Below are 49,988 nucleotides of genomic sequence, written 5' to 3' on the forward strand. Positions count from 1 at the left end.
TGTTCAGGTCTCGACATGAACGGCGAGCTTCGCCTTGATAAAAACCATTTTAGGATCTGCAGAGATCTATCCGAATTAATCAGAGGTGCCCTAGCCTTTCAGGCCCGAACCGTCGAGCAGGAAGAGGTAAAACGATTCCATGTCAGCGAGCTACCGGACAACCTCATTCCCAACCTGAAGTGGCTGATCCCTCTGGCGCTGGATCAACAAACCGACTTCTCCCAACCGATCTCCATCCAGGAGATTGCAGCCGAGCGGCTGGAAGCCTAGTTCGGTATTCTGCAACTATCGACAGTTAAGTACCTGCCATAATTGATCAGATTGTTGCCCGCTGATCGCCAGTATTGCCCGTTACCCTTTAGCTTTTTAAGGGGGCATCTATGCAACGTCATTTAATCATCAAGATAACGATCATAGCCATACTGGCTCTGTTGATTCTAATCCCGGTCAGTATGGTGAAGTACAAAGTTTATGAAAGGCAGGGCTACCTCAATCAAGCCAGGGCCTCGGTAGCAAAAAGCTGGACGGGGGAACAGCTGATCGTCACTCCGGTACTGGTAATCCCTTACCAGATATCAACCATGGCTTCGAAGGTGTTCTATACCGATAAAGGCCAGTCCGTTGTTAATAACAAAATTTCCAAAAGAGAGAAAATCGTCTTACCCGACCAGCTAACCAATCGCATAACTGTCGACAACAAAACGGTTTCCAAGGGCATTTATAAGGTCCCGGTTTATGACAGCCAAGTAGAATTGACGGGGGCATTCAGTGCAAAAAAATTGCAACAAGCACTGGCCAACATCAACAATACTCCGGGCATTGAGAATCTGGGCACGCCCTATCTGGCCGTGCACATTTCCGATATGCGCGGTGTCGATAAGGCACCCGAGCTAACCATCAATACCGCCACCATAGCGCTTGTTCCTGGCAGCCAGCTAACATCTTTACCCGAAGGTTTTCACGGTTTTTTAAGTGACAGTACCGCGCTGGAAGCCAAGCAGACATTCAAGATAAAACTCTCGCTGCGCGGCATGGGAAGCTTCTCCTTCCTACCGCTGGCCGATGATGCCAGCAACCAGATGGCATCCAACTGGCCTCATCCCGAGTTTATCGGCGCATCTCTGCCCAAGGATCGTACGATCAGTGCCCAGGGCTTTACCGCCAGCTGGTCATCCTCCCGCTATTCCAGCAACGCAGAGAGCCTGTTGAGCAAATGCCTGGCGAATGATACCACCTGTTATGAGCTGACCAACGCCTCATCGGGCGTCAGCTTTATTGAGCCCGTCGATATCTATCTACAGTCTGAGCGTTCCATCAAATATGCCATGCTGTTTATAGGCTTAAGCTTTATCACTTTTTTTATTGTGGAGCACATTACCAACCTGAGAATTCATCCGATTCAGTACGCCTTTGTCGGCCTGGCCATCTCGGTGTTCTATCTATTACTGATCTCGCTGGTCGAGCACATCAGCTTTGGCTGGGCTTACCTGATTGGCGTTATCTGTTGCTGTTCTCTGTTGATTTTTTACGTGCGCTATATGCTGCATAGCCTGCGCTCATCATTGCTCTTTGGGCTGATGATCGCAGGGCTCTATGGCTTGCTCTATGTGATCGTACAGGCGGAGGACTTTGCCCTGTTGATGGGATCCATTCTGGTATTTGCGGTATTAGCCGCCCTGATGGTAGCCACCCGACATATCGATTGGTATAAGCTGGCGCCATCAGACAAACCGATAGAACAATAAGGTGATACGCAAAGTGAATAACAACGACAGGGCCATCTGCGCACAATTCAACGGATGGCCCTTAGCCGGTTGTAGCTATCGACGATGTAAATCCATTAGACCACCGATCGCTTATAGAGCTGGGCAAAGTAGTATGCGAACAAGATCAAAAAGAGGCCATCACCCATCACAACAACGAATATTACCGGGCCAGCTATGCCTGCAACATACAGGTTTAACAGAGTAATAATAAAACCAAGTTTGCCAATACTCCCTATCACTACGATGCCGTAGTGCTTTACCGGATTAGTCGAAACCATCAGATAGCCGACAAAATAGGTGAGTGTCGTTCCCCACGCCCCTTTGTAGACAGCAAACATAAGCGGGTCCGAAAGCCCTCGATCAAAGAACAGTTCGAATGTAAAAGCTGTATTGAAAAAGCCGAAAATGGCTCCTGTCAGATTCCAAAGTGCTGCGACTAGAAACAGGGTGGTAAATGCAGAACGTTCCATGTGCTTGTGCCTATCGTGTCAATGCGGATAAGCAACAATGGCATAGGATAAAGATCCCGCGCATTTACATATGTAAATAGATCCTGAAAACGACGCTATTTTTTACGGATTCGACTGAGCTGTGTAGCACTGATACCCAAATAAGAGGCTATATGATACTGAGGGATAGTCTCTTCAAGCCCTGGATGCTCATCTTTGAAAATCAGGTATCGCTCTTTTGCATCCAGCAAAGCCATCTCGAGCTGCTTCTTTTCATTCCAAACGAAAAACTGCTCGGCAATGTTCCGGCGTAGTCGCTCTAACTCAATACTGTTGCCGGATAATCGCTCAATTACATCAAAGCTGATACGCCATATCGCACAATCGCTTAATGCCTGTTGTGGCAGCCTGTTCTTCTCTTTGCTAATCAATGATGCATAGGACCCTATAATGGCCGGGGCAGTAAAAAATGTCTTGTTGTATTCTTTGCCCTGCTTGTTGGTATAAAAAGCCCTTACAGCCCCCTGCTCAAGAAAAGCAATTTCGTTGGCGTACTCACCCTCTCGCACAAAGTAGTCGTCTTTTTTCAATTCATCGTACACACAAGCAGATTGTATGATTTCAAGCGTCGACTCTGACAAAGGGCCGTATTGATTCAAATAGGAAAACAGGTTTTTCATTATTATTTTCCATGAGTAACACGAGGTAAACGCTCTATCGTTGACGATCGCATCATCTTCGATAATTCAGGTGCTCTCAGGTTCATTTGATACCTCACATCGATTTGATTTGGATTCTCTGTCCGGTGTTATGGTTTATCGGTTGCGCACACAACCGTTTCTTCAATCACCGCCTCGGGCATCAGCACCTTCAGATGTTTAATCATCTCTTGCCCCGCCTCATGCAAATAGTCCAGTGGCATTTCCGGCAGGCTCTCCAGAATAAACCACATATTTCGTGTCTGGGAGTCGATGCGTGTTCGAACACCCTGGCGCCAATTCCAGCGCCGGCAGGTTACGCCAATGTCATCACGCCAAATCACCTCTCCGGCATCAGGATGCTCTGTTGCGGGTTCGCCATTTTTGACCGTATCAAAGACCTCCGTGCCATCGGCCACCGTCAGCGTTGGCCTGCCCCGGTAGGCATCAGCATTTTCACCACCAACAGGAATGGCATAGCGAATACTGATGGCATTGTAGATATCGACAATGGGATCAATACTGGGTATTGCACCGTCTTTCAAGACCCGCTTGCGTAATGCAGCAGCGGAACAGGGGGTTCGGTTTGGCTTGGCACCAAACTGCCTGAACGCATCACCCCAGGCCTCAATGTGCGCTTGTGCCCAGGGATAGTCCGTTTCCTGTGCCGATACGCAGGCCTCTTTTAGCATCCTTGCGGCATAATCAGCATTCTCCACCTGAGTACCTTTAACGGTGATACTCAAGGCTCTGAAATCGGGTGCTATTCGGGAAATACTCGCGTCAATCGAGGGTGATAACATTGTCATTGGTTTACGCTCTGATTGCTTTGTCTGCAACAGATTACCGTGAAATTCGCAAAAATGTAATTTTTCACGAACAGCCCAAAGCAGACGGTAATTCGATACTCTCAAGCTGCAGGTAAGGACAAGAACACCCGATAGGATTAGGTGATGGCGTCACAGCTTGCTGTCTGCAAAGACCTTTCAAAACTGCATAAACAACTAACTGCATTGGTTATATTCCTATTTATAGGACAACCTGTCGTACTGGGACTGTCGAGTTCGGAGATGGTATTGCTATCGGCCACACTGCTTATTTCGAGTGTCAGCTTTTCCAGTGGCCAGTCAAACATTCTGGTGGGAACCACACACCTGCTGCTGTTCTTTGCCTATGTTATTCTGATGTTTGGATAGAAAAAACAGGCCCAGTTTAGCTGGGCCTGTTCTTAAAAAGAAATCATGAACCTATATAAGGGCTCTGCCTCCTTATCCCAGTATTAGTTATTTTTGAGCACTGCGAATATCCATAATTGGCATGGCACCTTGGCCCATCATAGTTGAGGGCAACTTGCCATCCCAGGCTTGAGCTTCCGTGAGTTTGACGATAAGCGGATTATTTTTTAATGCTTTGGCCTTGGCTTCAATGGCCTGCGCTTCGGCTTTACCCTTGAGGAGTATTGACTGAGCCTCGGCCTCGGCAACTTTAAGTATTCCTTTCGCCTTAGCATCCGCAGTATTCACGGCACGAAGTGCCTCAAGGCGCTGCCTTTCCAGTTTATGCTCTTCTGCGGCAGCAAGGTTTTTCTCTGTCTGCTTGATCTCGATTGAATTTATATATTTTTTAGGCAGTACAATATTTTCTATTTGAATATTATCTACCACCACCGGAAAACCTTCCATCTCTTGAGCGAGACGATGCTCAATGCCCTGAATGGCAGAGGCTCTGTCCTGAATAAGCTGCTCAGCTTCAAACTGGGGAATAGTATCTTTAGTGGCAGACCTGAATCGAGGGTCTAGAATACGCTGTTCAAATTGCGTTAATCCACCATATCTTTTGAACAACTCAAGAGCCGCTTCCTTATTAACAGTCCAGTTGACGGAAACCTCTATGGTGACAGGCATCTGCTCTTTGGTACTGGATGCCATTTTTTCTGCATTTTTCCTGGTTCTTACCTCTATCATTTCAACGGTTTCGATAAAGGGAATTTTAAAATGAAGACCTGGATTCTCTTGATCCATTGCCTCACCAAAACGTTTCACAACACCGACATGACCCTCGACCACAATATAGTAAGAGTTTAAAAGTCCTACCACTAACACTATTAATGGAATCCCTTTGGATATGTTTGCCAGATTCAAATAATTCTTGATACTAATATTCATTACTTCCCTTACAACAGTAACTGGAATTTTCGATTTTCACCGAAATGATGACACGAACTCGTACCAACAAGATCGGAACTCATGCTTAAAACGGAGCGAAGTATAACCCAAGCCGATTTTATCTTTCAGATAAACAGTCGAGGTTGGCGATAAAGATTGATAATGATATCGACGACATAAGTATATAAGGGCTTTGACCCCGCAGACTTTATATCTTTATTTGGGCAATCAACTTAGCTGAGCCAGTATTTGCCCATAATTTTTCTTATACTGCTCGTAGTTTTCAATATGCTTAGGATTGAAGTTAACGCCTGTTTTACCTTTTGGAGACGATTCAACGACCTCTTGAGGGAAAACATACACCTCTCGCTCACCTATTGGATCAACCAGCCCACCTTCCATATTACTAGGAGCTTAGCTAACCATAAGCCCAGTATTCGCTGCTATTTCACCCATCGCCAAATATTCAGCACCATTGGCAAGTGCTGCAGTTATTCGATTTTTAATTTTACTCATAAATTCACTTCACTTCTTCGTATCAGCATGGGTGAAAAAGATCTCTATCCGATCAAACGATTAAAAGGAAATCGCTTCAACCCACCTACTAACAACACCCAACTACGTCCTCGGACTGCGATCACTATTAATAAACTTGGCCACAAATACCGCCGTGCCGTGCTCCTCGAAAGAGCGCTTCATCAAGCGGGTCAATGCCGACATTAACAGATCGTACTCACCGAACAGCTGGGTACTCATGCGGTTGGGCACCACACGAATATTGCCTTCCCGGGAGAGCTGATCGATCAGCTCAAGGATGGGGCCTTTGTAGCCGTCCTGTAAGGGATAGAAACTCAGTTCAATCGACAGATCCATAGTGCCTCCTCGGGTTTACGAAGCATCCTTTGGATACTCCGATAGCTATTGAAATTACCCCAGCCGCGATTAACCCTCTTGCAGGGTTTTCAAGAACGCTTCGGATTCGGCAATGGAACGTTCCATCTCTTTCACCAGACGACCGACATCGCTCTGGATGGTTTTCAGTTCGCCTTTCAGGGCATCGATCGCTCGCGCGTTCAGGTTATGCTTGAGGAACAATACCTGGTCTTGCAGCGCCGCCAATACCGGTTGCATCTTGGCCTCTGAGCGGCGCATGGCTTTGATCAGGCTTGTGTACTTGCTTTGGGTATTTTTCAGCTTACGCTCGCTCTGCTGGCGCAGACTGGCATTGCTGTATAGTTGCAGCTCTTCGCGCCACTCATCGAACAACGCTTCGGAGACATCCTCCACCGCTTCGATACGGTCGGTTACGGCTTGCGCGGCATCACGGCTGGATTCGTATTCATCGTTAAGCAGGTCATACTTGTCGGCCAGCGCCTGGTCTTCGATGGTGACTACGCTGCGGTATTGTTCCAGCGCCGACTTGAACTGCTCCTTGGCATCATTCTGGGCATCGCGGGCGTCTTCCACACGGTCAACCATGATGTCGCGCTTGTGCACGCCGACCTGTTCCATGGCTCCGTAGTAAGCACTCTGACAACCTGCAAGGGCGATGCTCAACACCGCCAACATCCCCGCTCGAATCCCTGTCTTCAACATATAATTACCCTTAGCTTTTTAGTCTCATTTTCTGTCGGCCGAAGCTGTCATGGTGACAGCTTCGCTTGCCTGCGCGGCCAGAAACAACCGGTCAGCGTTGCATCAAAGTGCAGCCAGTATGGTTTCTGCGCTGCTGACGTCGATGCCTTTTTCGTCGATGTTCAACAGCTCCACGACACCATCGTTAACGATCATTGCATAGCGTTTGCTGCGGGTTCCCATTTTGAAGCCGGAGGCATCCAGGGTCAGGCCCAGGGCTGTGGCCAGCTCGGCATTACCGTCGGCCAGCATGATAATCGCTTCGGCGTTTTGCTCCTTGCCCCAGGCGCCCATCACAAAGGCATCGTTGACGGAGGTGCAGATAATGCTATCGACACCACGGGCCTTGATGGTGTCTGCATTGACCACAAAGCCAGGTAGATGGGTCATGGAACAACCGGGGGTAAAGGCACCGGGTACGGCAAACAGCACGACTTTCTTACCCGCAAAGAGTTCGTCGGTGGTCACATCTACAGGGCCTTTGGCCCCCATAACTTGTAATGATAAGGAAGGGATTCGATCGCCGATCTGGATACTCATAGGGATTACCTCGGGTCAGGTTGAGGGGGAAACAAAAATGGCGGAACGCCAGTGTTATCAAAGTCTATGCCGATCGCACCACATGTCAATCGGCATAGCTTTCGCGCCGTCTACTGACGGCTTAGCGATCCAGTAACGAGAGTATATTGCCGGTGCACGGATTCACCTGCCCCTTCAGCGTTTGCTGATACACCTGCTCGGTGGCCGCAACACCCAATGACTCATCAACCTCCATCCACTGGTCAACGAACTTGATGAATCGGAACCAGGCGGTGGCAACCCGGGTTTGGAACTCGACGCCGCCCCACTCCTGCAATCGTTTCTGGGCCTGGGTCGGGGCAAAGAACATCTGCGGCGTCGGGCCAGGCAACTTGCCCGACGCATTGGCCGTGGCATCCCAATGGGACGCGCCCACCCGGCAACTGTATTGCAGCTGGTCTTGAAAGTGCTCGTGCAGTTCACCGATGAGGTCGGCCATACCGGCAAAGTCGACCAGTGCCGTGGGCACGCCGGCATCCAGTTCGCTCACACGATCGTAGGTCAGTACGCGATCGTAACAACCCAGGCCCTGGACAAAGTCGAGGTTCTTCTGCGAGGTCAGGCCGACAATCTCATACTGCTGCTCGCGAGCGTCGCGATGCTGCTGCAGCAAAAAGGCCATGCCCAAAGCGGTTTTGCTGGAGGCACTGGTCAGTACCAGTGACCGGGCGCCAAAAAAATCACTGTCGGCAAAGAAGTCGTCCAGCAGGAAGGAGGTGGTAAACAGCGGCCGTAACAGCATCTGCAGGGCTTCGGTATCGGCGCTGTAGATCGGATCGGCGGCCACCCGAATGTACTGGTTATAGATCACCGGTAACGACCGCCGATGTTCGGTGCCATCGACAAAGCTGCTGTCGTTAATTTTGGCTGGCTGCATCACCACATGACTGGCCATGGGGAAATAACCGTACACACGCTCACCGACGGAAACCGCATCGCAGTTTGAGCCAATCACATCGGCAAAACCCCAGACCGGGATCACACCACGACCAGAGGCTTGCGGAAAAAACTCCCAATACCGCAGCATATTGCCCATGGCCGCATAGGTGATGTTGTTGGCTGTGAAAGAGAAACGGTCCACTTGAAACAGCACCTGCCCCTCGGCCAGAGAGTCAGTCTTCTGCAATGCTTGCTCGAGCACCTGAAGATCGGCAAAGTCGGTTTTGTCGACGGTGCAGGTAACATTGATCGGCGTATTGCTAGGGCTCATTCGACAGCTCCTGTATGGGTGGTGTTATGGATAAAGGTAACCACTACCTCGGCCAGGGTTTCGCCCTGATCTTCCTGCAGGAAATGACCGCCGTTGGCGATGGTGGTGTGGTCTTGCCCGGCGCAGCCAGGAATCAGTTTCTGCATCAGCTTGTCACCCCCGGCGGTAATCGGGTCGGAGTCGCTGAACGCGGTCAAAAAGGGTTTATGCCATTGACTTAATACTTTCCAGGCCGCCCGGTTTTTCTCCGAGGCCGGGTTATCGGGAGTAATAGGCACCAGCAGGGGAAATTGCCGCGCGCCCTCTTTGTAACGCTCATCGGGATAGGGAGCGTCATAGGCATCGACCACCGCCTGAGGCAATGTCGTTGTGGTCGCCTTATCGATGATACTGCCGGTGGGAAATTCAGGCACCTGCTGGGAGAAGGCCTGCCACTGTTTAAAGGCATCGCCGGGATCATGGTCGCCGGTCGGCAGCATGGTATTGGCGGCCACGACGCGGGCGAAACGCTGGGGGTTTTCCGCCACCAGGCGCAAACCGATCAAGCCACCCCAGTCCTGGCACACCAGGGTAATTTGCTCCAGCTCAAGCTGATCCAGCACGGCCTGCATCCAGTCGACATGACGCTGATAGGTGTAATCGCTGCGTTGGCTGGGTTTGTCGGTACGACCAAAACCCACCAGATCCGGGGCGATCACCCTGTGCCCGGCAGCGACCAGTACGGGAATCATTTTACGATACAGATAACTCCAGGAGGGCTCACCGTGCAGCAGCAAAACCGGCGCCGCCTGCGCCGGCCCCTCATCCAGATAGTGCACCCGCAAACTGCCGCCCTCGGTATCATCGACGGTCAGGTAGTTGGGTGAAAAGTCATAGCCGGGCAGGTTATCAAAGCGGCTATCGTCGGTTCTCAAGCATTCCATGGATCGCTCTCCTGTTATTTTAAAATGATCGCTCTAATATTGGGCACATCTTTTTCCATTGTGATTACTGCGCTATTTCATTCTTAGTCCTTCGCCAGGATTTGTCCGAGGGAGGCTAGTGCAAAAGCGCCCTGACCGAGGCCATGGCCGGAGTCAACCAGCGGCGATTGGTCGCCACCTGAGAACTCACCAGCATGCCATTCATCAGCAGGCCGAGGTGCGCGGCCCGGGCCTGGGCATCGATGGTTGCCGGTAGTGCGCCCACCTGCTGCGCACGCTGCAACGCACTAATAAGCCCCTTTTCGGCCTGCTTCATACCCATGGCTACTTTTTGACGTACCGCTTCATCGTGGGGGCCGAGTTCGGTGGAGGTATTGATCAGCAGGCATCCCAGTCCGTCGTAAGCCGCTCGGGGTTTGAAGCAGTCGAGAAAGAACTGCTCAATACCCTTGACGGGATCTCCCTGCAACAAGAAGCGCTCGACTCGATGACGAACAACGCAGTCGATGTAATGATCCAACACCTTCAGAAACAAGCCATCCTTGGAACCAAAACTGTTGTAGAGGCTGCCGGGGGTCAGCCGAGTCGCAGCCTCCAGATCCTTCATACTGGTGGCCGCATGCCCCTTGCGCCAAAAGCACAGCATGGCACTGGTCAAAACGGCTTCTTCGTTATAGGTCTTGGGACGCGGCATCGAATGAACTGGCTCCTATACTAGAGTGGTCACTCTAAAATAGACATCTGCTCTGCGCAAGCAGCACCGACAAGCATGGCCTACTGAAATAGGCGACTATCGCTTTTATGAATAATACGGTGATGGATGGTATGCGATGGATAACACTACGATGACTAGTCGCGATATACGAACGCTCGAGAACTGCTCGCTCGACACCAAATGGCGCGATACCAGACCCACGCATTGAATAGAAAAAGAGGCTATCTTGAAATGTCCCGGCAAGCAGGGGCCAGGATTTTCCCGCGTGGAAATTCACACGCGGGATAAATGAAAAGAGGTCAGTGCAACCTTTACTGGCAGCGCGCTATATCAGTTTCATCAATCTCAAGGTTTTCAAAGGCTTCCTTGGCCTTGGGACCGAAACACTCAAGAAACGCCTGACCACCATCGACACTCTGGGGATAGCTGTTCAGACAATAACGATAACCTTCCTCGAACTCTTGCAAATAGCTGTTCTTTTGCTCTTCTGTGACCCCTAAACAGGCCATCCGCTGACTGAGTTCCGGCGAGTTACGCATCTCACTCATCACCGTCTCGATGATGCGGTTGGTATTGGCGTCGGCCATTGCATGGGGAGCCAACAAGGCCCAAAACAGGGTTATGGATAGCAGCACCCGTTGTTTTACTTTCATCAATAAATTCCTTTTACTCTTTCCTTGTATGCCCATGACCAAACATCACGGGACGATATTCAACACCATGGGACCAGGTGCAACACAGTTGTAAACAAAGTCACCAGAGAAGTCACCCTGTTTTTTTATCCGTCATAGCACAATATGCTTAAACCCTCAGCCCATCTGGGTTTGCGCCCCAGAATGAGTTTCAGTAGGACCAGAGTAACAACAGCATTAGCAGCCCGAGAATCGCCGTGATCGGCACGAAATTCTTACCCAGTAATCGACTCAGCCTTGGACTTTCTTCTTCCTCCCAACGCTGCCAGGACTCAGGCAGCAACGAGCCTTCTTGTGGAAAATTGAAAAAATTCTTGTCGTAACAATGCAAATTCTTGCTGATGCGAACCAGCACACCGGAGTATCGGTCGCCGTGCATACGCTCCCTGAGCTGCATCGCAATGGACACTCCAATCCAGATGATGATCGCGCCACTCAGATACACTTTTGCCGGAAAGCCTGGTCGGCTCAACAAAGCACCATTATCTGCCCCGGTAATCAGCCCTGCCATACCGGCCAATAGAATCGCACTGGACCAGATGAATATCTTGTATTCCTTTTCCCGGTGATAACCAAACTGGTGCCAATAGATCTGATTAAGATGTTCGAGTAATTGCTGTTTATTTACGTCTTCCATAACAAGTCCAGCCTTGCCCAGAGGAGATGCTTTCTACCAGCACGCTGGTGAAGTTGGTTTTGATAACTACCAAATACCCATGTGCTGGCCTGCCAGATACCCCAGACAGGTCAGCAGGAGTATTCGGATCGAGATACTGTACGGCGAATGGCCGAGGGCAATTTGCGTTTCACTGTATTCTACACCCAGGTGCCGAAATGGGTTGGCCCAGGGGTTGAAACCGAATTGAAAGCTGCCACTACCCGTCACCAGCTGTAGTACATTCACCGGAATAAATAGCTGTTTGGCTCTGTATAGGTGGGCCGCTTGAATCTCCGAATAGGCAATCGTCCAGTTCCCGCATTCGATTCTGTCGTCGAACACCTTGAACCGGGCCCGCTTTGCCGACACCCAGTTATGGGAATAGCGAGGCTCTTTGCTCTCTCGATTGGTAGCCTTGCAATAACACTGGTATCTCATTCGATCCCTCATACCGCGGCGGCACATCCTGTGCGCATAGCATTAATACTCATCATTTTGACTTTGCAATATTTCAATCAAGACCAACAACATGACCGCACTAATGATTGGGTATCATATACCCTCGTCAGTTATCACTCTCATCGCCATTGGCGGTAAAGAAATAGCCGATCCAGCCAGGTAAAAATTCCCGACCATAGTACATAAACCCGACACCAACGCCGATTAACAGGAAGGCGTCAGACTGACTGATTCTATTATCCTTCGGCAATTCAGCGTAGAAAACCAGGCATATGATGCCGATGACCGTACAGGCAATACCGATCCATCCAGAAAAGAACCTCATTGCTCTTCCTTATCGACTATAGGGTTATCGTTCTTTAATCCTGAGCTAACGCACCACACCTCGCTCAATCAGGATAGCTCGCAGGTTTTCCACGCGTTCCCGATTAACACCAAAATCGGAATAGCCCGTTCGTGACGCCGAATAGACCGCAATGATTCCGTCTTCCGGGCGCAGATGCAGCTGTAGATCATCGATAAAACCCAGCAACGAACTTTCGCTCTCGGCGTGCAAGTAATGTTCGTTGAGTTCAATTAGTTTGGTTCGAGGCAGAATCGACACCGCCTCTTTGGTGGCAATCCAGGCGGTTGCAGGATCGACCGCCAAGGTGAAAGCAGCCACTTGCTGCTCTTCATTCTGGGCATCGCTGGAGACACAGTTGGGGGACTCCGGACAAGGTAAAAAACGGTTTTCCTCGACACCCAGTTTTATGGCTTGTGTACCGCCGCAAGCGGCAAGTAACAAGGTGACGGTTATTACTGCAGAGGTTCGTAACATGGGTAAATAATCCTCTCATAAGAGTTCCATTGATTTGCAATACCAAATACTAGTCCCAATAGGGCTGAGCCCCAAAACGTTCGATAAAATATTCGATGAAGACTCTGACTTTTGGTGCCAGCAAACGCGAACTGGGATAAATTGCCCACAAGGCGGTACCAGAGACCAGTGGATAGTCTGACAATATTTGCACCAGTTCGCCACGTTGCAGATGCTGATAAACGCACCATGTGGAACTGATCGCAACACCCAGGCCATTAACACAAGCGTCCCTGACTGCTTCGCCATTATCGGCTCGCAGATTCCCCTGGGGCTTTACGGTTAAAAGTCCCTTCGGGGTTTCAAATGACCAGTGCTCTAGCCCCATCAAATGTATGCATTCGTACTGGTCAAGCTCGTGAGGCGTATCAGGCTGACCGAAGCGGGCAATATATTCGGGTGAGGCACAGACAATACGCTTATCGGGTGCCAGCTTACGCGCAATCAGAGTAGAGTCTTTCAGCTCGGCATTTCGGATGGCGACATCGAAGCCACCTTCTACAAGGTCCACAATATTATCGGAAAAGCGTAAATCCAGTTTAAGTGTCGGGTAACGCGCGAGAAACCCTCGTAGAGCCGGCATCACATGCAGGCGCCCAAACGAAGCCGGTGCCGTGATCCTCAGGGTACCACTGGGTAGCGCACTACCGGCACCGACTGCTGCGCGAGCTGCCTCAACACTGGATATCACTTCCTCAGCATGAGGCAGAAAGGCCATACCGTCTTCGGTTAATGACACCTTGCGCGTGGTGCGATGAACCAGGCGTACTCCCAACCCCTGCTCCAGCTTATTGATATGAGCACTGGCCACTGCCGGGGAGAGATCCAATTCCTGCCCGGCCACACTGATGTTGTGAGTGATACTCAGGCGCACAAACAATCTGAGGTGCTCTATATTCATCTCAAATTATCAACAAAATCTATAAACTGATTAAACATAGTCGCTTATTATCATTATTAAAACCATAAACTAGAGTATTAACACGCCCTGCAGCAGAACGCTAACCACTGCAACTCACAGAAGGACCTGTATATGAAAGCCATGATCATTCGAGCCTACGGAGGCCCCGATGTCTTCGAACTCACCGACCTGCCCAAGCCTGAAGTCCAACCAGGTCATGTGCTGGTGCGACTCAACGCGACCAGCGTCAATACCGTCGACACCATGATTCGTCAAATGGGTAACGATCTACCGCTCTCTCCCGAACTACCCGCTCTGTTGGGGATGGATTTTGCCGGCACCATCGACGCCGTTGGTGAAGGTATCAGCGACTTTAAGATCGGCGACGAAGTGTACGGATGCGCCGGAGGTTTAGCCGATCTGCCAGGTACCCTGGCCGAATATATGGTTGCGGATGTTCGCTTGATCGCCCATAAACCGGACAATTTATCGATGCGTGAAGCCGCTGCGTTACCCCTGGTAGGTATTACAGCTTATGAGGGCTTAACCCGGGCCGGCACCAGCGCAGGGCAAAAGGTATTGGTCCATGGCGGATCGGGTGGCGTCGGCCATATTGCTGTGCAACTGGCGCGTCATTTGGGCGCCGATGTTTTTGCCACCGGCGGGGGTGACAAACAACTGGCCCTGATCGAACGCCTGGGAGCAACCGGTATCGACTATAAAACCGAGTCAGTTGCCGACTATGTTACCCAGCATACCCAGGGAGCTGGCTTTGACGTTGTGCTCGACTCAGTGGGTGGCGCCAATATGGCCAACTCATTTGAAGCCGCCGCCTTGAATGGTCAGATAGCATCAACCGTTGCCATGGTTGAAATGGACCTTTCCGTTGCTCACTTCAAGGGGCTGTCGCTGCATGTAGTCTTTATGCTGATTCCAATGCTGCACAATGTTGGCCGGGAAAACCATGGTGACATTCTGAAAAAACTGGCCAGCATTGTCGAAGCCGGCGGCGTCAAACCTGTACTGGATGAACAGCGATTCTCTTTGACCGATATTGGCCAAGCTCACGCTCGCCTGAGCAGCGGAGAAGGTATGGGAAAAGTGGTTGTAGATATCTAGGTCCGCCCTACGGGGCTTTCAGGCGAATCCAGACTCTTTGTTACACCTTTTTGAAAGGTCTAGACCTTACTGCAAACGCGCGCCGCGATTCTGAAGTCGCCTGGAAGCCGAAGCTCATCTGAATTAATCAGAGTTGCCTTAATAAATACTCACCTCTACCGTAACTTCTGCACCAGAAAAAGAGTCATCATCAATGGGGTCAGAGAGAATTCGACCGCCAATAACGATCTCTTCTTTGCTCTTATTCTGACTAAACAGATTCGGTAACACATTGCTTCGGGCGGAGGTATAGACCACCGACGAAGCGTTGTTGGCCTCAAGCGGAACGCTAAGGTCCAGGGGTTTTTTATTGATCTTCTTCTTTGGGGAATTATCTTTTTTAACAACGGGTGCCACTTCTGTTTCTTTTATTATTTCTCCGTCAAAATCAACAAAAAAATAGACGGACAGAAGCCCGACCAACAAGACAATTGCAAATACAATCACGCTGCGTTTGAACATATAAACTCTAGCTATGAAACTGCGTATTAACAAAACGACAAGAAAGGGACCTAGCCACTTTCGACCGGGCTATATCATGCCATAGCGCTGGCAATAGTAATGCAAACGGGCTCAAACTTTCACCCATGCCCCCCCCCAAGGCCCCTGATCCACATACCCGCCGCACAACCTAGCAACAGCAAAAGAAAGAAATATAGTTAGTACTTACTATCAGTCAAATTCAATATCATGGGTTGGTATTTAAGCCCCGCCGATTCCGCCACCCCTCCTGCACATTGAAAACCAAAACAGGCATAAGCCGACACCGAACTTAATGACGCACTCACCGTCAATTCTTGCGTTCTCGTCATTGGACGAATGGCTTCCATTAATGCCCGACCAACCCCTTGCCTTTGCGCATCCGGCTTAACAAACAACATGGCAATATGACGCCCTTCTTTAAGCTCAATGACACCCTGGATAGTCTGACCCTGTTGAAAAATCAGTATTTCATTATCTTCGTTCATGCGTTTTTCGAAACTATCAATGGACGCAATGTCCCGAAAAGTATGAATACCCTCATCGGATACGGTGGTCGCCACCGACCCCATAAACGCATCGAGGCATAGCTCACTAACTTCTGGCAAATCTTCCAGGAAAATTTTCCTTATCAGCATCCCTGCGCCCTCATAATGCTTACTTCATGGACCTTTTTTTTCAACACCATGTTCACTGAGCAGCGCGATCAGCTTCCAGCCGTCACCAACCTCATCGGACAGACTTTCGTGCCAGACATAACATCGCCCCTCGGGATTAAGCGCAAACAAAAGATTGACCTGCTGAGCAAATTTTTCTTGGTACTTCTCGAAAGTGAATGCCTTTGACAGGGTCGTGTTTTTTATTTGTGCTCCGTTCGCTATGGCCGAGCGCAACTGCGTGTACGTTAACCTATCGCCAAGCAAAGGACAGTTATGATTAGCCCGGCGTGACAGACGCTTATCCGACTCTTCGCCCTTGGCAGCGGACAGGGCAAAGACCTTATCCTTGGCAAACCAGTTTTGAAAATGCATCGCGACCAATGGATTCTGTTGCTGGTAAGGCGACAGAATGAGCACTCTTCCCAGACCATCAAGATTAAGATGGTTGGCCGCATGCTCAGACACCGGGTTTCCGTAATAGGTCGGCAGATTTTCCATTCGGGCCAATCTCAGATTCTCCCAACTGGTATCTGCCAACCTGACTTGTACACCATTTTTTTGTAACGCCGTGGCAATTTCACGGGCCGCATTATTGGCCCCAAAAATAAGAAACCCTTCGGAGGCTTTCTCCTTGAGACCCAACCACCCCGTTAACAAACCGGCGGTTAAGGATTGCAGCACCACCGTCGCGATGATAACCATAAAGACCATGGGCACCAGCACTTCGGCTTCTTGCCAACCTTCCTGTTCCAGCTTCAAGGCAAACAGTCCTGAAATCGCCGCCGCAACAATCCCCCTTGGGGAGATCCAGGCCAACAACAGTTTCTCCCGCCACTTCAAGTCGGTACCGATGGCCGATAACCAGACGGTAGCCGGGCGCGCAACAAATAAAATAACGCACAATAAAACCAGCACCGACCAACCCAACCCCATCACCTGCTCCACATCAAGACGGGCGGCTAACAGAATAAAGAGCGCAGAGATTAGCAAGACACTCAGGGTCTCTTTAAATTCGTGGATCGATTCCATATCGAGGTGATGACGGTTGGCCAGGATCATTCCCATCACCGTCACCGTCAGGAGTCCAGACTCGTGCTGCAACTGATTGGATAAGGCGTAGATTCCCAGCATAAAACAGAGCATGGCCGGATTGCGCAAATAATGCGGCATCCAGTTTCCCAGCATCGCTTTCTCGGTCAGGCGCGCAGCACCCCAACCCAGCACGAAGCCGATCACCAGAGTCATAATAAATGCCTGGGCCGCATGCTGGATGGCCACCTCCTGGCTGGCCACAATAAACTCATACACCAGTACCGCCAGCAAGGCGCCCACCGGGTCGATTAGAATGCCCTCCCAACGCAGGATATTGGCCAGTTTGGCACTGGGACGAGCCGCTCTTAACAGGGGTACGATAACCGTTGGCCCGGTAACCACCACCAGCGCCGCAAACAGGCAAGCCAAAGGCCAGGACAACGCCATGATCCAGTGCGCCGCAATGGCGATAATGGCCCAGGTAACGACCATACCGACGCTGATCAGATTGCGCACCATGGAGCCATGCCCACGAATTTCTCGCAGGTCCAGAGTCAATGCGCCCTCAAACAAAATGATGGCCACGGCCATGGACACCATGGGAAACAACAACTCACCAAAGACCAGGTCCGGATCCAGAATGGCTAAGCCCGGGCCAATCAACAGCCCACAGACCAACAAAGGCAGAATCGCCGGCACGCGTATCCGCCAGGCCAACCACTGGCATGCCAGGCTCAAGACACCAATCATCGCCAGCAGCGAAAGGGAGTTCATTTCCATGGAGTTACGGGATCCTTGTTATCATTCTTGGTGGAGCAAAGGGAACCATCTTATCAAACATCTTCATCATGTTTCGGCATCAGGTACCATGAGCTAACTATGGATCAGCTAAGGCGATTGCCCTTGGCAAACGTCCAAGCTTGAACAATGGCATTGATAGCAATAACGATAAAGAAGAGGGATAGCACCTTCGACATCGCCTCGGCAAATCGGGGCTCACTTCCCGACACCCAACAGATAGCGATAGCCAGTGACGCGAGCAGGCTTAACAGTGCAAAACCGTATCTCTTTCGGGTCAGGTAACTTGCCGACAACAGGGCGATGCTAATACCAAGCACTCCCCATTTAAGCCAGGTAGCGGTGTGCAGATCCACCAATAACGGCACCACCGGACGAGATTCCTCCAGGGCTGCAGTAATGCTCAGCAGGGTTAAATTCTCGTTAATATCGAAGGGGATAATCAAGATCGAGCAGACCACTCCCACCCACACAAAACGATAGCCCTGTCCCGTAAACTGAAGCAGCAACAACGCCAACAAACCACCATAAGCAAAAGGAAAGGCCATATCCCAAAAATGCCCTTCATCCATCAACCTTCGGTTTCGCTGACTGGCCTCTGAATCACCGGCAAGGAAAGCCAGATCCACCTCTGTTCTGGCAAACTCAAAAGCTATGATCGGCGTTTGAAAACCGTCCGAAAGCTCTGCTTCCTTTGGAAATACCAGCAAAAGAACCGCTCCGAGAAGGAGGGTTGATATGGCAAAAACCGCCGACGAATACACTAAAACATTTTGATGCTTAGTCATCATTATTCTCAAATTATTGTTAATGCTATGCTTCAATAATCTTCGTCATAGCCGCTAGAAAATCATTATCAAAGGGGGCAAGATTAACGCCACAATAAACGCCGATAATGCCATCGCCAGCCCGGAGAAAGCCCCCATTTGCTGGCTGATTTGGAAGGCACGTGCGGTACCAATACCGTGAGCGGCAACCCCCATAGCCACTCCTTTGACACTGTCGTCGTTAATTCTCAGCAGGATCATTAACCGAGTCCCCGTTACGGCTCCTATGATGCCAGTCATCACCACCATTACGGCGGTTAGAGAAGGCAACCCACCAATATGCTCTGAAATTCCCATGGCAACCGGGGCTGTCACCGATTTTGGTGCGAGAGATAATTGAGTCTGCAGACTGGCACCAAACACCCGCGCTAATATCACCGCACTCAACGCGCCGGCCGTGCTGCCGGCCAGTAAGCCCAGCATCAAAGGAGCCCAGATTCGTCGCAATCGAGCCCACTGCTGATACAAAGGCACCGCCAATGCAACCGTCGCCGGGCCCAACAGAAAATGAATAAACTGCCCCCCTTCAAAGTAAGTCTCATAATTGGTCTGAGTCAGCAACAACACCGAAACTATCAGGGCAACACTGGTTACTACGGGATTCAAAAGTGGATGTCCATTGCCTTTCAGGTAGAGGCGATGGGCCAAACTGTAGGCTAGCAGGGTCAGCGTTAGGCCAAACAGAGGGCTGGCACTCAGGTAAACCCACATGCTGGAGAGATCTGTTCTATCCATTGGATTCCTGCTCTTTTTTGCCGGACCATTTCATGGCCCATTGCATAACCATTCCCGTTACCGCCATAGCAATTAATGTACTGAGCACCAAGGCAACCAAAATTGGTAACCATTCAGTTCCCAGGCGATCAACGTGAACCATTAGCCCACCCCCTGCCGGTACAAACAATAATGACAGGTGTGACAACAAGCCTGTCGCCGCAGTCTCCAACGGGGCGTCGACGCGCCCTCGTAGCAACAGAGCCACCAGCAACAAACACATTCCCAGCACCGGGCCCGGAACTGGGAAATCCAACAACCTGACACTCACTTCACCAACCAATTGGCAGAGTAGAAAGAGGGTGATGCCATTTAAAAATACGATGGATAATCTCCTTTACCAAACAATCTCTTGATGAAGCGCCTTATCCGGCCAAGGAACTCGGTACGCCACTAGTAACAGTAGTCCCGGATGTTCAGCTTATTCTATTTTTCGTCATCGCAGCCGAGGGCATGACAATCCCCTTCCAATTCAAACCTTTATCACGGCAATACCCCAAAGACCGATCATAACCAAAACCGACATGGCCGCCGTGTAGAATAGATTCCAACGCATAATACGAAAAGAGTCGATGCCATACCGTCCCTGTATCGCCAGGTTCATGCCAGACAACGGCCCCACCACCGAGCCCAACGACCAGGCCGATAAAAATACCAGCGCCAGCAGCGTGTGATCTGGATTCAATGGCGCCAACAAGGCACCCACCAACGAGATACTAATAATGGGGTGCACACCCGCCACCGCCAACAACACGATGCCAGCGTAGGCGACACAGGCCTCCAGCGCGCCAAATTGCTGCAGGGGAAACTGATCCACTAGGGTCGAGGCCAATCGCTCCAACCCATAACCCAATACGCCTGCCGCCTGGAACAGGGTTAATTCGTTGCCCATCTGCGGCAAACGTTGACTGCTATGGGTCATCAATTGATTAAGCACCCTCTCCCGCCGAACGGCCAAAACCAATATCGCCAGCAGAGGAGAAAGCAATGTGATAAGCGCCAGCACCGACATCGACGGATAAAAAGCACGCGATGCAAACACCAGGGCTGCTAGCAACAGTGGTAACCAAAGGCCACCGTAATGCATAGGGTAACCGGTAAACTCGGAAGCAGGCTCTTCGCCATCACGACTCATCTGCCAATAGGTAATGATCAAAGCGGCTACCGCCAAGGGCATACCCGCCAACCACAATTTGGGCAAACTGGCATTGGGTGCATAACTGAGCGCTACCGCCATCGCAGCAAAAAAAGGTGACCAAAATGCAGCCGCAGAAAAACCCCGTACCAACACCAATACCTGAATACGGCTCAGTTTTAAACGACGTGAAATACGATCGCCAATGATAAAAATGGAGGACAGGTTGATCACCGCACCAAACAGATGCACCGCCAGCAGGGAGGAACCAATCGCACGTTTACCCTGAGGCAATTGCTCTTTCGCCTCCTCTTCCGGGCGACTGATCAGGGCCAAAAAGCTAACGGCCACCAGCATCGAGATCAATCCACTGTTGCCCGCAAGCAACGTCTCCAGACTAAGATTCGCCCCTCGGTAAGCGCCAAAGCCCATGGCCAGAAATCCGGCCAATAGCAATACCAGAGATTGAATTCGATTACGCCGGGCCAGCCGCGGCCACAGCAACAATACCGCGCCCCAGAAGGCAATGCCGCTGAGCGCCAAAGATAATCCGGCACCGGCACTGCTGGCCATCACCCATAGCAGAGCCAAGGATACCAAAGCACCGGTTAGCGGTTGGATCTTGGTTGATGACTGCCACCATGAATTCAATCTGTGCTCCTCGAATAGGTTGTTATCCCCGGTGGCTGTCAATCACTGATCAGCAAGAGGAGGCCTTGTTATATCACAATTATTCGCCGGGCCCTCGCTACCCATCCGGGCCTGATGGTTAGCGTTGTGCCAGAAGCAACATTTCGGTAGGGTGCGAGACCCGACCCAATCCCCCTTGCGCCACATAGGCACCGGGCAAAAATAGCTGAATATCGTTTATGAAAACAACAGAACAAAAGCCCTCCCTGCCGGCGAACGCCTTTTGGGAGCAGCATCCTGGCTCCGGCATCCCGGCCCACTTCTACCATGCTAACGGCTTTGCCCCCGGGCTTTACCAGCCGCTACTGTCACAATTGAGTCAACAGCTGAATATCAGCGCCCTCGCTATGCGCCCAACCTGGCCGGACATTGGCCTGCCTCCCAAACGACGAGACTGGCAACTCTATGCGGACGATTTGATTGCCTTTATCGAGCAGCACTGCCATGAACCCGTGGTTGGCCTGGGGCATTCCATGGGCGCAACCTGTACCATTTTGGCGGCATACAAACGTCCCGAGCTATTCCGCGCACTGGTGCTGATCGAACCGGCCATGGTATCTCGCACCCTGGCACGACTGACTCGAGTGATGCCCAAGGCGCTAATGAATCAAACCCAACCCGCCAAAGGCACCCTGAGAAAAACAGACACTTGGCCAGACCGAGAGGCTTTTCTGAAACATTGCAAAAGCATTCGCGGCTACAAGCGTTTCGATGACCAGGCTTTCGAGCATATGGCGCAACACGGAGTAGTAGAAAACACTGAGGGTGAGTTTGAGCTCAGCTTTCCCAAATCCTGGGAAGCTCACAACTACACCCAGCCACCCAATGTCATGAATCAGCTGGCGACACTGTCCATGCCCTGTCTTGCTATTCGTGGCAAACCCTCGGTATTTTTTACCGAAGCCTTGTGGAAAGAATGGCGCCGGCGCTGTCCGAACACACATTTCAAGCAAGCATTGACCCAGGGACACCTGTTACCACTGGAAAACCCGACGCTGTGTCACCAGCTCATCAACGAAGGCCTCGCTGAGCTGAATTTAACGGTTGACTAAGGCGAGTCAGATCAAGGTAGCGTATCAGACCAGACCGCAAATTCGTTACCATTGGGATCGGCAAAATGAAAACGGCGGCCGCCAGGGAATTCAAAAATCGGCTTTACCAGGGTACCTCCGGCGGCAAGCACCTTATCCATCGTTTGCGATAAACCCTCACTATAAAACACGACCAACATACTGCCATTTCCGCTTCCGCTGCTGGCCGCGAGATCCGCACGATAAAAACCCCCATCGATACCAGCCCCTGAAAAGGCGCAATAGTCCTCACCATAATCAATAAAGGTCCAGCCGAAGGCTTCTGCGAAGAAACGCTTCTCCTCAGCAATATCCCGAACAGGAAACTCCAGATAATTTATTTTTTCATGTTCATTCATAGCCAGACTACCTCCTTGATGTGTAACCCACCTGGCTTGCAGCATAGCGGACAGGCCTCTTTTGAACCAAGTATCGATTCAAATGCCACAAACAACAAGCGGGCACCTGGCCCGCTTGTTGTCACTGCCTGATAAGCTTTAGTCCGCTAACGATAGGTATCCATGGATGGGCAACTGCAATGCAGGTTGCGGTCACCATAGACATTGTCGATACGATTGACGCTGGGCCAGAATTTGCCATCGGCTACCCAGCTCAATGGGTAGGCCGCCTGTTGCTTGCTGTAGGGGCGATCCCAGTTATCGTCCAGAATATCGGCCAGCGTATGAGGTGCCTGCTTGAGCATATTATTATCGGCATCAAGAGTACCGGCCTCGACCTGGGCAATCTCGCCACGGATAGCGATCATGGCATCGACAAAACGATCCAGCTCGGCCTTTGACTCACTCTCGGTGGGCTCGATCATCAGGGTGCCAGCCACCGGGAAGCTCATGGTTGGAGCGTGGAAACCAAAGTCCATCAGCCGCTTGGCGACATCCTCCTCACTGATACCCGACGCTGCTTTCAACGGACGCAGATCAATAATGCACTCGTGCGCCACCCGGCCATTGCGACCGGTATAGAGCACCGGGTAATGTTCACTCAAACGCTTGGCCATGTAGTTGGCATTGAGGATGGCGTTTTCGGTTGATGCACGCAGACCCTCGGCACCCAGCATACGAATGTAGGCCCAGCTGATGGTCAGAATGGAGGCACTGCCCCAGGGCGCAGCGGATACCGCACCGCTGTCGGCATTCGGGCCTTCCAGCTGGACCACACTATGGTTGGCAACAAAAGGTGCCAGATGGGCTTTGACACCGATGGGTCCCATGCCCGGACCGCCGCCACCGTGTGGGATGGCAAAGGTTTTGTGCAGGTTCATATGGGACACATCGGCACCGATCAATCCTGGCTTGGAGATACCGACCTGTGCGTTAAGGTTGGCCCCATCCATATACACCTGACCACCATGCTGGTGCACGATGTTACAGATTTCGATGATCTCCTCTTCATACACCCCGTGGGTGGATGGGTAGGTGATCATCAGGCAAGACAGACTGTCCGCCAGCTCCGCGGCCTTGGTGCGCAGATCGTCGACATCCACGTTGCCGTTGGCATCGCACTCCACGACCACGACTCGCATTGAGGCCATCATGGCGCTGGCAGGGTTGGTACCGTGAGCCGAGCTGGGGATCAGGCACACATTACGATGTCCCTGACCCTGGCTTTCGTGGTATTTGCGAATCGCCAGCAAGCCAGCGTACTCACCCTGGGCACCGGAGTTGGGCTGCATGCAGATGGCATCAAAGCCGGTGATTTCACGCAGCATGGCGTCGAGCTCGCCAATCATCTGGCGATAGCCCTGTGTCTGCTCCTGCGGCGCAAAGGGATGCATATTACCGAACTCGGGCCAGGTCACCGGAATCATCTCGGAGGTGGCATTGAGCTTCATGGTGCAGGACCCCAGTGCAATCATGGAATGGGTCAAGGACAGGTCCTTGTTCTCCAGACGCTTGAGGTAGCGCAGCATTTCGGTTTCGGAATGGTAGCGATTGAACACTTCATGACTCAATATGCTGTCGTCACGCTGCAGCGCAACCGGAATAGCTGTACTGGTGCTATCCAGGGCTTCGACACTCAGGCCATGATCATCACCCAGCAATACAGTCCATAAGGCTTCCACATCAGAACGTGAGCAGCACTCATTCATGGCGATGGACACGAGGCCCTGATCACCCGAATAGAGATTATAACCGGCATCGCAGGCCGCCTTGACCAGCTCCGCCTGGCGCTCACCCAGATCCAGACTCAGGGTATCGAAGTAGCTGTTATTGATGACCTTGACACCGGCCTGCTTAAGCCCGCGCGCCAGAATATCGGTTAAACGATGCACGCGGTTCGCAATGCGCTTGAGCCCTTCCGGGCCATGATAGACCGCATAAAAGGCCGCCATATTGGCCAGCAATACCTGAGCCGTACAGATGTTACTGTTCGCCTTCTCACGGCGGATGTGCTGTTCCCGGGTTTGCATCGCCATCCGCATGGCCGGGTTGCCACGGCTATCTACCGAGACGCCGATGATACGGCCGGGAATGGAGCGCTTGTATTGATCGCGGGTGCCAAAAAATGCGGCATGGGGGCCGCCAAAACCCATGGGAACGCCAAAACGCTGAGCGCTGCCCAGCACCACATCGGCTCCCAGTTCACCCGGGGATTTCAACAACATCAGGGACAGGATGTCGGCGGCGACACAGACGATCGCCTTGCGCTCGTGCAGGCTGGCGATCAATTCGCGGTCATCACGCAATGAGCCGTCACGGCAGGGATACTGCAACAAGATACCAAACAGGTCCTGCTCCAGCGCCTGTTCGGTACTGCCAACCATGACATCAAAACCAAAGGCTTCGGCGCGGGTTTTCACCACGTCGATGGTTTGTGGCAGGCACTGCTCGTCAACAAAAAACAGATTGCACTTCTTGTTCTTGGACACGCGCTTGGCCAACGCCATGGCTTCGGCAGCGGCGGTGGCTTCGTCCAGCAAGGAGGCACTGGCCAGGTCCATTCCGGTCAAGTCCATGGTCAGCTGCTGGAAGGTAATCAAAGCCTCCAGACGACCCTGGGCCACTTCCGGCTGATAAGGCGTATAAGCGGTGTACCAGCCGGGGTTTTCCATCACATTTCGCAGGATCACGTTGGGCACGAGGGTTTCGTGATAGCCCATCCCGATCAATGAGCGCTTGAGCTGGTTTTTACCCGCAACCTGCTTCAGATACCCCAGAGTCTCTGCTTCGGTACGAGCACCTTCCATCGCCAGCGGTTGGGACAAACGAATGCTTTTGGGCACCGTGTCATCAATCAGCTGATCGAGGGAAGGCAAACCAAGACTGTCGAGCATCTGCTGACGTTCGGTGGCATCCGGGCCGACATGACGCTCGATAAACTCGCCAGTGTTTTCCAGTTGTTCGAGAGAGAGGGGGCTAACTTGACTCATTGCACAATCCTGCATGGAAAATAGTCGGCAATCCGACCGGATTGCCAGATAGGACAAAGCCCCGAACGATGGGTTCAGGGCTTTATCTGTGGGCTACTAACAAGGCGGACGCCTAGTCTTCGGCTTCGCAAACCTCGGCGTAGGCCTCGGCGTCCAGCAACTCGTCCAGCTCGGACTCGTCGCTTAATTTGATACGGAAAAACCAACCGTCGCCATAAGGGTCTCCGTTGACGGTTTCGGGAGCGTCCTCGAGCGCTTCATTGATCTCAACAACTTCCCCGGAAATCGGTGCATAAATATCTGAGGCGGCTTTGACCGACTCGACCACCCCGGCGTCTTCGTCACGGGAAATAGCAGCACCCACTTCGGGCAATTCAACGAACACGACATCACCCAGCAACTCCTGGGCATGATCAGTAATACCGACCACGGCGGTGCCATCGGCCTCGACCCGGATCCACTCGTGGGATGACACGTAACGCAACTCACTCGGTATGTTGCTCATTCTCTGGTTTCCTCTCGGTTTCGACGTCAAAAAACGGAAATGCAATTAACAGTTATAGCTCACCCAGTGACCACAACAAGCAAAAGCACGGCCGTCGAGGTTAGGGAATTACCACCAATGCGGCGATTTGTCCCGAACGCGTCCACAAGGACGCATGAAAGGGGGCAATTTTAGCGGTTAAGCCGGTGACGGAGCAAGCCGCGAAAGCCTCTAAACGCTACAGACTTTCCCACCCAGCCGACGGCTAGTGGCGTGCCGAACGTCGCATCAGCAGCACCACGGGTATCAACCCCACCAGCACCAGGGTAAAGGCGGGTAACGCCGCTCGCTCCCACTCCCCTTCGGAGGTCATTTCAAAGATGCGTACTGCCAGAGTGTCCCAGCCGAAGGGCCGCATTAGCAGCGTTGCTGGCATCTCTTTCAAGACATCGACAAACACCAGCAGCGTCGCGGTAATCAACGAGGGGCTCAGCATGGGCAAATAGATGCGCCGCACAATACCCATCGGAGGCTCGCCAAGGCTTTGCGCCGATTCCAGAATCGAGGGGCGAATACGCTGCAAACCCGACTCCACCGGCCCGAAAGCGACAGCAAGAAAACGGATGCCGTAGGCCACCACCAGGGCCAGCAAGCTCCCCATCAAGAGCTGACGTCCTTCAAAACCCAACCATTGCTGCACCGGAATCGTAATATGGGCATCCAGCCAGGTGAAGGCCACCATGATGCCAACCGCCAACACCGAGCCCGGCAAGGCATAGCCAAGGTTGGCAATACTCACCGAGCCATTGACCCAACGATCCCGCCGCAGTCGCTGCGCGTAGGCCAGCAAAACCGCTGTAGTCACCGTTAACACCGCGGCAATGGCACCCAGCGTCAGGGTTTTGGTCACCAAGCCCAGGTAACGACTGTCGAGGTCTTCCAAAGCATCACTCAGGATCCACACCAGCAATTGCACAATCGGCACGATAAAGGCGATCAAGACAATGCTGCCCGCATAAGCACTTGCCAGCCAGGCCACTGGCCCCTGCAAACGGTAGATCTGGCGAATATGGCGTCGCTCGCCTTCGGCAAACCGTGCCTTTCCCCGCGCCCGTCGCTCTATAAACAGCGCAACGGCAACAAACAATAACAGCAACGACGCCAGCTGAGCGGCCGCCTGCAGATTAAAGAAGCCGTACCAGGATTTATAGATCGCCGTGGTAAAGGTGTCGTAATTAAAGGTCGCCACCGCACCGAAATCGGCCAGAGTTTCCATTAAAGCCAACGCCAAACCCGCCGCAATCGCCGGTCGCGCCATCGGCAGGGCCACTTTCCAGAACGACGCCCAGGGCCCCAACCCCAATATACGCGCCGAATCCATCAAACCACGCCCCTGGGCCACAAAGGCGCTGCGCGCCAACATATACACGTAGGGATAAAACACCAACACCAGCACCAGCACCACGCCACCGGTAGAGCGCACCTCCGGGAACCAGACGCCGCGCCCAAACCATTCACGCAGCTGGGTCTGCACCGGGCCGCTAAAATCGAGCAGGCCAATAAACACAAAGGCCAGCACATAGGCTGGCACCGCAAAAGGTAACATTAACGCCCAGTCGAACCACTTGCGACCGGGGAAATCACACATGGAGGTGAGCCAGGCGAGACTGACGCCCAACAGGGTTACTCCGAGACCAACCCCAACCAACAACACCAGGGTATTGCCCAATAACCGACCCAGCTGAGTTTCGATCAGGTGCAACCAGACTTCCGTCTGCACCGTTCCCCAACTAACAAAGAGCACCACCAGCGGCATCAGGACGATGGCGGCGATGGCCACCGCAATGAGGCGCCACTGCTTTTGATCGGACAACAACTGCTGAATCAAATCTGCTCCTTAAACAACAAAAGACGCCCTGCTTTCACAGGGCGCCTGCTTGCACAGCCAGCGGGTTGTGCCTAGCGGTATCCCGCACGATCCATCAATTTGATGGCATCGGCCTGACGGCTACCGGCAGATTCAACGTTCAACTGATCCTGCTTGAACTCGCCCCAGGCAGCCACCAACGCGGCAGGCTTCACCGCCGGGTTGGCCGGATATTCCATATTACCATCGGCGACGATGCTCTGCGCTTCAGGGCTGCTCATCCACTCCAGAAACTTAACCGCACCGGCGGCATTTTTGGCGTGTTTGGTCACACCGGCACCGGATACGTTGACGTGCACGCCACTGCTTTGCTGGTTGGCAAAGAACAGCTTCAGGTTGATGTTGGGATCTTTCTTCTGCAGACGACCGAAGTAGTATGTATTGACGATGGTAGCATCACATTGGCCTGCGGCCACAGCTTGCATCGCCTTGGTGTCGTTGGAGAAGACCGGAGTAGCCAGATTATTCACCCAACCCTTCACGACCTGCTCCGCCTGCTCTTCTCCCAGACGCTCGATCATGGTCGCAACCAGTGACTGATTATAAACTTTCTTGGAGGTACGCAGGCACAAACGGCCTTTCCACTGGGACTCGGCCAGCGCCTCGTAACTGGACAGCTCTTCGGGCTTCACACGATCCGTCGCATAAACAATGGTACGGGCACGGACAGAAAGACCGACCCACTCGTTGTTGGTCGCACGCAAATGAGCGGGAATATTTTTCTCCAGCACAGACGACTCAACCGCTTGCAAAACACCTTTATTGGCAGCCTGCCACAGGTTACCGGCATCGACCGTAATCAACAGGTCGGCTGGCGTGTTAGCGCCTTCAGCTTCCAGACGTGCCAGCAGTGGGCCCGCCTTATCGGTAACGTACTTGACCTCTACGCCTGTTTTCGCGGTATAGGCATCGAACAACGGCTTGATCAGGTGTTCCTTGCGAGCCGAGTAGACGACCAGTTCATCGTCAGCCGCCAGGGCAAGACTGCTATTAACCGTTACCACCGCCGTGGCAGCAAAAGTGAGCAGCAGTTTGCGTGCATTCGTTAGCATGTTGAATTCCCCTTGAATGTAATAACGTTACCATTGGGCGACAATGATAATGATTAGCATTTATTATGCAAGTCAAGTGAGAATGATTATCCATAGCTTTTTCATTCCCCGCCTTGTTTCAGATCAACAAAAGAGGGTAACGAGAAAGCTGAAAGACACTAAATGCCGCCGGGCGGAACGTCAGAAACAATCAAGGGAAACATTAAGGAAGAAACTTGTGGAGAAGCTTATTAAGAAACCGGTGCGAAAGCTCTGCATAACCCTGTCACACATCCCGACACAGGAGCGATGCGACAGGGTTGTTAAAACATTAACAGCTGACGTTTGAAGACTTCAGTGCACCACGGGTAATCAACAGCTGAGCCAGGTAATAGGTGATCATAATAAACAAACTGGCCAGGCCAAAGGGTGACAGGAAGCGGTCAATTGCGATCATCGAATCGGACAGCAAAAACGACAATGCACCAGCCATTACCAGTGGGTGGTTGTCCTTACCCAGTATCGTACAAAGCGCCATAACCACAATCACACTGATATAGGCGACAACCGGGATCGTCATCTCACCCAGAGCCGGCAACAACATCACCAGCAAGGCTGAAGTGACGGCAAGGGTCGCCAGCGCCAATGCCAGCCTCGGCATGGAAAACAGCGGCTTACGGACAAAGGCTGCGATATAAAAAAGGTGCGCAACCAGAAAACTCCCTAACCCGGGTACAAACTGATTCCAGGCCAATAACAGATCCCCCATCGAGGAGCAGAGTAACCCGGCCAACAACCAATTATGGCGCAGAGTTGTACGCTGCCTGAACACAATCCAGGCCAACACCCAAATAGGCAGCGCTTTAAGTAGAAAATCCAGGGGGAAAGGTTGCAAGCCAATGGTTAACAGGTAGACCAGCGCAATCGCTGCAAACACAAACCAGGGGCTCGACCAGGAGAGTCGGGACATCGTAATACTCCGCAAACTGTTATTGTTGTAATGGTCAAAAGGTCTCGATCATTCACAAACACGCAGCGAACATCGTTCTTTGTGCATTATTTGTACGAAGAAACCGCAATGACCGAAGGAGTATTACGAATTAAAGCGGTGGTTACAAGCTGACACAATAGTCAAAATGACAGGAGTGACCCTATGACCGAATCCTTAGTTAGCAGTATATTGGAGATCGATCAGCTGATCGGTGCCATTGAACACCTGCAAAACCAGAAGCTGGACACGTCCAACCCGTACGCCAAGGGCATGAAAGATGGACGCGACAGCATAGCAAATCACGCGCTTGCAGCATTAACCTCTATTCGACAGGAGTTGATGGAGTTACACCTGAATCACAATAACCGTCCCCAACAAGCAGCCAGCCCCTAACGGCAGCTGTTCGATGCTGGATCAGTATTTCAGGTTAATCCCCGTCCCGGCCTGCGATGCCGGAATCAAACCGTCTTATCGAGACTCGGCGCTTCCTGCACTTTCAGCACTTTTAGGCTTGTGACCTCGATTACCGCCCGGCTTATTATTACGCCGAGGCCGGCGACCACGGTTATTGCCACCACCACTGCCACGCGCTTCATTCACCCTGATCAAACGACCGCACAACGGGGACTCATTGAGTACCTGAACCGCATCACGACCTTCGGACTTGACCGGCATTTCGACAAAGCCGAAACCCTTGGATTCACCGCTCTCGGGATCCATCGTCACAGTCGCACTGGTCACATCGCCGAATTCAGAAAAGGCATCAATAAGGTCATCATCTGTCACTGAGTAGGACAGATTGCCGACATATATTTTCATTCAGTTTTGTCTCACAACTGGCGCCGCTATTATGAATCTACACCGTCAGCCAACCGGCACCCATCCGCTGACAATGATCGCCTTCCAGAAAGGTCCGATCATGAATCACCCGGCCTCGTGTTGCAGACCTTGTGATGTAAAAAAGAGATTTCGGCTAGACTCGCACATTTATCCAACAAATAAAAGAGGCATTGTCAGTCAGCCACAGCCCTTTGTATTACAGGCTTCACAGTATTAAACAACCGGTTGAGTCGGGATCACATAGATAAAAATAGCCAGGAAGTGGCAAACCGCTCCACCGAGAACAAACAGATGCCAGATGGCATGGTTATAGGGAATCCGTTTTCCGACATAAAAAATAACCCCAAGACTGTATACCAGGCCACCGATCAACAGCAGCAAAAAGCCGCCTAACTCAAGCTGCTCCGCCAGCTCATAAATGACCAGCAATGACAGCCATCCCATCCCCAGGTAAGTCAGCACCGAAACAATTTCAAAGCGATGAATGAACAAGGCTTTAAAGATGATTCCCACGGCCGCAAGGCTCCAGACAGCAATCAGCATACCGGTCGCCAAATCACCGTCGAGGGTGATCATCATAAAAGGGGTGTAGGTTCCTGCAATCAACAGGTAAATGGCGCAATGATCCAGCACCTTAAAAACGGCTTTGGTCTTGTGATGGGTAAAGGCGTGATACAGGGTCGAACATAAAAACAGCAACACCAGACTACCGCCATACAGCGCCAGCCCCGTAACCGACAACACATCGAGCACTCCGGTTGCCTCCACCATTAGCAGGGTCAAACCGACAATCGCGGCCGCGGCCCCCAAACCATGAGAGATTGCGTTGGCGATCTCCTCACCCAAACTGTACAGCGTCACATCATGCGACATGGAATCCCTCTCCCAGTCATCCAATGGCAAAGCCCATGAGAGTATAGCAGTTGAAAAGCGGCTTCAAGGCTTGGGCTGGCGCCTCTAGATGCCCTATACATAGAACACATCCATGTCACTGAACACCATAAGAAATATGCTAACCTGCGCTTTTTCAATCACGCACGGAGCGCTCTGTGGAAAGAATATCAATATCTCTGGAAGAGGGGCTGGTCGAACAGTTCGAGCAGTATCTGACGCAACGAGGTTACCGGAACCGCTCCGAAGCCATTCGCGACCTGATACGCGACCGGCTCGAATCTGAACGCGTTGAGCAGCAGCGTTCCAGCCACTGTGTGGGAACCCTCACTTACGTCTACAATCACGAAGAACGAGAGCTGTCACGCCGCCTGACCCATGCACAACACCACCACCATAATGTGGCAGTCTCTACTCTGCATGTACACCTGGACCATGACAATTGCCTCGAAACCGTGGTCGTCAGCGGACCGACCGAACAGGTGACCGCCTTCGCCAACACCATTATTGCCGAACCGGGAGTTCGCCATGGCAAACTCAATGTGATCCCGGTGGATGCTCAGACGCTGAGCCATCAACACGGCGGCACCGAGCAACAACACAGCCATAGTCGCCCTCAAACCTGACCCCCACATCAGCAAGTTGAGTAAAACCTCAGGCCATATGAGCAATTCACGCATATTATTACGATTTATTTTTTAGTAATATTTACTCCATCTAACCGCTTCGATGGAGCCGACATGCGCCCCCTGATTACCACTGGCCTGTTTTTGGCCAGCCTGCTCGCCAGCCCGATAAGCCTGGCCCACTTCCAAACCCTGATTCCCTCTACAGCTATCGCGAACACCTCCAACCAGCAACAACTGAGGCTGGACCTGAGCTTTACTCATCCTATGAATCAGGGCCCAGCCATGGAGATGGCGACACCGGCACAATTTGGCGTTATCACTCGCGAGGGCCGCAAGGACCTGTTGTCCAGCCTGGTTTCCTATCAGGTCGATGGCCAGAATGCCTACCGAAGCGAGTACAGCCTTCAAGGCCCTGGCGATCACCTTTTTTATGTCGAGCCTGCCCCCTATTGGGAACCCGCCGAAGGCGTCATGATCGTTCATTACACCAAGGTGGTGGTGGATGCCTTTGCTGGCGACCCCCTATGGCAGCAGATGGTGGGTTTCCCCGTTGAGATCGAGCCGCTCACCAGACCTTATGGGCTTTGGCAGGGCAATCTGTTCAGTGGTGTTGTGCGTAAGAATGGCCAGCCCGTGCCTTTTGCCACCGTGGAAGTCGAATGGCTTAACGATGGACGAATGCAAGCGCCTGCCGAGGCCTTTATCACCCAGGAAATCAGGGCCGACGCCAACGGCACCTTTAATTTTGTCATGCCCTTCGCAGGGTGGTGGGGCTTCGCCGCCCTGATCGAATCGGACATCACCATGACCAATCCGGAAGGCCAATCGGTTCCCGTTGAAGAAGGCGGACTGATCTGGGTGCATGCCCAAGAACTACCACCACAGATTCATCAGACACAGACGGCAGATAAGTAATGAGCCAATAAGGAGCCCACCATCGCTCATATTCCCGAAGGCGTGCTATCGGCGCCAATTCTAATCGGCGGCGCCCTGATATCCGCCAGTGCACTGGCTTATGGTGTGCGACGGCTCGACTATGAGCGTATTCCCCAGGCAGCGGTGCTGGCCGCGGCCTTCTTTGTCAGCTCATTGTTTAGCGTGCCCATTGGCCCCAGCAGCGCACACCTGCTGTTAAACGGCTTGATGGGGCTGGTGCTGGGCTGGAGTGCCATACCCACCATTGCCATCGCCCTTTTGCTGCAAGCGGTGTTCTTTGGCTTTGGTGGGCTGCTGGTGCTGGGAGTCAATATCCTCAATGTCGCACTACCGGCACTGGTATGCGCCCTGACGTTAAGACCCTGGCTGCACCACACACAGGGTCAAAACGGTTTTCTTATTGGCACCCTGGCAGGTGCCGTGGGCGTCCTGTTAACCGCGTTGTTGCTTTGTGGTTCGCTGGCCCTTAGCGGAGCAGAGTTTATCCCGGCGGCAAAGGTTATTCTGCTCACCTACCTGCCCCTGGCCGTTGTCGAAGCCGCCATCTGCGGCTTTGTGCTGCGCTTTATCCTGAAAGTCTCTCCCGAGCTGCTGTTGCCGTCGAGCCCGGATCAGCACCGCCGCCGACAAACCGGTACAGCCGTCGCCGGGTGCGAAACCTGCCCCACAACCAAGGCACCAGCAAAGGAGGAAAACCAGTTATGAGTAAGCGGTCACTTTCACTCTCGCTACTAGCCGCAGTCAGTTTGCTGCTTAGCTCTGCCAGTCAGGCGCACCTTATCAAAGTCTTCGCCTACGCCAGCGAAGGCCGGATTGAGGGTACTGTTTACTTTGCCGGAGGGGACCCAGTTTCCGGCGCTCGCATTAAGTTCAAACAACCGAATAGTAACGCTGATATCGGCAGCGACAACGAGCAGCTGACGGATGCCAAGGGCCGATTCAGCCTGACACGCCCCACCCTCGATCCCATTCTTGTGGTCGCCAACACCGGCGATGGTCACGTCGCGGAGTGGCTTATCGATTCCGTTGCCGCCCCCGCTTCGATCCCGGCTCACACTCAGCCCTCAACGTCTCCCGCCGAGAGCCACTCGATCTCCTCTAAAGCGCTGGAAGACCGCATCGAACAGGCGCTGGCCCGGCAGCTGGCCCCCTTGCGACTGGAACTGCAACAGCAAGCCTCGCGAGCCCGCCTCAGCGATATCCTGGGGGGCCTGGGTACATTGATCGGTATCGCCGGAGCCCTGTTGTGGTGGCGCAGCCGGCAACCTCAACCATGAGTCGTCTTGGCCTCACCATTGAGCAGCCACTGCGTCCCTGGCTGGCCAAGAGAGACCCACGAGCCCGCCTGCTAATTGCTGCCGCATCGGCCATCGCAGTGGTCTCGCTCCAGCACCCGACCACGCTGCTATGCAGCTTGCTGCTTGCCCTCTCACTCGCATTGGGCAGCGGTTTAAGTCTGTCTCTGTTAATGCGTCGTCTGCTTGCGCTGGAAGCATTTATGCTGATACTGCTGGTCATGCTGCCGCTGAGCATGCCTGGCGACCCCTGGCTACAGATCGGGCCTTTTCATGTCAGCGATGCAGGCCTCGAACGGGCGCTGGTTATTGTATTGAAAGCCAACACCGTCGTTATTGGCCTGCTAACCCTGGTCGGCACCCTTGAACCCGTGGTATTGGGGCACGCTCTGGCGCGCCTGCGGGTTCCGGACAAGCTGGTTCATCTGCTGCTGTTTACCGTGCGCTATATCGACCTTTTGGCCGAGGAATACCAGAGACTGCACACCGCAATGCGAGCACGAGGCTTTGCACCGGGAAATAACCGCCACACCTGGCGCAGCTATGGCTCCCTGATCGGGATGCTGCTGGTACGCAGTCTGGAACGCTCCCAACGCATACTTATCGCCATGAAATGTCGCGGTTTTAACAACCGCCTGTTTCTTGTAGATTCGCGCCACTGGCATCCCACAGACACCCGGTTTATGGTGCTCTCGGCAATCCCCCTGATCACCCTTCTGGGTCTGGAATGGCACTTATGAGCACGACCTTAATTGAATTGCGCGACATCGATTTCGGTTACCCCGATCACCCGGTGCTGGAAGGGGTGAACTTCTCCTTACAACCCGGGGAGCGAGTGGCACTGACCGGAGACAACGGCGCCGGTAAAACCACCTTGCTGCAATTGATGATCGGCCTGCACCAGCCTGCCCGGGGAGAGATCATCGCCTTTGGCCGGTGCCGAAGCGGTGAAGCCGACTTTCGCGAAGTACGTGCCCAGGCCGGTCTGTTGTTTCAGGACAGCGACGACCAGCTGTTCTGTCCAACGGTGCTGGAGGACGTCAGCTTTGGACCTCTGAACCTGGGCCGATCGGTCGATGAAGCCACCCGCATTGCCGACCGAACCCTGAGCCAATTAGGGCTGGAAGGCTTGCGCGAGCGCATTACTCACAAGCTGTCGGGTGGCGAGAAACGCATGGTGGCGCTGGCCGGGGTGTTAGCAATGGAACCCCAGGTATTGCTGATGGACGAACCTACCAATGGCCTGGACAGTACCGCCGAGCAACGCTTGCTGGATCACCTGGAAAGCCTGCCTCTGGCGATGTTTTTTGTCTCCCACGATCGACGCGTGGTAGAACGCCTCGCCAACCGCGCCGTCATGCTACAGGAGCGCCGGTTACAGGATGCCCTGATGCACAGTCACCCTCATATTCACAGCCATGCTCACCTGCATATTCATGCGGCCGGGGTTGAAACCGGACATAGCCATAGCGACACCAACCCGGGCCACACCCATCATCATGAGGATCATCACAGTACAGACCTCTGAGAAAGCTGGAAGCCGCCTTCAGTAGTGGTTCTCAGGCAAGCAATCCTGGCTCTTGTGCCCTACCCTTAACGGATCATCTGTCACCCGCCCATTACAGATGATCAGGCAGCGAACGGCATAGCGAATGAGAAAACTGATCCTCAGAAATTTCCAATCCCCCGGTGATCAGGTCATGCTGACCGCCGCCGTACGCGAGCTGCACCAGCAATATCCACATCAGTTTGAAACCGACGTGCGCTCAGCCTGCCCGCAGTTGTGGCAGCACAACCCCTTCCTGACACCGCTACATGAGAAGGCCGCCGACACCGAAATCATTGATTGTCACTACCCCCTGATCGATCACAGTAACCAGCGTCCCCATCATTTTATTCAGGGTTTTATCGACTTTCTCGGTGAGCATCTGGACCTGTCGCTGCGCCCGACCCGGTTCCAGGGCGACATTCATCTCTCGGAGCAGGAAAAAGGCTGGATCTCCCAGGTGCAGGAGATCACCCGGGAAGCGGTCCCTTTCTGGATCATCGTCGCTGGCGGTAAATACGATTTCAGCATCAAATGGTGGGACTCGGCCAGGTTCCAGCGCGTTGTCGATCACTTTCATGGCCGTTTGTTATTTGTCCAAGTGGGTGAATCTGGCCATTATCACCCCCCGCTGAGCCAGGTGATCGACCTGAGAGGCAAAACCGACCTGAGGCAGTTGATTCGGTTGATGTACCACGCCGACGGTGTGCTTTGCCCGGTAACCCTGGCCATGCATCTGGCTGCCGCAGTGGAGGTCAAACCCGGCAAGCTCAGTCATCGTGCCTGCGTGGTAGTCGCCGGAGGCCGGGAACCGCCTCATTGGGAAGCTTATCCCCACCACCAGTTCCTGCACAGCCTGGGCACCTTACCCTGCTGCGACAATGGCGGTTGCTGGCGATCCCGCACTCAACCGCTGGGCGACGGCGATCCCAAGGATCAGCCAGACCAGCTGTGCCTGGATGTCATAGGCTCACTGCCCCACTGCATGGATATGATTCATGCCGCCGACGTCATCCGGAGCATCGAGCGCTATCTGGAAAGCACTCCGACCCTCAATCATGCGCAAGCCAGTCGCGTTCGTCAGTGGACACAGCCAGCCTGAATTCGACTTCTGCGCAGCCCCTACCGCGCCCGGCACGAACAACGATACTCCATCTCTTCGTTGTACTTCAGACTGCCGCCATGGATGATACCGGCATCGGCCCAATGCTCTTCGGTACCCTTACGACGCCACAGCAAGATACAGCGCTTGCCCGGAGGGCAGTGCTCACTGCCCTTGCAGCGCACCCACCAGCCAAACCACCAGTGATAGTCCACCTCGCAATGCCCGGTCATCGGCGGAGGAATGACAATAATCTCCGAGGAACTGCTGGACGAAGAACTGGGCATCGGTACCGATGAACTGCTGCTGGATGAGACCGAGGAAGAGCTACTCGAGAAACTGGAAGAGGACGAGCCGCTCGAGTGACTGCTGGAGCTACTGGGTGGCATAGCCGAGCTGGACGAAGGCACCGGTGGTATCGGCACACCCGGAGGCTGAGGTGGGATGGGCGGCCAAACCGGTACCGGGGGTGGCGTGGTTTTATGCACCCAGCGCCACAGCCATTGCCAGAGGGCAAAAAACCAGGGCAGTTCAAACAACCAGGGGAAAGTAATACCAAACCAGGTCATCCACACCAGCAGCCAGAATGCTGCGATGGCACCAAAACTCAGAATCCAGCGAGCAATGGTTTGCAGCCAACCAAACCAATCGATGCCGCCTCCACCGCCACCTCCACCTCCACCACCTGAGGATGACGAACGGCTTGAACTACTGCTTGTGCTGGAAGCCGATGAAGAACTGGCGCTGGAAGCGGACGGCGACGAACTGCTCGAAGTGCTGGAGCCCGACGAAGAGCTGGAGCTGGAAGCGGACGGCGACGAACTGCTCGAAGTACTGGAACCCGACGAAGAGCTGGCGCTGGAAGCGGACGGGGACGAACTGCTCGAGGTGCTGGAGCCCGACGAAGAACTGGCGCTGGAAGCGGACGGCGACGAACTGCTCGAAGTACTGGAACCCGACGAAGAACTGGCGCTGGAAGCGGACGGCGACGAACTGCTCGAGGTGCTGGAGCCAGACGAAGAACTGGAACTGGAGCTGGAGCTGGAGCTGGAGCTGGAGCTGGAGCTGGAGCTGGAAGAGGATACAGCCGGCGGTGGCCCAACATGTCGACAAAGAGCGCGGCCGAAGCCGGGATGGGTAGGATCGACAATTTCACCGCAGGCGATTTCGACGCCACGCCCGGCACAACTCGGGGCGTGCGGACTATGGGCGCCGAAGGAGCACACCGGCAGGTCATGAATATGGTCGTGTTCGGTGACAGGGCCAGCCGGGGGATCGCGATGCCGGCACAGCGCCCTGCCAAAATGAGGGTGCGCAGGGTCCACAATTTCACCGCAGGCCAGCTCATCACCGAGGCCCGTACAGCTGGCATCATGGGGATTGTGGGCACCAAAGCCGCACACCGGAAGGTCGTGAATATGATCAGCCATAAGGGTTCCCCCTTTATTGGGCGGCGATCACTGCAAGAGATCGAACAGGGTCAAATAAAATCCGAAACCAGACCTAACCGTTCAGTATAGTCCAGGATAGAGCAGAGCTGGTCTTCCCACCCTAGCAGGCTGCTGGGCCATAATATGCGGTGCGTTCGACAACGCACTCGGCGGAGCCCATCTCAAATTCCCGGCAGATCAACGGACGCAACTCGTAGATGGTGCAGGACATAGTGTCGCGATCGAGCGCCGCGCACCAACCATCATCCAGTCGGGCCATGGTCATGCCGCCCCAACGGTCGGTGTCGATAAAGCGCTCCGGCACGCCGGTATCGGTGATCAGCATCACTTCCAACTGACAGCAACAGGCCTGGCAACGGGAGCAGGCGATGCTCGGGTCAACAACCGGGGTCGTGGGAATGTTCATCGACGGTTACCAAGCAGCTTCATACGTCCCTGTCGGGCACCTCTTCAGCAGCAATAACCTCCTGCTCCTGAATCGCCGCCTCCAGCCATTCCTGCATCGCCGGCAACGACAGAATCTGTTGCTGATACTCCGCCGCGACCGCTGGCAGCTCGATGCCATAACCCTGAAAGCGCACAGCGACCGGGGCAAACATGGCGTCGGCAATGGAGAACTCACCAAATAGCCAGGGGCCATCTTCACCATAACGCTCTCGGCACTGGTTCCAGATGTCGACAATGCGATCAATATCCTGCTGCACGGCGCTGGAGGCTTGAAACCCCTGCACACTGCGACGGCAGTTCATCGGCATATCGGTACGTAGCGCCAAAAAGCCCGAATGCATCTCCGCGCTGATTGCTCGGGCCAAAGCCCGGCTGACAGAATCCTGCGGCCAACCACTGCCTGCCAGATAGTGTTCATTAATGTACTCGCAAATCGCCAGCGAGTCCCAGACCCGAAGCTCGCCCGCGGCCAATACCGGCACCTTCCCCGCTGCCGACCAATGCCGTACTTCCTCAGGAAACTGGCTCGTGCGCAAGGTAATTCGAATCTCGTTAAAGGCGATACCGAACTGGCGCAGCAATAACCAGGGACGCAGTGACCAGGAGGAATAGTTTTTGTTACCGATTACCAGAGTAAGGTCGGTCATGGAGCCACCTCAAATGTGCCAGACGAAACAATAGTGTCAGTATATGCCCAATTGTGCTCACACCCTATGCTTTGATGAGCCGTGCTCATTATCGTAGAAGGTAATGCGCCAGAGGCCATTACACGGGTAGAAAATCTTGCACGACTTTCTACCCGTGTTGTTGGGCGCATCAAAGACCCTGAATAGCTCTGGCGCGCTAGAGCTTGAAACGCCGCACCAGCTCATCGAGTCGACCCGCCATGGAATTCAAGGCATCGCTCGACGCGGCCATATGCTGAGCGGTATTGGCGGCACCTTCGGTCAGCTCCCCGATAGAGGTCACGTGACCGTTGATTTCACCGACGACCACCGACTGCTCTTCGGTAGCGGTAGCAACCTGGGTATTGATATCCGAAATAATCGCTACCTGCTCGACAATTTCACCCAGGGCAACATTGGCTTTCTCGGCAGCCTGCACACCCGCCTCCGCCAGCTCGCTGGTTTCGCGCACACCCACCACCGCCTTTTTCGATTCGTCCTGCAGCTGCGTGATCATCTCATTGATCTCTTCGGTCGAATCCGCTGTGCGCTTGGCCAGATTCCTCACCTCGTCCGCCACCACGGCAAAGCCCCGGCCGGATTCACCCGCCCGTGCGGCCTCAATGGCGGCGTTGAGCGCCAGCAAATTGGTTTGGTCAGAAATGCCACGTATCACATCCAGCACACTGCTGATGGCATTGTTCTTTTCGTTGAGCGACTCGATGGTCTGGGAGACCGTTTCCATGTTGGTCGCCATCGCGCCAATGCTATCCGCCGACTCATCAACCACACGCCGAGCTTCACCGGCCTTGGTGGTAGCATTGGTCGTGGTTTCGGCCGCCACGTTGGCATTTTTTGCGATCTCGGCAATGGTAGAGCCCATCTGGTTGATCGCCGTCGACACTTGAATGGCTTGATCCCGCTGGGTAAAGGCTGACTCTTTGGAATCTTCGGCCATAACCGCAAGCTCGTTAGAGGACTCCCTGACCGTTACCGAAGTAGCGGCGACATCGGACACCACCGTATTGATTTTGCTGATAAAGGTATTGAATCCCTTACTGAGCTGCGCGATCTCATTATTACCCTCAACATTAAGGCGGTAGGTTAAATCGCCCTCGCCCTCACCCAGTTCTTTAAACAAGGAGGCCAGCGCGTTAATCGGTTTCATTAGCATGCCGGACAACATCACACTGATCAGGATAAAGAGTCCTACCACCAGCGAAAACGACAACAACATAGAGTTGCGGGCTTCTTCCAGGCCCGCGTACAACTCCGCCTTGGGGACTTCAGCCACCACATACCAGCCCAGCGATGGAATATAACTGGTCGCGACGACCAGCTTATGGCCGGTTTCGAAATCAAACGGGGCTTTTTTAAACAGACCTGCGGTTTTTATCTCCGGGTATTGCTCGGAGATATTCACCTTTTCACTTTTCGATTCATCCGGGTGAATCTTGATTAAACCGTTTTGATCCACCAGATAAACAAAACCGGTTTTTTCGATCTGGAAACTATTCAGGTAGGCCACCATGTCATTGAATGACTTGGAAACCCCGGACATTCCACGCCCGTTCAGCATTTGGAAATTGACAAAAACGTCTGTGTTGCCATCTCCGTAGGAATAGGTACTGGCCAGTTCAGCCTCGCCACTGTTTTTGAACGCATAGAACCAGCCATCACGATCGTCATTTTGTAATACGCGCAGCAGGCCATCCTGATTCCAGTATTTGGCAGACTCCTTATCGACGAAGGAGGCGTTACTCAACTGGTTGTTATCCCGGGTCATTCTGAGGAACTGGGTCAGCTTTTCTTCCCCGGCCGCACTCTCGCCACTCTTCACCCAGTCGAGGAAAAACGGGTTGGTCGCAATGGACTGGGTCAGCACCTTCATTTCCGCTATCTCGCCATCAACGGCATTTCTGACCCGTTGCAGCAGATTGGGAAGGTCGGATTGTTCCAAACGGTTGAGCATAATCGACTGCGCTTTGGCATAGCCGACATAACTCACGACACTGGTCGAGACCACGACCGCCAGAATCATCGAGACAACCAGCTTTTTCCGGATGGAAAAGCCGCTCAGGATATTTATTAACATATGGTGCCTACTAACTACTATTGCGAAGATAGGGCAACGCCGCCGTCAGACGAGCACAGACTGTGAGGGATAGAAGAAGCACCTCAGTGGCCAAAGCCAGCCAAGATGGCAAACACGAATCACCGGTTAGCGTTGCTGAATTTTTGAGCGCACGCTTATATCACGACCCTTTTGCATTCTCAATGAATTCCAGGACGGAGGCTGAAAGGGATTAATCCAGGACAAGAAATTATCTGCTTTTTGATTTTTTTGGGAGTAAATCTAAGCTTTTTTATACCTTTAATGAATGATCTGGCCAACGCTTTACTGAAGGTAATTTCCCGCCGACAACCCTGTATAACGCATTAAACACCACTCCATTGCCGTGCCCCTCTGGCGCTAAGGGAGGCACGGATCAAGGTACAAAATCAGAGGTGGGCCACGCACTTGATCTCCAGCTTTAATGTCGGCATCACCAGCGCCGATACCTGAACCAGGGTTTGGCACACTTCCGGGACACCGCCGTAGGCCAGCGCCCGGGCCTCAAACATTGGCTCAGCGTTTGTCATCACCTCATTGATATCGGTCACGAACAGGGTTTCATCGACGATATTGTCCAGACTCGCCCCAAACTCCGACAATACTTTTTGAATATTGACGTAAGCCAATCGAGTCTGTTCGATCACATCGGCGCCCGCAACGCCGCTGTCATCAATGCCAACCTGACCAGACAGGTAGAGCACATTGTCTACCTTAACGGCCTGGGCAAAGATGTTCTTGTAGGGGCCCGATCGAACGCTCTGTTTCTCTATGCTCATGGTGTTTCCTTTTTATCGTTTTTTTTGGATAGATTTTCTTCGCTATAGCCGCAACATACCCTGCCCTTCACCCAGTATGTCGCTCGGGGCATCAGACAATTTTTCGGCCCATCGTTTTCACTTTCTTGCCAAGCTCTGCAGTATCACCCTTGACACACACGACAAAGATGTCGGCATCTATCTGCAGACTCTCTGCCACGGTCTCCACGGCTTTCTCAGTACTCCACAGGAACCCCCGCGGACTGAAGGCAACAATGTAAACCGGAGGCCAGCCATCTTCTTTAATCGCTTTCTCGGCGATCCAGGCTGAACCGACTCGCCGGTTGGCTTTCAAAGCCTTCGCCAATTCGTGAAACAGCTCCTTATCTATGTCTGCTTTTCTTAATGCCTCCTCTGGCCCAAAGCTCTGCCGCTGGGCGGCGGCCTCGCGATGCCGTTCGTCGACTTGCAGCACCTCCTGCCACCAGGCTTCCGCAGCCTGTTCCTTACCGTTATCCTTCAGCAGGTGATACCCCATGCGCCCGGCATCTTCCAGTGTATTGGGGCCGTTCAGGGCAATGCGCAGATACTTGATGGCCCGCTCATCCTTACGAGTAAAAAGTATGCGACCAATATAAAACGCTGCCCCAATACTTTTAGGATGTCGCGACAGAAACCGCAGATAAACCGGCAGAGCAGCTTCGTCTCCCTCGAATTCATCCTTGTATTGCGTCAGGTCCCACAGGTCGTCATCGCTCAAGGTATCCAGATCGATGTGGACAGTCTCGGCCAAGGTCCGCTTGGCTTCCACCACGTACTCATAACGCCCTTTCCAGCGTTCGCTGTTTCGGCCCATCCAGTCCTTATCGAACTCGGACAAGAGATCCTGATAGCGCTCTCCTAACCAAACCTCGGCCGAGTTCTTGCTAAAGTCGCTCGGAATCACAGCTTGCGAAGTGATCGCTTCGACTCGATCTTTCAGCGCCGGATGCGTATCAGCGTAATGGGTCTCCTCCTGCATCTCCTGTTTGATCGTTTGCAACAACTGCTTGCGCGTAATGGGTGATTTTTTCAGGAACCGGGCAAGCCCTTCGTAAGGTGCAATAGGGGGAGTAGGCATCTTGTCGGCTTGCTTAAAATAGGCGTCCCAGAATTCGCGATCAATATAGGGGGCCTGGGCATGAACGTTGACCAAGGCCTTGGCCGCCACCTCCGGCGAGGTCAGTTCTGCGGCCACCTGGTCGGCCTCGTATTCGTTGTTCCGAGCAAGCGCAAAAGAGTAGGCGGCAAATTTGGGGGCGTACCAGTTAAAGAAACGACGCATCAAGCTGGCCCCGAACGATTCGCTGCCTTCAAACGCTTCCATGATCCGGTACCAGCTCATACGCACTCGATAGATCCAGCCAGAAAAGCGACTGTGGTTGCCCGACAGGTGACCAAATTCATGGGCCAGGACAGAGCGCATCTCCTGCGGCGGTAACGCCAGCAATAACTGAATACCCAGAAACAATGTGTTCTTCTGACCACCGAGAATACCGAATCTCGGGTGCTGAACGACCGCCGCGTTCAGATTATCCTGAATAATAACCTGATGAATTTTCAGCGCATTGAGGGTGTCGGTCAGCTCATCGATCTCTTTAAAAAGCTCCGGGTATTGATTGCGTTCCAGCACCCTGCCTTCCGGCGGATCAAACTTTACCCATAAGGCTTTTAGCAATGTCCAGATTGCGATCAGAATCACGAAGATAAATTTCTTCTTGATCAGCAGTAAAAACAGTCCACCGCCGACAAAGGCCAGGCCGATGGTGCCACCCACCAACAGCACCAAACTGGCCACCACGAAAAAAATGACGGCATAACCCAGCAAGGCAAACAGTGCCAATTTTAACTTATAACTGTTGATATTTTCGGCCGCGGCCACTTCGGACTTTTTGATTAACTCGACAAACTGCTCTTCGGTAAATTCTGGCATAACCGTCTCTTTTCTCGCCAATCCCTGGTATGTAAATCTGTTCTCGACTGAATAAATCGCAATCGTCACTCTGCAGACTGAACCGCCGAATTATTCCTGCCCCATCCTATCGAATCATCGAGAGCGCTAACAGTATGGCTGCCACAGAAACTCGAATCCGCGCCTTAAGGATGCTTATCTTTTAGCCAACCGGGCTGGTATGTTAAGAAAAACAGCCGCCAGGAATGCTGACCCATGCCAACAAAACAGGAACTGATTACTTTTCTCGAAACGGAATTTCCCCAGTGTCGCAGTACGTTGGAAGCCGTAGGTCCCGCTACCGCGACGCTACGTCATGCGGTCACCGATGCCGACCTGCGCCCCGGCGGCACAGTGTCCGGGCCCTGCATGATGGCCCTGGCCGATGTTGCGCTCTATATGGCAATTCTGGGGGAGATCGGCATTGTGCCACTCGCCGTAACGACCAATCTGACCATCAATTTTATGCGCAAACCGACCGCCGGTCGCGATCTGATTGCCGAATGCAAACTGATGAAACGGGGTCGTAGCCTGGCGGTTGGAGAGGTGTCACTGTTCAGTGAAGGGGAGCATGACCCCGTCGCTCATGTGGTCGGCACCTACTCGATTCCACCCAAACGCTCTGAGTCTTGAGTTCGGCAGCTTGATCAGCTGGCCTGGGCTACGACGCCGCCGAGCTGTTCCAGATACGTTTTTCCCGTATCGACCCCCATCTCATAATCGCGCTGCAATGCCTGTCGACTGCTAGCCACCAGATTACTGCGTAACGCGCTGGGCGGAAAAATTTGAATGATCTCTGCATCAGCGGGTGGACTGTGGATAAAATCCAGGGAGCGAGCGTAGCGTTCCTCATGATGCGTAATCAGGTCAATAATTTGAGGGCAGCGCCCGCCCTGGCAAAGCCAGGATTTAATTTTGTGCGCCCAGGGCGACTCTACATTGGCATCCTCGGCGACCGTTCGCAGCACGACGATTTTGCCCGCCCCTCGCTGATAGGCTTCCTCGACCGGAAGGGGCGCAGAAAGCCCACCGTCGACATAATATTGATCGCCAATCCTGACGCCATTTTTATAAAGGATAGGCAAGGCGCTGGAAGCTTTTAACAACTCAATCCAGTTATCCGATTGTGGCTCAAAAAAATGGGCGCGACGATCCTCCACACGGGTCGCAGAAAACATCAACTGTCTGTTTGCCAACCGACGAAAACCGCAATCCATATTCAACCCCTGCTCGGGTGTTTTGACCTGATCAAAATACCAGTCCAGGTCCAGCGCATGCCGCCCTAACAGCGTACGATGCACCTTGAAAAACTGGGGATGGCTGGACAACCGGGTAATGGCGCGCCGACCAAACCCTAGTTGGCCGGTCATATAGCTGGACAGGTTCTGGGCTCCGGCCGAGGTGCCGATCAACAGTTCAAACGGATTAAAATCGGCCCGCAACCAGGCATCGAGAATACCCGCAGTAAAAATCCCCCGTTGACCGCCACCTTCAGCAACCAGTGCAGTGTGGGGTAAGGGAGTTGTAGGTTGGCACGGCTGACTATTCATTGCGCTAAGTTGTTGTAGAGACCTTGTAAAAATAGCCCGCGCCCTTCGCTTGGACCAATTGATTTTTCACTCAACCTGCATAGCCATTTTCTATCAAGCTACAGTCTCAGCAGGTTTCACTCGGCGCCTGTGCCGCCACAATATGCCTGGCGATCTCTTCCAGATGCACATCCCAGGTGCCGCAGCAGCCACCCCAAATATCCATATGGGGATAGCGCCTGGCCAGATCCCCGCAGAGCCGGCCCAACTCTACAGGATCACCCGCTTCCAGATGGCCTATTTCGCACAACGCCATCTTGTCCATTTTCGACGCATTGGGGCGCACGCCTCTGACCCGGTGTATCCAGTCGGCGTCTTCGATAGCAGGCTCATATTCAATCGGGTGGGAGCAGTTAATCGAATAAAACTCGACGGTTTGTTCGGTTGCCGAATCAATGGTTGCAATGGCATCGGCCAGACTTTCGCCGGAGTTCAGTGTTGAACGGCTATCCAGACTGAGAGAGACGGCCAGTGGAATACCGATCCTGGCGGCGGCTCTGGCAGCACCGATGGCTTCCGGAACATTGCTAAAGGTAATGGCCAGCGCCAGATCCACCTCGGCCGCTTTTAACGTGGTCAGCTGAACGCTGTGGTAATCCTCGGCTTCGTTCACGGTGATCGCTTCGTTGCGCTCATAGGCATCTCCGCGGGGGCCCACCAACCCCTGAATAAGAATTTCGGGAATATCCGCTGCAAACTCCTTGGCCAGCTCCTTCAGAAACGCAATTGAGCGCTGAGTCGCCTCCGCCAACCCCGCCGGCGAATAACCAAGCAAGGCTCCCCAGTCCGGGCTGGCCCGGTAATCCAGCCCGCCCATCAGAGCGCACAGGCCTTGCCGTGCCACCACCTCAAGATAGCGCCGATACATACCCCGTAATGTCTCTACAGCCGCAGGGTTCTCAAGCAAAGGAAACAGCGCAAAGTGATCAAATTCGAAACCGTACTTATACATCAGCTCGGTTTCGGTGCCGCCTTCGGCGAGATAAAAACGCCCCTGTTTTTGCAACGGAAACTGGCTTTGGTCCGGCATCATTATCCCTCATTCAAACCGGCTTGTGGTGAGCGGGTAGTGCGCAAACCGGTCAGTGATGTTCAATCCACACTTAGGCAACTTCCATCCTTGTGCCGTTGCGGAAATACGGTATTCAACGTCTTGTTAAGGTCGACCCAGTCCTTATGCATTTTATCGGCTTGCTTGTGAGTGAGTACTGCCCCGTACTCGGCTATCCGGTCTTGTTCGACTTTTACATAATGATAGATATTGGTATCGATATCGCTTCTTGGTTTGTATTTTTCATAGACGTTATCGATATTTTTCTGAGAATCATCAACGAACACAATGGCATCAAAGCGCCTACTTGTCTTATCCAACAGGTACTCCAGCATATCGCCCTTGTTCATCCCCGTGGTCATCATAACGCCTTTCATATAGCTTAATTCCCGGCCCCTTTTTTCACGATAAACTGGCGGTTTTTCACCACGCGGCGACAAGGCAGTCACTTCAAAGTTGAACCCTTTACGGTACAACTCACGCTCCGTAGCAGCCCTGTACCTGGGAGACCGGGACGTTAACGCCATAACCGTATTACCCGACATTTGCCAGGTCGATACCACCGACGGCAGATTTTCTTCCGTTAAATTCATCGGCCCAAGTTCATACAGCAGGCCTATAGCATCTTCAAACAAACAGGCTACCTTTTGTGCTGGTTCCGGCTTGATATCCAGCTTACCTCGTTGCCACTGGTACCAGATGTCACCCCCTAAATCGACCGAGCTGGTCAGCAGCGTATTATCGATGTCGAGCACAATCAGAACGTTGCTTGCACCGTACGCTTGATTCAAACGCTTCACATCCAGAATAACCGGCTGGAAAGAGACGACCTCCTGCTTATGAGTGGGTAACTTCGCTGGGCGGTCTGTTGTCGCACAACCCGAAACAGCGAGCACCGTAACGACTAATAAAGATAACTGGCGAATCATTGAATTCATCATTCAGTCCTTTAATAACAAATTAGATAGCTCTAGATAATACAGGGTAAGATCAAAAGAGAACCGCCTAAGGCCAGGCAAAGATAACTCTGATTGAATATTCAACTGTAGCCAAAGAATTCGGCTTACGCCTTATGGAGGTGTTTTGAGCACTGTTGCTCGACTTCTTTATGGGCTAAGCAGGCCGTTCGAACCAAAGCTAGGAAAAAAACAATTTAATCGTTCGATGGAATATGTGTGCGCAATTTTTACGGTAGATTTATTTCTTACCAATACGGGGTCAGATCCCGATGCGGAGCCTTAATGCTTCAAGCAGGGGTGTGAACACATCCAGCCCGAAGGGTGATTCTGCCTTTGTTTGCTATGTGATTCTTCTTATACGTTTTCTTTTGGAAACCAAACCCCCTTTAAATTGATTGGACCCATATTCGGAATTACATGACCTTGGTCAAGCTCGTTAACGGAGAGGCCAATTATAGGTTTTCCCAGTTCTTGGTTTGGATAGTATTTTTTTAGACATTCCTCTGCTAACGATATTGCCTCCCCCTCGCTATATGCGGTAATGCCTATCCCAATTCCTTGATCCAGAGGAAACCAATATGGTTGAAGATATTTTCTAGTGTATTCATCTATTCCTTCTCGAGAATAATGCAAATCATCTCTTCTCCGATGAATGCGAGATGAACCTTTTAACTTTTCAGTCTCTGTCCAATGCTCCATATTGGAGTGACCACGTTTTCCACCTGAACCGCCTTCGGTTGGTCCTTTGAAATTACCCATGACACTTCACATAACACTGCAATAAAAAGCGATTGATCTTGTACCCCTTTGGTGGCAGCCCCAGCCCGTAGGGCGGCAACATGCGCTTGTTAAGGCTTATTCTCATGAGTTACTTACCTTACTTAAACCGGAACTAGACACATGCTTCTTAATTGGGAAAACAAAAGCTGGTACAAACAACATTAAAGGCCAACCTGATTCAAAGTAGATTGCACAAGGCCAGATGATAAGGCCTAGTAAGATCGGAAACTTATAAATTCCCATTCCAAATTTCGGCTCCATCTTACTCGGCATACCGCACTCTTCACACACCGCCGGATTTATCCACGTGGAGCAGACCTTTTGCCAAGATCTTATACTTTCTTTTTCACAGTGAGGACACTTGTCCATACGATCTCGTAACCTTAACGAGGCTGTAGAAAACGATAACCGATAAATCGTTATCCTCAGCCTGGATTCCTTTGTTTTTGATGTCCGTTATTTAACCAAATCCATTCAACATAATCACCTCTTATGCGAGGAGGGCGTGGTATTTCTGTGGATAGCTCTGTGACTAAGCGATTGCTCCATAATTCATTAACTTTTCGATGTTATGGACCAAACAGAACAACCGCCATTGCCCTTGAACCTTTTGCTTTCCTCGTAACGAGAAACGATTCAAGCCTTTATTGGTACCAATATTACCGAACACCGGTTCGACCACTGACATGCGATGGCTGTAGATCTGTTTGCCCAGCACCGAATCGACACGTCGACGCATCCAGTCCATGGGCGTGCGGCCGTTGGTGTAGGTAATGGAGACCTGACGTCCATG

The 49,988-nt window shown here is 52.7% G+C and carries 59 protein-coding genes; 17 read left to right on the forward strand and 42 right to left on the reverse strand.

Annotated elements, in window-relative coordinates:
* Nucleotides 1–270: hypothetical protein (locus MIB40_RS13655; protein ID WP_249695259.1), on the forward strand; the 270-nt coding region annotated here is incomplete at its 5' end.
* A gap of 110 nt (nucleotides 271–380) precedes the next feature.
* Nucleotides 381–1,745 carry a cell envelope integrity protein CreD gene (creD, locus tag MIB40_RS13660; RefSeq protein ID WP_249695261.1) on the forward strand — a complete coding sequence of 455 codons (1,365 nt, stop codon included), beginning with the start codon at nucleotides 381–383 and terminating at the stop codon, nucleotides 1,743–1,745.
* A gap of 95 nt (nucleotides 1,746–1,840) precedes the next feature.
* Here the strand turns inward: creD and MIB40_RS13665 are convergent, their stop codons facing one another.
* The 3 genes from MIB40_RS13665 to MIB40_RS13675 all read right to left on the reverse strand — a co-directional run bounded on the left by MIB40_RS13665 (nucleotide 1,841) and on the right by MIB40_RS13675 (nucleotide 3,722).
* A complete protein-coding gene (locus MIB40_RS13665; RefSeq protein WP_249695264.1) occupies nucleotides 1,841–2,236 on the reverse strand; it encodes a hypothetical protein in 396 nt (131 codons plus the stop codon).
* Nucleotides 2,237–2,331: 95 nt separating this feature from the next.
* Nucleotides 2,332–2,895 (reverse strand): Crp/Fnr family transcriptional regulator, encoded by a 564-nt coding sequence (locus MIB40_RS13670; RefSeq protein ID WP_249695267.1) that lies wholly within the window; start codon nucleotides 2,893–2,895, stop codon nucleotides 2,332–2,334.
* A 128-nt stretch (nucleotides 2,896–3,023) separates the two neighbouring features.
* Nucleotides 3,024–3,722, reverse strand: a complete 699-nt coding sequence (locus MIB40_RS13675; RefSeq protein WP_249695269.1) for a B3/B4 domain-containing protein — start codon at nucleotides 3,720–3,722, stop codon at nucleotides 3,024–3,026.
* A 144-nt stretch (nucleotides 3,723–3,866) separates the two neighbouring features.
* Between MIB40_RS13675 and MIB40_RS13680 the strand changes: the two genes are divergently transcribed.
* A complete protein-coding gene (locus tag MIB40_RS13680; protein WP_249695270.1) occupies nucleotides 3,867–4,109 on the forward strand; it encodes a hypothetical protein in 243 nt (80 codons plus the stop codon).
* An 87-nt stretch (nucleotides 4,110–4,196) separates the two neighbouring features.
* Here MIB40_RS13680 and MIB40_RS13685 read toward each other — a convergent pair whose 3' ends face one another.
* From MIB40_RS13685 to MIB40_RS13745, 13 genes are all read right to left on the reverse strand, one after another.
* Nucleotides 4,197–5,078, reverse strand: a complete 882-nt coding sequence (locus MIB40_RS13685; RefSeq protein ID WP_249695272.1) for a prohibitin family protein — start codon at nucleotides 5,076–5,078, stop codon at nucleotides 4,197–4,199.
* A gap of 618 nt (nucleotides 5,079–5,696) precedes the next feature.
* Complete coding sequence (locus MIB40_RS13690; RefSeq protein ID WP_249695275.1) at nucleotides 5,697–5,951, reverse strand: hypothetical protein; 255 nt, start codon at nucleotides 5,949–5,951, stop codon at nucleotides 5,697–5,699.
* A gap of 69 nt (nucleotides 5,952–6,020) precedes the next feature.
* A complete protein-coding gene (locus MIB40_RS13695) occupies nucleotides 6,021–6,674 on the reverse strand; it encodes a DUF2959 domain-containing protein (protein WP_249695277.1) in 654 nt (217 codons plus the stop codon).
* A gap of 102 nt (nucleotides 6,675–6,776) precedes the next feature.
* Nucleotides 6,777–7,253 carry a peroxiredoxin gene (locus tag MIB40_RS13700; RefSeq protein ID WP_249695287.1) on the reverse strand — a complete coding sequence of 159 codons (477 nt, stop codon included), beginning with the start codon at nucleotides 7,251–7,253 and terminating at the stop codon, nucleotides 6,777–6,779.
* Nucleotides 7,254–7,374: 121 nt separating this feature from the next.
* A complete protein-coding gene (locus MIB40_RS13705) occupies nucleotides 7,375–8,502 on the reverse strand; it encodes a DUF2855 family protein (RefSeq protein WP_249695289.1) in 1,128 nt (375 codons plus the stop codon).
* A complete protein-coding gene (locus tag MIB40_RS13710) occupies nucleotides 8,499–9,425 on the reverse strand; it encodes a haloalkane dehalogenase (protein ID WP_249695291.1) in 927 nt (308 codons plus the stop codon). Before MIB40_RS13710 ends, MIB40_RS13705 begins: the two co-directional genes overlap by 4 nt.
* A 115-nt stretch (nucleotides 9,426–9,540) precedes the next feature.
* Complete coding sequence (locus MIB40_RS13715) at nucleotides 9,541–10,119, reverse strand: TetR/AcrR family transcriptional regulator (protein ID WP_249695292.1); 579 nt, start codon at nucleotides 10,117–10,119, stop codon at nucleotides 9,541–9,543.
* A 332-nt stretch (nucleotides 10,120–10,451) separates the two neighbouring features.
* A complete protein-coding gene (locus MIB40_RS13720; protein WP_249695294.1) occupies nucleotides 10,452–10,793 on the reverse strand; it encodes a hypothetical protein in 342 nt (113 codons plus the stop codon).
* Nucleotides 10,794–10,983: 190 nt separating this feature from the next.
* Nucleotides 10,984–11,469: a hypothetical protein gene (locus tag MIB40_RS13725; protein ID WP_249695296.1), complete on the reverse strand. Its 486-nt coding sequence runs from the start codon at nucleotides 11,467–11,469 to the stop codon at nucleotides 10,984–10,986.
* 66 nt (nucleotides 11,470–11,535) lie between these two features.
* Nucleotides 11,536–11,928, reverse strand: coding sequence for a hypothetical protein (locus MIB40_RS13730; RefSeq protein WP_249695298.1), 393 nt, complete (start codon nucleotides 11,926–11,928; stop codon nucleotides 11,536–11,538).
* 127 nt (nucleotides 11,929–12,055) lie between these two features.
* Nucleotides 12,056–12,274, reverse strand: coding sequence for a hypothetical protein (locus tag MIB40_RS13735; protein WP_249695299.1), 219 nt, complete (start codon nucleotides 12,272–12,274; stop codon nucleotides 12,056–12,058).
* A gap of 45 nt (nucleotides 12,275–12,319) precedes the next feature.
* Complete coding sequence (locus MIB40_RS13740; RefSeq protein ID WP_249695301.1) at nucleotides 12,320–12,769, reverse strand: DUF1499 domain-containing protein; 450 nt, start codon at nucleotides 12,767–12,769, stop codon at nucleotides 12,320–12,322.
* A gap of 49 nt (nucleotides 12,770–12,818) precedes the next feature.
* A complete protein-coding gene (locus MIB40_RS13745; protein ID WP_249695303.1) occupies nucleotides 12,819–13,709 on the reverse strand; it encodes a LysR family transcriptional regulator in 891 nt (296 codons plus the stop codon).
* Between the two features lie 132 nt (nucleotides 13,710–13,841).
* Here MIB40_RS13745 and MIB40_RS13750 point away from each other — a divergent pair, with 132 nt between their 5' ends.
* Complete coding sequence (locus MIB40_RS13750; RefSeq protein ID WP_249695305.1) at nucleotides 13,842–14,828, forward strand: zinc-dependent alcohol dehydrogenase family protein; 987 nt, start codon at nucleotides 13,842–13,844, stop codon at nucleotides 14,826–14,828.
* Nucleotides 14,829–14,966: 138 nt separating this feature from the next.
* On the opposite strand, the gene MIB40_RS13755 is transcribed toward MIB40_RS13750, so the two are convergent.
* The 7 genes from MIB40_RS13755 to MIB40_RS13785 all read right to left on the reverse strand — a co-directional run bounded on the left by MIB40_RS13755 (nucleotide 14,967) and on the right by MIB40_RS13785 (nucleotide 21,223).
* The gene (locus tag MIB40_RS13755) at nucleotides 14,967–15,329 is read right to left on the reverse strand and encodes a hypothetical protein (RefSeq protein ID WP_249695307.1); all 363 of its coding nucleotides are present in this window, start codon (nucleotides 15,327–15,329) and stop codon (nucleotides 14,967–14,969) included.
* Nucleotides 15,330–15,526: 197 nt separating this feature from the next.
* Nucleotides 15,527–15,985 carry a GNAT family N-acetyltransferase gene (locus tag MIB40_RS13760; RefSeq protein WP_249695308.1) on the reverse strand — a complete coding sequence of 153 codons (459 nt, stop codon included), beginning with the start codon at nucleotides 15,983–15,985 and terminating at the stop codon, nucleotides 15,527–15,529.
* Between the two features lie 24 nt (nucleotides 15,986–16,009).
* Nucleotides 16,010–17,818 carry a cation:proton antiporter gene (locus MIB40_RS13765; RefSeq protein ID WP_249695310.1) on the reverse strand — a complete coding sequence of 603 codons (1,809 nt, stop codon included), beginning with the start codon at nucleotides 17,816–17,818 and terminating at the stop codon, nucleotides 16,010–16,012.
* A 104-nt stretch (nucleotides 17,819–17,922) separates the two neighbouring features.
* Nucleotides 17,923–18,546 (reverse strand): hypothetical protein, encoded by a 624-nt coding sequence (locus tag MIB40_RS13770; protein ID WP_249695312.1) that lies wholly within the window; start codon nucleotides 18,544–18,546, stop codon nucleotides 17,923–17,925.
* Between the two features lie 132 nt (nucleotides 18,547–18,678).
* Nucleotides 18,679–19,398, reverse strand: coding sequence for an LrgB family protein (locus tag MIB40_RS13775; RefSeq protein ID WP_249695314.1), 720 nt, complete (start codon nucleotides 19,396–19,398; stop codon nucleotides 18,679–18,681).
* Nucleotides 19,391–19,720 carry a CidA/LrgA family protein gene (locus MIB40_RS13780; protein WP_264758576.1) on the reverse strand — a complete coding sequence of 110 codons (330 nt, stop codon included), beginning with the start codon at nucleotides 19,718–19,720 and terminating at the stop codon, nucleotides 19,391–19,393. The genes MIB40_RS13775 and MIB40_RS13780 overlap by 8 nt, the downstream gene beginning before the upstream one ends.
* 189 nt (nucleotides 19,721–19,909) lie before the next feature.
* Nucleotides 19,910–21,223 carry a hypothetical protein gene (locus tag MIB40_RS13785; protein ID WP_249695316.1) on the reverse strand — a complete coding sequence of 438 codons (1,314 nt, stop codon included), beginning with the start codon at nucleotides 21,221–21,223 and terminating at the stop codon, nucleotides 19,910–19,912.
* A gap of 218 nt (nucleotides 21,224–21,441) precedes the next feature.
* Here MIB40_RS13785 and MIB40_RS13790 point away from each other — a divergent pair, with 218 nt between their 5' ends.
* On the forward strand, nucleotides 21,442–22,314 hold the full coding sequence (locus MIB40_RS13790; protein WP_249695318.1) for an alpha/beta fold hydrolase: 873 nt from the start codon (nucleotides 21,442–21,444) through the stop codon (nucleotides 22,312–22,314).
* A gap of 11 nt (nucleotides 22,315–22,325) precedes the next feature.
* On the opposite strand, the gene MIB40_RS13795 is transcribed toward MIB40_RS13790, so the two are convergent.
* The 6 genes from MIB40_RS13795 to MIB40_RS13820 all read right to left on the reverse strand — a co-directional run bounded on the left by MIB40_RS13795 (nucleotide 22,326) and on the right by MIB40_RS13820 (nucleotide 30,132).
* Complete coding sequence (locus MIB40_RS13795; protein ID WP_249695320.1) at nucleotides 22,326–22,691, reverse strand: VOC family protein; 366 nt, start codon at nucleotides 22,689–22,691, stop codon at nucleotides 22,326–22,328.
* Between the two features lie 146 nt (nucleotides 22,692–22,837).
* Entirely contained in the window at nucleotides 22,838–25,720 is a 2,883-nt protein-coding gene (gcvP, locus tag MIB40_RS13800) for an aminomethyl-transferring glycine dehydrogenase (protein WP_249695322.1), read from the reverse strand.
* A gap of 112 nt (nucleotides 25,721–25,832) precedes the next feature.
* Nucleotides 25,833–26,225, reverse strand: coding sequence for a glycine cleavage system protein GcvH (gene gcvH / locus MIB40_RS13805; RefSeq protein ID WP_249695324.1), 393 nt, complete (start codon nucleotides 26,223–26,225; stop codon nucleotides 25,833–25,835).
* Nucleotides 26,226–26,469: 244 nt separating this feature from the next.
* A complete protein-coding gene (locus tag MIB40_RS13810; protein ID WP_249695326.1) occupies nucleotides 26,470–28,092 on the reverse strand; it encodes an ABC transporter permease in 1,623 nt (540 codons plus the stop codon).
* A gap of 71 nt (nucleotides 28,093–28,163) precedes the next feature.
* The gene (locus MIB40_RS13815; protein WP_249695328.1) at nucleotides 28,164–29,183 is read right to left on the reverse strand and encodes an extracellular solute-binding protein; all 1,020 of its coding nucleotides are present in this window, start codon (nucleotides 29,181–29,183) and stop codon (nucleotides 28,164–28,166) included.
* 310 nt (nucleotides 29,184–29,493) lie between these two features.
* Nucleotides 29,494–30,132, reverse strand: a complete 639-nt coding sequence (locus MIB40_RS13820) for a lysoplasmalogenase (protein WP_249695330.1) — start codon at nucleotides 30,130–30,132, stop codon at nucleotides 29,494–29,496.
* 183 nt (nucleotides 30,133–30,315) lie between these two features.
* Between MIB40_RS13820 and MIB40_RS13825 the strand changes: the two genes are divergently transcribed.
* Nucleotides 30,316–30,546: a hypothetical protein gene (locus MIB40_RS13825; RefSeq protein ID WP_249695332.1), complete on the forward strand. Its 231-nt coding sequence runs from the start codon at nucleotides 30,316–30,318 to the stop codon at nucleotides 30,544–30,546.
* 75 nt (nucleotides 30,547–30,621) lie between these two features.
* Here MIB40_RS13825 and MIB40_RS13830 read toward each other — a convergent pair whose 3' ends face one another.
* Nucleotides 30,622–30,972 carry an RNA recognition motif domain-containing protein gene (locus tag MIB40_RS13830; protein ID WP_249695334.1) on the reverse strand — a complete coding sequence of 117 codons (351 nt, stop codon included), beginning with the start codon at nucleotides 30,970–30,972 and terminating at the stop codon, nucleotides 30,622–30,624.
* Between the two features lie 234 nt (nucleotides 30,973–31,206).
* Entirely contained in the window at nucleotides 31,207–31,866 is a 660-nt protein-coding gene (gene trhA / locus MIB40_RS13835; RefSeq protein WP_249695336.1) for a PAQR family membrane homeostasis protein TrhA, read from the reverse strand.
* Between the two features lie 176 nt (nucleotides 31,867–32,042).
* Here trhA and nikR point away from each other — a divergent pair, with 176 nt between their 5' ends.
* From nikR to MIB40_RS13870, 7 genes are all read left to right on the forward strand, one after another.
* Nucleotides 32,043–32,510: a nickel-responsive transcriptional regulator NikR gene (gene nikR / locus MIB40_RS13840; protein WP_249695338.1), complete on the forward strand. Its 468-nt coding sequence runs from the start codon at nucleotides 32,043–32,045 to the stop codon at nucleotides 32,508–32,510.
* A 114-nt stretch (nucleotides 32,511–32,624) separates the two neighbouring features.
* On the forward strand, nucleotides 32,625–33,428 hold the full coding sequence (locus tag MIB40_RS13845; RefSeq protein WP_249695340.1) for a DUF4198 domain-containing protein: 804 nt from the start codon (nucleotides 32,625–32,627) through the stop codon (nucleotides 33,426–33,428).
* 30 nt (nucleotides 33,429–33,458) lie between these two features.
* Nucleotides 33,459–34,154 carry a cobalt transporter CbiM gene (gene cbiM, locus MIB40_RS13850; RefSeq protein ID WP_319941675.1) on the forward strand — a complete coding sequence of 232 codons (696 nt, stop codon included), beginning with the start codon at nucleotides 33,459–33,461 and terminating at the stop codon, nucleotides 34,152–34,154.
* Nucleotides 34,151–34,726, forward strand: coding sequence for a carboxypeptidase-like regulatory domain-containing protein (locus MIB40_RS13855; protein WP_249695344.1), 576 nt, complete (start codon nucleotides 34,151–34,153; stop codon nucleotides 34,724–34,726). The genes cbiM and MIB40_RS13855 overlap by 4 nt, the downstream gene beginning before the upstream one ends.
* Nucleotides 34,723–35,484 (forward strand): cobalt ECF transporter T component CbiQ, encoded by a 762-nt coding sequence (cbiQ, locus tag MIB40_RS13860; RefSeq protein WP_249695346.1) that lies wholly within the window; start codon nucleotides 34,723–34,725, stop codon nucleotides 35,482–35,484. Before MIB40_RS13855 ends, cbiQ begins: the two co-directional genes overlap by 4 nt.
* Nucleotides 35,481–36,272 (forward strand): energy-coupling factor ABC transporter ATP-binding protein, encoded by a 792-nt coding sequence (locus MIB40_RS13865; RefSeq protein ID WP_249695355.1) that lies wholly within the window; start codon nucleotides 35,481–35,483, stop codon nucleotides 36,270–36,272. Before cbiQ ends, MIB40_RS13865 begins: the two co-directional genes overlap by 4 nt.
* 124 nt (nucleotides 36,273–36,396) lie before the next feature.
* A complete protein-coding gene (locus MIB40_RS13870) occupies nucleotides 36,397–37,392 on the forward strand; it encodes a glycosyltransferase family 9 protein (RefSeq protein WP_249695357.1) in 996 nt (331 codons plus the stop codon).
* 20 nt (nucleotides 37,393–37,412) lie between these two features.
* Here the strand turns inward: MIB40_RS13870 and MIB40_RS13875 are convergent, their stop codons facing one another.
* On the reverse strand, nucleotides 37,413–37,607 hold the full coding sequence (locus tag MIB40_RS13875) for a hypothetical protein (protein ID WP_249695359.1): 195 nt from the start codon (nucleotides 37,605–37,607) through the stop codon (nucleotides 37,413–37,415).
* Nucleotides 37,608–37,635: 28 nt separating this feature from the next.
* On the opposite strand from MIB40_RS13875, the gene MIB40_RS19625 reads away from it, so the two are divergent.
* The 3 genes from MIB40_RS19625 (at nucleotide 37,636) to MIB40_RS13885 (ending at nucleotide 38,912) form a co-directional block, all read left to right on the forward strand.
* A complete protein-coding gene (locus tag MIB40_RS19625) occupies nucleotides 37,636–37,758 on the forward strand; it encodes a hypothetical protein (RefSeq protein ID WP_264758577.1) in 123 nt (40 codons plus the stop codon).
* 108 nt (nucleotides 37,759–37,866) lie between these two features.
* Complete coding sequence (locus tag MIB40_RS13880) at nucleotides 37,867–38,631, forward strand: hypothetical protein (protein ID WP_249695361.1); 765 nt, start codon at nucleotides 37,867–37,869, stop codon at nucleotides 38,629–38,631.
* Nucleotides 38,628–38,912 (forward strand): hypothetical protein, encoded by a 285-nt coding sequence (locus tag MIB40_RS13885; RefSeq protein WP_249695363.1) that lies wholly within the window; start codon nucleotides 38,628–38,630, stop codon nucleotides 38,910–38,912. The genes MIB40_RS13880 and MIB40_RS13885 overlap by 4 nt, the downstream gene beginning before the upstream one ends.
* A gap of 31 nt (nucleotides 38,913–38,943) precedes the next feature.
* On the opposite strand, the gene MIB40_RS13890 is transcribed toward MIB40_RS13885, so the two are convergent.
* From MIB40_RS13890 to MIB40_RS13910, 5 genes are all read right to left on the reverse strand, one after another.
* A complete protein-coding gene (locus MIB40_RS13890; RefSeq protein ID WP_249695365.1) occupies nucleotides 38,944–39,249 on the reverse strand; it encodes a YkgJ family cysteine cluster protein in 306 nt (101 codons plus the stop codon).
* A gap of 19 nt (nucleotides 39,250–39,268) precedes the next feature.
* A complete protein-coding gene (locus MIB40_RS13895) occupies nucleotides 39,269–39,937 on the reverse strand; it encodes a glutathione S-transferase family protein (protein ID WP_249695367.1) in 669 nt (222 codons plus the stop codon).
* A gap of 196 nt (nucleotides 39,938–40,133) precedes the next feature.
* A complete protein-coding gene (locus tag MIB40_RS13900) occupies nucleotides 40,134–42,050 on the reverse strand; it encodes a methyl-accepting chemotaxis protein (RefSeq protein WP_249695368.1) in 1,917 nt (638 codons plus the stop codon).
* 407 nt (nucleotides 42,051–42,457) lie between these two features.
* The gene (locus tag MIB40_RS13905) at nucleotides 42,458–42,847 is read right to left on the reverse strand and encodes a RidA family protein (RefSeq protein ID WP_249695370.1); all 390 of its coding nucleotides are present in this window, start codon (nucleotides 42,845–42,847) and stop codon (nucleotides 42,458–42,460) included.
* A gap of 91 nt (nucleotides 42,848–42,938) precedes the next feature.
* Nucleotides 42,939–44,798, reverse strand: a complete 1,860-nt coding sequence (locus MIB40_RS13910) for a M48 family metallopeptidase (protein ID WP_249695372.1) — start codon at nucleotides 44,796–44,798, stop codon at nucleotides 42,939–42,941.
* Nucleotides 44,799–45,032: 234 nt separating this feature from the next.
* Here MIB40_RS13910 and MIB40_RS13915 point away from each other — a divergent pair, with 234 nt between their 5' ends.
* Complete coding sequence (locus MIB40_RS13915) at nucleotides 45,033–45,449, forward strand: PaaI family thioesterase (protein ID WP_249695374.1); 417 nt, start codon at nucleotides 45,033–45,035, stop codon at nucleotides 45,447–45,449.
* Nucleotides 45,450–45,463: 14 nt separating this feature from the next.
* On the opposite strand, the gene MIB40_RS13920 is transcribed toward MIB40_RS13915, so the two are convergent.
* From MIB40_RS13920 to MIB40_RS13940, 5 genes are all read right to left on the reverse strand, one after another.
* Entirely contained in the window at nucleotides 45,464–46,366 is a 903-nt protein-coding gene (locus MIB40_RS13920) for a patatin-like phospholipase family protein (protein ID WP_249695376.1), read from the reverse strand.
* A gap of 106 nt (nucleotides 46,367–46,472) precedes the next feature.
* Nucleotides 46,473–47,438 carry a homocysteine S-methyltransferase family protein gene (locus tag MIB40_RS13925; protein WP_249695378.1) on the reverse strand — a complete coding sequence of 322 codons (966 nt, stop codon included), beginning with the start codon at nucleotides 47,436–47,438 and terminating at the stop codon, nucleotides 46,473–46,475.
* Between the two features lie 59 nt (nucleotides 47,439–47,497).
* A complete protein-coding gene (locus MIB40_RS13930; protein ID WP_249695379.1) occupies nucleotides 47,498–48,385 on the reverse strand; it encodes a DUF2608 domain-containing protein in 888 nt (295 codons plus the stop codon).
* Nucleotides 48,386–48,769: 384 nt separating this feature from the next.
* Complete coding sequence (locus MIB40_RS13935; protein ID WP_249695381.1) at nucleotides 48,770–49,174, reverse strand: hypothetical protein; 405 nt, start codon at nucleotides 49,172–49,174, stop codon at nucleotides 48,770–48,772.
* 553 nt (nucleotides 49,175–49,727) lie between these two features.
* Nucleotides 49,728–49,988, reverse strand: a 261-nt coding sequence (locus MIB40_RS13940) for a transposase (protein WP_249695384.1), incomplete at its 5' end; no start/stop codon positions are given.

This window comes from Aestuariirhabdus haliotis, from assembly GCF_023509475.1.
Taxonomy (GTDB): Bacteria; Pseudomonadota; Gammaproteobacteria; order Pseudomonadales; family Aestuariirhabdaceae; genus Aestuariirhabdus; species Aestuariirhabdus haliotis.

What these genes read in the sequence shown, in the direction of transcription:
- creD (WP_249695261.1), top strand. Translation starts at nt 381, where the DNA reads ATGCAACGTCATTTAATCATCAAGATAACGATCATAGCCATACTGGCT.
- MIB40_RS13665 (WP_249695264.1), bottom strand. Translation starts at nt 2,236, where the DNA reads ATGGAACGTTCTGCATTTACCACCCTGTTTCTAGTCGCAGCACTTTGG.
- MIB40_RS13670 (WP_249695267.1), bottom strand. Translation starts at nt 2,895, where the DNA reads ATGAAAAACCTGTTTTCCTATTTGAATCAATACGGCCCTTTGTCAGAG.
- MIB40_RS13675 (WP_249695269.1), bottom strand. Translation starts at nt 3,722, where the DNA reads ATGACAATGTTATCACCCTCGATTGACGCGAGTATTTCCCGAATAGCA.
- MIB40_RS13680 (WP_249695270.1), top strand. Translation starts at nt 3,867, where the DNA reads ATGGCGTCACAGCTTGCTGTCTGCAAAGACCTTTCAAAACTGCATAAA.
- MIB40_RS13685 (WP_249695272.1), bottom strand. Translation starts at nt 5,078, where the DNA reads ATGAATATTAGTATCAAGAATTATTTGAATCTGGCAAACATATCCAAA.
- MIB40_RS13690 (WP_249695275.1), bottom strand. Translation starts at nt 5,951, where the DNA reads ATGGATCTGTCGATTGAACTGAGTTTCTATCCCTTACAGGACGGCTAC.
- MIB40_RS13695 (WP_249695277.1), bottom strand. Translation starts at nt 6,674, where the DNA reads ATGTTGAAGACAGGGATTCGAGCGGGGATGTTGGCGGTGTTGAGCATC.
- MIB40_RS13700 (WP_249695287.1), bottom strand. Translation starts at nt 7,253, where the DNA reads ATGAGTATCCAGATCGGCGATCGAATCCCTTCCTTATCATTACAAGTT.
- MIB40_RS13705 (WP_249695289.1), bottom strand. Translation starts at nt 8,502, where the DNA reads ATGAGCCCTAGCAATACGCCGATCAATGTTACCTGCACCGTCGACAAA.
- MIB40_RS13710 (WP_249695291.1), bottom strand. Translation starts at nt 9,425, where the DNA reads ATGGAATGCTTGAGAACCGACGATAGCCGCTTTGATAACCTGCCCGGC.
- MIB40_RS13715 (WP_249695292.1), bottom strand. Translation starts at nt 10,119, where the DNA reads ATGCCGCGTCCCAAGACCTATAACGAAGAAGCCGTTTTGACCAGTGCC.
- MIB40_RS13720 (WP_249695294.1), bottom strand. Translation starts at nt 10,793, where the DNA reads ATGAAAGTAAAACAACGGGTGCTGCTATCCATAACCCTGTTTTGGGCC.
- MIB40_RS13725 (WP_249695296.1), bottom strand. Translation starts at nt 11,469, where the DNA reads ATGGAAGACGTAAATAAACAGCAATTACTCGAACATCTTAATCAGATC.
- MIB40_RS13730 (WP_249695298.1), bottom strand. Translation starts at nt 11,928, where the DNA reads ATGAGATACCAGTGTTATTGCAAGGCTACCAATCGAGAGAGCAAAGAG.
- MIB40_RS13735 (WP_249695299.1), bottom strand. Translation starts at nt 12,274, where the DNA reads ATGAGGTTCTTTTCTGGATGGATCGGTATTGCCTGTACGGTCATCGGC.
- MIB40_RS13740 (WP_249695301.1), bottom strand. Translation starts at nt 12,769, where the DNA reads ATGTTACGAACCTCTGCAGTAATAACCGTCACCTTGTTACTTGCCGCT.
- MIB40_RS13745 (WP_249695303.1), bottom strand. Translation starts at nt 13,709, where the DNA reads ATGAATATAGAGCACCTCAGATTGTTTGTGCGCCTGAGTATCACTCAC.
- MIB40_RS13750 (WP_249695305.1), top strand. Translation starts at nt 13,842, where the DNA reads ATGAAAGCCATGATCATTCGAGCCTACGGAGGCCCCGATGTCTTCGAA.
- MIB40_RS13755 (WP_249695307.1), bottom strand. Translation starts at nt 15,329, where the DNA reads ATGTTCAAACGCAGCGTGATTGTATTTGCAATTGTCTTGTTGGTCGGG.
- MIB40_RS13760 (WP_249695308.1), bottom strand. Translation starts at nt 15,985, where the DNA reads ATGCTGATAAGGAAAATTTTCCTGGAAGATTTGCCAGAAGTTAGTGAG.
- MIB40_RS13765 (WP_249695310.1), bottom strand. Translation starts at nt 17,818, where the DNA reads ATGGAAATGAACTCCCTTTCGCTGCTGGCGATGATTGGTGTCTTGAGC.
- MIB40_RS13775 (WP_249695314.1), bottom strand. Translation starts at nt 19,398, where the DNA reads ATGGATAGAACAGATCTCTCCAGCATGTGGGTTTACCTGAGTGCCAGC.
- MIB40_RS13790 (WP_249695318.1), top strand. Translation starts at nt 21,442, where the DNA reads ATGAAAACAACAGAACAAAAGCCCTCCCTGCCGGCGAACGCCTTTTGG.
- MIB40_RS13795 (WP_249695320.1), bottom strand. Translation starts at nt 22,691, where the DNA reads ATGAATGAACATGAAAAAATAAATTATCTGGAGTTTCCTGTTCGGGAT.
- gcvP (WP_249695322.1), bottom strand. Translation starts at nt 25,720, where the DNA reads ATGAGTCAAGTTAGCCCCCTCTCTCTCGAACAACTGGAAAACACTGGC.
- gcvH (WP_249695324.1), bottom strand. Translation starts at nt 26,225, where the DNA reads ATGAGCAACATACCGAGTGAGTTGCGTTACGTGTCATCCCACGAGTGG.
- MIB40_RS13815 (WP_249695328.1), bottom strand. Translation starts at nt 29,183, where the DNA reads ATGCTAACGAATGCACGCAAACTGCTGCTCACTTTTGCTGCCACGGCG.
- MIB40_RS13820 (WP_249695330.1), bottom strand. Translation starts at nt 30,132, where the DNA reads ATGTCCCGACTCTCCTGGTCGAGCCCCTGGTTTGTGTTTGCAGCGATT.
- MIB40_RS13825 (WP_249695332.1), top strand. Translation starts at nt 30,316, where the DNA reads ATGACCGAATCCTTAGTTAGCAGTATATTGGAGATCGATCAGCTGATC.
- MIB40_RS13830 (WP_249695334.1), bottom strand. Translation starts at nt 30,972, where the DNA reads ATGAAAATATATGTCGGCAATCTGTCCTACTCAGTGACAGATGATGAC.
- trhA (WP_249695336.1), bottom strand. Translation starts at nt 31,866, where the DNA reads ATGTCGCATGATGTGACGCTGTACAGTTTGGGTGAGGAGATCGCCAAC.
- MIB40_RS13845 (WP_249695340.1), top strand. Translation starts at nt 32,625, where the DNA reads ATGCGCCCCCTGATTACCACTGGCCTGTTTTTGGCCAGCCTGCTCGCC.
- MIB40_RS13855 (WP_249695344.1), top strand. Translation starts at nt 34,151, where the DNA reads ATGAGTAAGCGGTCACTTTCACTCTCGCTACTAGCCGCAGTCAGTTTG.
- cbiQ (WP_249695346.1), top strand. Translation starts at nt 34,723, where the DNA reads ATGAGTCGTCTTGGCCTCACCATTGAGCAGCCACTGCGTCCCTGGCTG.
- MIB40_RS13865 (WP_249695355.1), top strand. Translation starts at nt 35,481, where the DNA reads ATGAGCACGACCTTAATTGAATTGCGCGACATCGATTTCGGTTACCCC.
- MIB40_RS13870 (WP_249695357.1), top strand. Translation starts at nt 36,397, where the DNA reads ATGAGAAAACTGATCCTCAGAAATTTCCAATCCCCCGGTGATCAGGTC.
- MIB40_RS19625 (WP_264758577.1), top strand. Translation starts at nt 37,636, where the DNA reads ATGACAATAATCTCCGAGGAACTGCTGGACGAAGAACTGGGCATCGGT.
- MIB40_RS13885 (WP_249695363.1), top strand. Translation starts at nt 38,628, where the DNA reads ATGAATATGGTCGTGTTCGGTGACAGGGCCAGCCGGGGGATCGCGATG.
- MIB40_RS13890 (WP_249695365.1), bottom strand. Translation starts at nt 39,249, where the DNA reads ATGAACATTCCCACGACCCCGGTTGTTGACCCGAGCATCGCCTGCTCC.
- MIB40_RS13895 (WP_249695367.1), bottom strand. Translation starts at nt 39,937, where the DNA reads ATGACCGACCTTACTCTGGTAATCGGTAACAAAAACTATTCCTCCTGG.
- MIB40_RS13900 (WP_249695368.1), bottom strand. Translation starts at nt 42,050, where the DNA reads ATGTTAATAAATATCCTGAGCGGCTTTTCCATCCGGAAAAAGCTGGTT.
- MIB40_RS13905 (WP_249695370.1), bottom strand. Translation starts at nt 42,847, where the DNA reads ATGAGCATAGAGAAACAGAGCGTTCGATCGGGCCCCTACAAGAACATC.
- MIB40_RS13910 (WP_249695372.1), bottom strand. Translation starts at nt 44,798, where the DNA reads ATGCCAGAATTTACCGAAGAGCAGTTTGTCGAGTTAATCAAAAAGTCC.
- MIB40_RS13915 (WP_249695374.1), top strand. Translation starts at nt 45,033, where the DNA reads ATGCCAACAAAACAGGAACTGATTACTTTTCTCGAAACGGAATTTCCC.
- MIB40_RS13920 (WP_249695376.1), bottom strand. Translation starts at nt 46,366, where the DNA reads ATGAATAGTCAGCCGTGCCAACCTACAACTCCCTTACCCCACACTGCA.
- MIB40_RS13925 (WP_249695378.1), bottom strand. Translation starts at nt 47,438, where the DNA reads ATGATGCCGGACCAAAGCCAGTTTCCGTTGCAAAAACAGGGGCGTTTT.
- MIB40_RS13930 (WP_249695379.1), bottom strand. Translation starts at nt 48,385, where the DNA reads ATGATTCGCCAGTTATCTTTATTAGTCGTTACGGTGCTCGCTGTTTCG.
- MIB40_RS13935 (WP_249695381.1), bottom strand. Translation starts at nt 49,174, where the DNA reads ATGGGTAATTTCAAAGGACCAACCGAAGGCGGTTCAGGTGGAAAACGT.